Consider the following 57,671-nt stretch of genomic DNA (forward strand, 5'->3'; position numbering starts at 1 on the left):
GGATTTTTTACCAACCAGGCAGTTCAGATTGTCTGTGCCTGTTTAAGCTGTCTAAATAACCCTTATGATGATATTCAGCTGATTGCCTGTTTATGTTCTGGTTTATTTGAAATTTCTTATGAACAGATCAGCCAGGTCTGCAAGACAAAAAATAGAAATGCATCTTTATATGAAACAATAAAAGACTGTGATTTTATGATTCCTTTTCATACTTTCAGAAAACAGAAAGAAAAAGTCATTCCCAGTCTAATTCGACAAATTTATCGATATAATGATTTTTATGAAAATCATACGTCTTCCCAGGATAAAACCAATCTGGACTATTTACTGGAAAAAGCAGTAAATTATCCAGATCTTTTAGACATTGATGGATTTATCCTGGAAATTGAAGAAGAATCAAAACTGGATATTATCGGACAGGCCAATGCGTTTGGAAAGGAAGAAAATGTGGTTCGTATTATGACCATGCACGCTTCAAAAGGACTTCAGTTTCCAGTTGTCTATATTTTATCCAGCAATGAAATGAAAAAAAGAACTGGTATTGTTTCCATCGATTCCGATTTAGGGATTGCTTTACAGTATCTGGATTATCCTCATCGTTTAAAACGTAAAAGTTTATTTTCTTTAGCTTTTGAGACTAAAGCCATTCATGAAGAACTGATGGAAGAAATGCGTATTTTATATGTGGCAACAACACGAGCAAAAGAAGAACTGATTTTTGTCGATGCGATCAAATCTGAATCGGATTATGAATCCAGTCTGAATACACAGGCTTTATTATCTTTTAAATCCTATACCAGCTGGCTGTTTCATATTTATCGAAATGAAAATACAATTCAATTTATAAAAGACAATCATTTATATGAAGTAGAAGAAAAAGAACCGGTCAATATAAAGATTCCTGTTTTAAAATATCAGAAAGAAGAATCTGTTTTTACTTCTTTTGCGGCTTCACAAACGAAATTAAAAACAGGCTGGCCTTCTTTTGAATCCAATGATTCAGCTATGAATCGAGGTACTTTATTTCATGAAATGGCAGGTTTGCTAGACTATCCATATCTGAAAGAAAAGGTCATCCAATACGCAAAAATGAACAGTTATGTCATGTCAAATAAAGATCTGGATCAGTTCTTATCTTTAAATGAGAATAAACTGTATAAAAAATGGATGAGATTGAATCATCAGTTTGAATTGAGCTATATTGTTTTAAAAGATGAAATGGTTCTTCATGGATACATGGACCTTGTGATTTTTGATACCGATATTACGATACTGGATTTTAAAACGGATGCGTTAAACGAAATGGAATTAGTTGAGACTTATAAAGAACAATTAATAACTTATAAAGAAGCTTTACAGAAAATTTATCCAGATTCTAAAATTTCTACTGTTTTATATTCATTTTATTTAAAAAAAGTCATTCCTGTAGTTGAATCTGAATCCTAAAACAAATACAATGAAAGAGTATTTTTTAAAGGAGAGAATATATGGAAAAATTATTCAAACTTAAGGAAAAAGGATCCGATGTTAAAACTGAGATTCTTGCCGGTATTACTACTTTCTTAGCTATGGCATATATCTTAGGTGTTAACCCAAGTATTTTGTCTGCTTCTGGTATGAGCCCAACAGCTGTATTTACAGCAACTGCCATTGCTTCTGGTTTTGCTTCCATTTTAATGGGAATCGTTGCAAACTATCCAGTAGCATTAGCTCCAGGTATGGGAGTTAACGCATTATTTGCCTATACAGTATGTGGAGCAATGGGATATAGCTGGCAAGCTGCATTAGCTGCCGTATTTATTTCCGGTGTCATCTTCGTTTTGATTTCTGTAACAGGAATTCGTAAAGCTATTATCAATGCCATCCCTGTACAAATGAAATTTGCGATTGGTGCTGGAATTGGTTTCTTTATTGCCTTTATCGGATTTAAAAATGCAGGAATCATTGTCAGCAACGAAGCAACCTTTGTTGGAATTGGAAATTTAGCACAACCTGCTGTTCTGCTGGCATTATTTGGATTATTGGTCACAATCGCACTGGTTGTTAAAAAAGTTCCTGCTGCTGTATTTGTGGGAATGGTTGTTACAGCCATTGTTGGTGTAATTCTTGGTTTCATGGGAATGGAAGGAATGCCTGTTATTTCTCAGGTGGCATCTTTCAACTTTGATTTCTCTGCTGCCGGACAATTTGCGAATGGTTTTGCGGAATTGTTTGCTTCTCCATTCCAGGCTATCGTTATTCTTTTCTCTTTCTTATTCGTTGATTTCTTTGATACAGCAGGTACTTTGATTTCAATTGGAAACAGTATTGGACTGGTAAATAAAAAAGGTGAACTTGAAAATGGCGAAAGAGCTTTATTATCGGATGCGATTGGTACCGTTGCTGGAGCCGCTTTAGGAACTTCAACCGTTACAAGTTTCGTTGAATCCACTTCTGGTGTTGGTGTTGGTGGACGTACAGGTTTAACAGCTGTTACAACAGGTGTATTATTCTTACTGGCTACTATTTTCTCACCATTCATCTTATCCATCGCAACAAATGCGGTTACAGCTCCTGCTTTGATCGTTGTTGGTATTATGATGGCTCAACAGTTAGGAAACATCGAATGGAAAGATATGGTAATTGCTGCAGCTGCCTTTACAACTGTAATTATGATGGTATTGATGTATTCCATTTCAGATGGTATTGCCTGCGGATTTATCATTTATTCCATTGGAATGTTAGCAGCTGGAAGAAGCAAAGAATTAAATCCAATTATCTATGCACTGGATGTATTATTCATCATTTACTTTATCAGTTTATGCATATAAGGACTTGAAAAAGTCCTTTTTTTTTGCAAAAAAAAAGATATTGAAAATTCAATATCTTATCCATTAACTACATCTTTGTATTTTCTACGATCTGGATGTAAGTTATCTACATAATAACGAATTGTTAAAGCCTTCGCAATTTTTGTACGAATTTTAGGTTCTACGATAAATCCGTCTCCTTCTAACATAGCATCTAACATAGCTTTGCAGCATGGTGAAATATTATTCACTCCTGGTTCACAATTTTCTTTTAATTCACCCGCATTCAATTCTATATATAACCACATTTTATCATGCGCTTCCTGTTTCATTTCCTGAATCTTAGCTGCATATTGTTCCTGAGTCCATTTTTCCATAAATAATATAAATCCTTTCTATTACGTTGATAATATACTAATTTAATATGAAATACAAGATTTTGTTCCTTTTTGAAATACTTTTTTTCATTAATTTTCATGAAATCGCTCACATTTTTAAAAAAAGTAGAAATTTTAATAAGCTAAAATTTCTACTCCTTTTTCTGTTACATAAATTGTATTTTCCCATTGTGCCGACAATAGACCATCTTCTGTATAAGCTGTCCAGCCATTATCCGCATCAATAAATAAATCTCTTTTTCCTTCATTGATCATTGGTTCAATGGTAAAAACCATACCCGGTGCAATGACCATACCTGTGTTTCGGATTCCTACATGATGGACAAACGGATCTTCATGAAACGCATTTCCTACTCCATGCCCGCAGAAATCTGTTACAACACTGTATCCATTTTTATGAGCTACTTCCTGAATTGCCGCTCCAATATCACCAAAATATCCCCATGGACGTACGGCTTTGATTCCTGCTTCCAGACATTCTTTTGTGACATCCACTAATTTTTTTGCTTCACTGGATACCTCTCCAATGCAATACATTCTAGAAGCATCCGCAAAATGACCATGTACAATGGTTGTACAGTCTACATTTATAATATCTCCCTGCTGCAATATAATATTTTTGTCTGGAATTCCATGGCATACTTCATCATTTAAAGACGTACAGCAGCTTTTAGGATACCCTTCATATCCCAGACAGGCTGGAATTGCTCCATGAGATACAGTATAATCATAAACCAGCTGATCAATCTGTTCCGTTGACATTCCTTCCTTTATCGTTTTTCCAACTAGATCCAGTATTTCATTATTGATCTTTGCTGCTTTTCTAATCCATTTTATATCTTCCTCATTTTTGATCAAAGAATGAGGAGGTACTATTTTTCCCTGCAGTTTCAATACAGAAATGGTATTATCCCATTGTTCATGACAATGTTTATATTTCTTTTTTGAACCACACCAGCATTCTGAATTCTTTTTTAACAAGTCGATTCCTTCTTTCTATAATTCAATGGTCAACATACGATCTTTTCCAGACATATCTTTATGAACCTGAATACAGGCATCTGGAAAATATTGTCTGGACAGTTCCATTAAGGCTTTTCCCTGTTGATATCCCATTTCAAAAGCCATAAATGCATGTTCTAAACAGACAAGATGTGCTTTTTCAAATACATCTCTATAAAATTTTAAACCATCTTCTCCTCCAAATAAGGCAACATGTGGTTCATAATCAACCACACTGTGTTCCATTTCTTCTTCATCTGGAATATAAGGAGGATTGCATACTAAAATATCACAATGAAGATTTCGATCTATAAATGGATCCAGCATACTTCCACATATGAAATTCACATGAGCCTTTAATTTTTCATTGTTTTTATACGCAACATCCAATGCCTTCTGTGAAATATCTGATGCGATAACATCCATTTTTTCTTCTTCTAAATTCAAAGTAATCCCAATGGCTCCCGATCCAGTTGCCACATCAAAAACAGTGACATGATCTCGATTTGAAAATTTCTCATCAAATTTCTGTAAAACAAGTTCGACCAGTTCTTCTGTTTCACAGCGAGGAATCAGAACATCTTCATTTACGATAAAATCATAGCCAAAAAACCATTCATATCCTAAAACATAGCCTAAAGGCTTTCCCTGTTCCATTTCGATTACTGCTTTTTTATAGATTTCTTCAATTTCCTTATCGCATTCTTCATTCATCAGAATGTATAAATTTTTATCTCTTTGACGACATAATTCCACCATTAAGAGCTGAGCAGCCTGTTCTCCCTGACCCGCCTGAAAAAGACGTTCTCTGGCATCCAGAATCAATGAATGATAGGTCATTGGTTTTCTCCTGCCAGTTTTGCCTGCTGGTCTGCCAGTTGTAATGCGTTCATCAGATCTTCTAAACGTCCATCCATAATACGATCCAGCTGATTGACTGTATAGCCAATACGATGGTCGGTTACACGATTCTGAGGATAATTATAGGTACGAATCTTTTCTGCACGATCTCCTGTTCCAATTTTCGTACGACGCTCCGCTCCAGCTTTTTCATCGATTTCTCTTTGTCTTTCTTCATAGACACGGGCACGAATGGTCATTAAAGCTGTCGCTCTATTTTCATGCTGGGAACGACCATCCTGACACTTCACAACAATTCCGGTAGGTTTATGTACAATACGCACCGCTGAATCGGTTTTATTGATGTGCTGTCCACCCGCTCCAGAAGAACGCATGGTTTCAATTTCCAGATCGTTCATATCAATGTCAAAATCTTCTTCTTCAATTTCTGGCATACACAATACCGTAGCAGTAGAAGTATGAATTCGTCCTTGTGATTCTGTCTTAGGAACACGCTGTACACGATGAGAACCCGATTCAAACTTTAACGTTCCATAAGCCCCATCTCCATTGACTTTAAAGGAAACCAGAGAATATCCACCAGCTTCACTGTCTTCCATTTCAATGATTTCAACACGCCATCCTTTAGATTCACAATATTTTGAATACATTCGAAATAAATCTCCCGCAAAAATGTTTCCTTCATCTCCACCAGCAGCTCCACGAATTTCTAGAATACAATTATGAGAATCATTTGGATCTTTTGGTACCAGTAATAGTTCCAGCTTATCTAAATATTCCTGAATTGCTGGTTCCAGTTCTTCAATTTCCATCAATGCCATTTCACGAATTTCCTTATCATCTTCTAACGATAATACCTTTGCATCTTCTAATTCCTGACACGCTTTTTTATATGCATTATATGTATCCACAACAGGAAGCAATTCATTCTGTTCACGTCCTAATTTTGCCATTTCTTTACGATCGGAAACAATATCGTTTCGCATCATCAATTCATTTATTTCTTCATGACGAGCCACTAAAGACTCTAATCTTTCTTCCATTTTTGCCATACTTGTTTTCCTTTCCATCTACATAAAATCGCATCATAAATATATCATGAAACCACATAAAAATCATTTATTAATCAATAAACAAATAATATATGTTATAATTTATTTCGTTTTTGGAGGTATTATGAATCAAATTTCTTTAATCAAAGGACCTGTTAAAAAAAGTATTCTCCTATTTTCCATTCCCTTCTTTTTTTCCAATCTGTTTCAACAGTTATACAATACCATTGATACTCTTATTATTGGACATTTTCTTGGTGATTTACCTCTAGCTGCCATTGGAAGTACATCTGCTGTATTTGAATTAATGGTCGGTTTCTGTAATGGATTGGGACTTGGATTTGGAATTGTTGCTTCTAAATATTTTGGAGCCAACGATAAAACTTCTTTAAAAAAAGTTGTTTCTCATTCTATCTTTTTAGGCATTCTATTTTCTTTAGGTCTAACTCTTTTATCTTATTTTTTATTGCCTGAACTTTTAACTGTATTGGATACTCCTTCTTCCATTTATTCTCAGGCATTATCTTATATACAGATCATCGGTTTATTTTTAATTGTCACTTTATTCTATAATTTATCCGCCGGTTTATTAAGAGCTATAGGAGATAGTGTAACTCCATTAATTGTTTTAATTCTCTCTTCTTTATTAAATGTAGGTTTAGATTTTATATTAATTACTCAATTTTCTTTAGGAATTAAAGGAGCTGCCATTGCCACAGTGATTGCTCAAATTGTATCCACTTTTGTATGTATTTTATTTATTTATAAAAAGGCAAAAATATTAATCCCAGATTCTTTTCAATTTGACTATGATCTTACTATGGATCTATGTGCACAAGGATTTTCAATGGGACTAATGTTAAGCATTGTATCCATTGGAACCGTTACTCTACAATTTGGAATCAATCAGTTAGGAACCCGCATTATTGCTGCACATACAACCGCTCGTAAAACATTAAGTTTATGTTCGTTATTTTTAAGTGCTTTATGTTCTTCCATATCTACTTTTGTATCACAGAATCGAGGAGCCATGCGAAAAGATCGTATTATTGAAGGCATTCATTTTGTGAACCAGCTGGGAATTGTTTATGTATGTATTTTATCTGTACTGATTTATTTTATATCCAATTTTCTTGTTCAATTGATCAGTGGAACAAAAGATCCCTATATTATTCAGAATGCGACAATGTATTTAAGAATCAATGTTCCCAGCATGATCGTTTTGGTGGTGCTGTTAAACAGTCGAAACGCTTTACAGGGATTAGGTAAGAAAGTTATTCCATTAGTATCCAGTATCATAGAACTGATTGGAAAAGTTATTTTTACAATGATGATCATTCCCATTCTTTCTTATTTTGGTGTTTGTTTATGTGAACCGGTTATATGGATCTTAATGACCATACAGTTACAGTTTTCTCTTCATAAAGCAATAGAAGCGTTCCATTGAACGCTTCTATCTTATATTTCCATTTCCATAAATCACATATTTATATGTGGTTAATTCCTTTAATCCCATTGGTCCACGAGCATGCAGTTTTTGAGTGGATATCCCCATTTCACAACCCAATCCAAATTCTCCTCCATCGGTAAAGCGAGTAGACGCATTTACATAAACTGCTGCACTATCAACTAATGATGTGAATAAAGAAGCGTTTTCTTCATTCTTTGTGATAATGCTTTCGGAATGATGTGTTGAATGTTTCTGAATATGTTCAATGGCTTCTTCAATATTTTTTACCACTTTAACTGCTAAAATATAATCTAAAAATTCAGTATCATAATCTTGTGGAACTGCTTTCTTTCCATCAATGATTTCTAAAGCTTTTTCATCCAGTCTTAATTCTACTTCTGGAATATATTCTTTTAATTCTGGCAAAAATTCTCTTGCGACTTTTTCATGTACAAGTAATGTTTCCTGGGCATTGCATACCGATGGACGGCTGGTCTTGGCATTCTTTACAATCCGTAAAGCCATATCCAGATCACAATCCTGGTCTACATATACCGTACAGATTCCTGTTCCTGTTTCAATACATGGAACCTTTGCGTTTTCTACACAGGAAGAAATCAGTCCTTTTCCACCTCTTGGGATCAGTAAATCAATATATCCCACACCATTCATCAATTCATAGGCACTGTTTCTTGTGATATCATCAATTAATTGAATCACTTCTTTCTGGATATTTGCCTTTTCCAATCCTTCCTGTAAAGCATCCACAATGGCTTTTGCGCTGTTATAAGCTTCTTTTCCAGTTCTTAAGATACAGACATTTCCACTTTTAATTGCTAAAGAAGCCGCATCACTTGTCACATTAGGTCTTGATTCATAAATAATGGCAATCACTCCTAAAGGAACGCTTTTTTTCTGGATACACAAACCATTGCGATTTACTTCTTCCAGAATCTGATTGACTGGATCTTCCAATTCAATCACTTCTTCGATTCCTTTTGCCATCGATTCAATTCGTTCTTCATTTAAAATCAGACGATCCAGCTTAACTTTTGATAATGTATCTTTTGCCTGCTGGACATCTTTCTGATTGGCTTTCAGTATGGAATCAGTATTTGTACGTAACGCATTGGCCATTTCCTGTAAAGCTCTGTTTTTCTGTTCTGTTGTTAAAGTAAGCATCTGTGATACTTCTTTTGCCTGCTTCATAATATCTACTGTTTTCATTCTTTTACCTCTTTTTTGAATAATGTTCCAATAAACTGATTTTCCATAATATCATACAAAATATCTGGATTTTTCCCATTGGCAATTACCATATCACAATTGGCTTTTGTGACAATCTGCGCTGCCTGCAATTTTGTGATCATTCCTCCCGTTCCTACTTTTGAAGAAGAATCTCCTGCCAGTTTTAATATGGAATCATCAATTGTATCCACTACCTGAATCAGTTTCGCATTTTTTTCTTTTGAAGGATCAGAAGTATATAATCCATTAATATCCGATAATATAATATATAAATTCGCATTTAAACTTTTTGAAACGACCGCTCCTAATGTATCATTGTCTCCAATTTCAATTTCACTTGTCGAAATGGTATCATTTTCATTAATGATGGGAATACAGGAATACTTTAATAATTTTTCAATCGTATTGATACAGTTTTCTTTACGCTGCTCAATGTCTTCTTTTGTCAACAATACCTGTCCTACTGTATGATTGTATTCACTGAATAATTTATCATACGTATACATCAGTTCACACTGTCCAATCGAAGCAACTGCCTGTTTTCCCGGTAAAGTATCTGGTTTATCTTTTAATCCCAGCTTTCCCATTCCCATCGCAATGGCGCCACTGGAAACCAGAATCAGTTCATTTCCTTCATTTTTAATATCGCTTAACACTCTACATAAACTTTCCATTCTTCGAATGTTCAACAATCCTGTATTTGGATGCGTCAATGTAGAAGATCCCACTTTAACTACAACTCTCATTTTATTCTCCCTTATAAAACCTTGTGTTTATTCTATCATATTTTAAAAATTTGTTGTAAAATTCATAGAGAAACGAGGAGTGTTTATGTATACCGATTCACATTGTCATATAACAGACGATTCTTTATACAATCGCATTGATGAAATTATGGAAAACTGTTTTAGTCAGAATGTATCGAATTTAATGGTCATATGCTGTAAAGAAACAGATTTTATCAGAGCTTGTTCTCTAAAAGAAAAATATCCTTTTATTCGAATTGCTTTTGGATGGTTTCCAGGGGATGCGAAAGAAATAGCAGAATCACATTTTAAAATACTGGAAAAAAATATCGATAAAATTGATTGTATTGGTGAAATTGGTCTGGATTATTACTGGGATGATTCTTTCAAAGAAGAACAGAAAAGTATTTTTATTAAACAGATTTTACTTGCCAATCAATATCAGAAACCCATTGCGATCCATATGAGAAGCGCAACAAAAGATACATTGGATATTCTAAAAGAATATGCACAGACAAAAATTCTTTTTCACTGTTTTTCTGGAAGCAAAGAAACGATGATGGAATGTTTAAAGTTAAATTCATATATTTCTTTTGCCGGACCCATCACATTTAAAAATGCCAGACAGGCTCCTGAATGCATAATAAATTGTCCAGTGGATCACCTTTTAACGGAAACCGATTCTCCTTATTTATCACCAGTTCCTTTTCGTGGAAAGCAGAATGAGCCTAAAAATGTACAGTATGTCGTAAAAAAAATCTGTGAATTAAAACAGATCGAAGAGACTGTTTTATGTTCACAGATTGAAAAAAACTTTTATTCATTTTTTAATAAAAACTGATATTCATTTCCTATATAAATATTCTCTTTATCGATCACAATTGGACGCTTTACCAGCATTCCATTTTGTGCCAGCAAAGAAATCAGCTCTTCCTGTGAACAGACTGATTTCTTTTCTTTTATATTGAGTTCTCTATACAATTTTCCATGTGTATTAAATAAAGAATCCAATTTAATTCCTTTTGAAATCCATATTTTGATTTCTTTTTCATCTGGATTGTCTTTAACAATATCTCGATATTCCACTTCATATTTTGCCTGTAATGCCTTATAAGCTTTAATACAGGTTGAACAGCGTGGATATCCAATAAATAATATCTTATTCATGCTGATGTGCCAAAGCCGTATTTAAAGCTCCAGATAAAGAACTGTTATCTTCCACTGCACGAATTAAAGCTGCCATCAATGGAGCAACCGAAATCACTTTCATTTCTGGATATAATTTTTTATTTTCACTCTGATCAATGGTATCTGTACAGATAAATTCTGTAATTTCTGAATTTGTTAAACGTTCAATGGCTGGACCAGATAAAATACCATGAGAGCATACCGCATAAACATCTTTTGCTCCCTTTTCTTTTAACATGTGAATTCCAGATACTAACGTTCCAGCTGTATCTACCATATCATCAATAATAACGGCTATACGACCATTTACATCTCCTAACAGACCCATTGCTTCGGCAACATTTGGTCTTGGACGTCTTTTATCAATGATTGCAATCGGAGCATCCAGTTCCAATGCCAGATTACGTGCACGAACGGTTCCTCCATGATCTGGTGAAACCACAGTAACATCTTCTAAATTTTTATGTTTTAAATAATTAGCAATCAGTTTCAATGCAGAAATGTCATCGGCAGGAATATCAAAAAATCCCTGTTCCTGTGTCGCATGCAGATCCACTGTAACCACGCGATCAGCCCCTGCTGTTTCCAATAAACTTGCCACCAGTTTTGAAGTAATTGGCTGACGAGGTTTAGCTTTACGGTCCTGTCTTGAATATCCAAAATAAGGAATAATACAGTTAATTGTGGATGCACTGGCACGTTTGCAGGCATCGATACCAATTAAAAGCTCCATCAGATTGTCATTGACTGGATTGTTGGTACTTTGCACAAAATATACATGTTTTCCACGAACCGACTCTCCCAATTCAACTAAGATTTCCCCATCCGCAAAGTGATTGACTTTGCATTTTCCTAATTCAATTCCCAATTCTTTACAAATTCCATGTGCCAAGCCAACGCTTGATGATAAAGCAAATACAATTGTGTCTTTCATTTGTCCGTCTCCTACTCTTTTATCTAAACATTTTTAATGTTTAAACCATTTTCTTTTATATATTCAAAAGGACCAATTTTCTTTCCTTCCTGAATCGTTCCATTTTCTATTTTACTATTATCAATGCATACATGTTTACCAATATATGAATCGATAATTGTCGAATTTGAACAGATTTCAACATAATCATCAATGACTGTATTTCCTGTAATTTCTACATTTGGATGAATGATCACATCATGTCCGATTTTTACATCTTTCCCAATCACCGTTCGTTTTGGATCAATAATCTGAACTCCTTTTTTCATCCATTCTGTATTGATACGACTGGTCATCCATTCATAAGCTTTATTTAATTCCAGACAATCATTGATTCCCATCACTTCATCCCGGTCTTCAATCACCATTCCATTTACACGTTTACCCTGTGAAGATAAAATTTTTACCATATCCGTTAAATAATACTCATTCTGAGCATTGTTTGTCTGCAGCTTATCTAAATTTTCAAACAGATCTTCATTATTGAAACAATACATTCCTGCATTGATTTCTTTAATTTCTTTCTGTTTATCTGTACAGTCTTTTGCCTCAACAATTTCCATTACATTTCCTTGTTCATTACGAACAATTCTTCCATAATGAGCCCCATCTTCTAAAACAGACGTTAATAAAGTTAAAGAAGCATTTTCATTAGCTTTAAATAATTTTTCCAGTGTTTCTGGTGTAATACAAGGACCATCTCCATTGATGACAACGGTCTGTCCTTTGGCTTCTTTTAACTGTGTACACTGCATTACTGCATGTCCAGTTCCCAACTGAGGCATCTGCATCGCAAATTCACATTCTGGATAGGCATCCATAATACTTTGTGCCTGATACCCAACCACAATCACAATTCTTTCGGTATGTACCGCTCTTAAAGCATCTAAAATATATCCCAGCATAGGACGATCAATAATCGGATGCATTAATTTGCTTAATTCCGATTTCATTCTTGTTCCTTTTCCTGCTGCTAAAACAATCGCATTTCGCATATTGTCTCCTTTCCACAATCCCTATACATTCTATCAATTTTTATATACTTTTCAAACACAAAAAAGATAGTAAAACACTATCTTTAATCTAATTCATCCAGCTGTTTCTGATAAACGCTGATTTTATTGGTTAGTTCATCCACCACATTCTGGGCATCGTCCACTTCCTGCTGTGCCTGATTCATCGCAGACTGCGCATTGCTTGCTTCATTTTTGGCAGTATCCACCTTTGTCTGAGCCGTTGAAAGATTGGATACAGCTGTATTGTAATCCGATTGAAGAGCATCCATACTTGCCTTTGCACTTTCCACTTCTTTCCAGATCTGTTCACGTGTTTCTGTATCTGAATAATCTGTATTTAAATATTCCGTATACTTCATATTGTATGTATTCTGGTATGACTGATACGATGCAATGGTGCTATTGTATCCGTCCAGTACACTCTGTTCACTGCTTAATGTATTGGCTGCCTTGTTATAAGTGGCTGTTGCTTTATCTAAAGCTTCCTGTGCATCTTCCAGATCGGAACGGGCTCTGGATAAATCCGTTTTCAGATCGTTAATTTTTTCTTTTAATTCTGCTTTCTTCTGAGCAGTTTCAGTATTGTTGTTCTTGGAATTCTCTTTTTCTTTACTTTTTGCCATAGCCAAAAGTTCATCAAAAGTACTTCCTGTTTTTGCTTCTAAAGCTTCATCAATCTGATTCTTCTGTTCTTTTGTCAGTTTATTATATTTGGATTCCAATTGAATGATTTCCTGTTTTTCATCCTCACTATAGAAATCATATCCATCGATCCAATCCATAATTTCCTGATAATACGCTTCCTGCTGTTCACTGCTGATTTCATCACTTGTAAAAGTCTGAACCAGTTTCACAACACCAAAAATTAATAAAATTGCTAAAAGGATTCCTAATACCGATGCCACGATTACCGCAACGGTCTTCGCTCCATTCTGTTTTGAAGATTTCTGCTTTCCTTCTTTTGAAGTTTTCTTTAAATGGATCGAAGAATCTTCTTTACCTTCCTTTTTAGATACTTTTTTACGAGTTAATTGAGGTCCTTTCTGATCTTCTAATAAAGATTGAATTTCATTGTCATCAATTACGACTGTACCCGAAACTGTATCTTTCTTTTCTTCCACTTTATTTGGATCAAAAGCCATAGTTCCAGATAAATTTTCTGGTTCTTTATTTGTATTGACATCCTTTGCCCCTAATACAATACGTGTATCACTGTCTTTTTCTTCCCTGACAAAAGAAGGAATTTCTGCTTCTTTTGATACATGTTTATTTACTCTTCTTTTTTTTGATTGAGCAAAAGCATCCATTTTCTGATTTAAAGTTTCATCTTCATAAGAATCCAGTAATCTGGAAATTTCATCTTGTTCTGTTTCTTTTCTTACCATATCTATCACCTTTGCGTATACTATTCTATCAAAACCTCTTTTGTTTTTCCATAGACTTTCCCTGAATCCACAAAGGATGTGCTGATAATAAAAAGATTTTTTCTGGATTTAATAAACGAATTCCACATTGGAGCGTATTCATAGATGTACAGACATCATCAAATAAACAGATAGAAGAAGGTATGGTATACAATTCTTTTCTACAAATGACATTCTTTATATGTTCACGATTTTTACTTTCCGATTGTTTAATATTACTATTTTTATATAAAGGAGAATAAACATTTGACTGATATAAAATTTCAATATTTGGTTCAAACCCTCTTTGATAACGACTGAAATCACTGGAAGGTATAACACAGATGGAATGATATTTTGTGATTTTCTTAAATAAAGAATAACAATCATGTAAAAAAACTTCTTTTAAGGCAATGTCTCTTTGTTCCTTAAAACGAAAAAGAAGACGCTCTAAAAATTCATTGTATTCATAAAGTACATAAATCCATATTCCATTTATTTTATAGGCTCTTCTATGAAGGATAAACTGTTCTCTGCAGGATTGGCATATGCATTCATTTTCAAAAAACAATGAAGATAGAGAATCTATTTTATCATTACAGATTCTACATCTTTGTTCATCTGTTTTAATTGATGAATACATTCTTTTATAGAAGGACTGATACTTTGACACAATAAAACTCCTTTTCCATAAGGATCCGAAAAACTTCTTCCCACTCTTCCTAATATTTGAATTAAAGTGGAAACTGTATAAACGATATGATCCGTTGAAAATACAATAACTGATACATCTGGAATGGTAATTCCTCTTTCTAATAAAGTGGTTGAAATTAAACACTGAAATTTTTTTTGATGAAACTGGTCAATGATTTCATCTTTATTTGTGATTTGAGAATGGATAAATGAATTGGATACAAAAGGAAGTAAAAAATAATGAAGCCAGATACAATCTTTTCTTCTGGGAACAAAAATAAGACATTGTTTCTCTTTCCATTTCTTAACATAGTATAAGATACAAAACAGCTGAATAAAGACAGGAGATACGATGACTTCTGGAATCAGTAAAGGTTTTCCATGAGGTCTTTGAAATAAGGTAACCACTTTGGATTTTTCCAAAAGCGTTTTATCTGGAGTCGCACTTAAATAGAGTTTCTGACCTGTACAGGATAAAGAAGCAATGGAAGATAAAACATCGTTACCAATATAAGGAAAAGCATCCACTTCATCCATGATCAGTAAATCAAAGGCATAGGGATAACGATACAACTGATGCATCGTACAGACAATAATATCGCCATCTGTATCCTTTGTATAACCTTGCGTTACAGCAACGATATGTAAAGATGGAAATATTTTCTGCAGTCGTTCTCTGATTTCTAATACAACCTGTCTTCGACTGATCGCAAATCCTACTTTTTTTCCTTGTGATAAATAATAACAGATGCTTTCTAACGTAATTTCGGTTTTCCCTGCTCCTGTACAGGCATATAAAAAGACATCGTTTCCTTCTTTTAACAATTGACACACTTTAAAAGAAACTTCTTTCTGTTTTGTTGTCAGTTCATATTTTAATTTCGGCTGAATTTGAATGATTTTGTGAGTAAGGGAAACCGGTTTTATTTTAGTATTGGCATCCAGCCTGGAAAACATAATGCATTTACGACAATAATAGACTCCCTGATCAAAATAAAAATAAGCGGGATCGGTATTGGAACAGCGATAACATTTCATATTCATATATACGAAAAAAAGAAGCAAATCAGAAAATTTTTGCTTCTTTTATTTGTTGAGCGGCTTTATAGATTTCTTGTTCATCCTGAACCAGTGCAATACGGACATATCGCTTTCCTTCCTGTCCAAATGCCTGTCCTGGAGTCATTACTACGCCTGCTTTTTCAAGCAGATCTTCTACAAATGCCATAGAATCCGTATAGGAATCTGGAATTTTTGCCCACATAAACATCGTAGCTGGAGTAGATGGAATATTCCATCCAATTTCTTTAAACGCTTTGACCATTGCATCTCTTCGTCTCTGGTAAGCCAGACATGTCGATTGAATGCTTTCTTTTCCATTTTTTAAAGCTTCAATGGCTGCATATTGAATGGGCTTAAAAATCCCATAATCCATATTTGACTTTAATGTATCAAATGCTTTGATCATTTCCTTATTTCCTACACACACTCCCAATCGAGCTCCTGCCATACCAAATGTTTTAGAAAAAGAATTTAATTCCACTCCAATTTCTTTCGCTTTTGGAAACGATAAAAAGCTTTTTCCTTTTTTTCCATCAAATACCAGTTCACTGTACGCATTATCATGCAATACCAAAATATTATATTTATGCGCAAACGCAATCAATTCTTCATAAAATGAATCCGGTGCAATGGCACAGGTTGGATTGTTTGGATACGATACCACCATTAATTTAGCCTTTTTCGCAATTTCTTCATCAATTTCATCAAATTGTATCAAATATTGATTTTCTTCTTTTAAAGGCATGTAATGAACCTTAGCTCCTGCAATCTTTGGCCCATCACTAAAAATCGGATAATACGGATCAGGTACCAGTACGATATCTTCTGGATCACATATAGCCATAGGAAGAACACTTAAAGCCTGTTGAGAACCCGAGACACAAATCATTTCCTCATAGGATAGATCTACCTGGTAACGATCCTTATACCATTGTTGAATGGCTTCTTTCATTTCATCCATATCGGTAATGGCGTATTTCCAGTTTTCAGGATCGTTCATTTTTTCTTTCATTGTATCAATGATAAAGGAAGCAGGCGCAATATTAGGAGAACCAATTGAAAAATCAATTACTTCTTTTCCTGTTCTTTGAATAAATTCTTCTTTCATCTTTTTAATTTCTGTAAAAATAGAAGTTCCAAATGCTTCCATTCGTTTTGCCTGTATCATAAAATCCTCCTTTTATTTAAAAAAGGTGTCTTTCGACACCTGATTTTTTATTTGTTGTTGAATCCGTATTTCTTGTTAAATTTTTCAATACGTCCTTGAGCAGCTGCGAAACGTTGACGTCCAGTAAAGAATGGGTGACAGTTACTACAAGTATCTACACGCAATTCATTTCCTTTGATTGTGCTTCCTGTTTCAAATTCAGCTCCGCATGAAGTACAGATACATTTAACAGTGTGATAATTAGGATGAATTCCTTTTTTCATACTATTTTCCTCCTTCCGCCTTAAACTCTTTGAGCCTAAAGTAAGTGCTATAAAATAATAACATCCCTATTTCTTTATTTCAAGCCCATTTTAAAAAAAAGTATCATTGAATTTCTTTTACATTCCTTTTATAATTTTGTTTATGAAATGGCTTCAACATTTAAAAACAATTACACAGCATAAAATAAAAGTAACCTGGCTATGTTTTCGCTGTCATTTGTTTAAACAGGGTTTATTACACGATTTAAGCAAATATTCTTATATTGAATTAAAAACTGGATTCAAATATTATCAGGGATACCGTTCTCCAATTGATGCCGAAAAAGAAGAAAAAGGCTATTCTTTAGGATGGCTTCATCACAAAGGAAGAAATAAACATCACTGGGAATACTGGCTTGATTTTGGTAAAGATGGCATCTATCCATGCCAGATGCCCGTCAATTATGTTATTGAAATGTTTTGTGATCGAGTTGCTGCCAGCATGATCTATCAGAAAGAGAAATACACAGACTCTTCTGCATTAGACTATTATATACAGGGAAGAGATAAAATTCTGATTCATCCCAATACAGATGCTTTGATTTTCTCTTTATTAACTTATTTATCCAAAAATGGTTTAGATAAGACCATTGAACATATTAAAAAAGAAGTGAAACAGTAACAATCTTATCTGAAAATATTGTATAGGATCCTTTCAAAACACATAAAAACCGATTATTTGGTTATTTTGACCAGACAATCGGTTTTTTCATAAAATACAAAGGAAACAACGCCTCTTTAGAGGCGGTTTGACTATCCCTGATTCTCAATGTATCTCTCGATTGTTTCTTTTGACACGTTACCTATACTGCACGCAAAATACCCGTCCGACCAAAAGGTGTTCTCTTTCCAAAAGTACCCTCTGAGGTAAACGCCGTGCCTTTTCCATACATGATAGGTACTGTAAGACTTCAGTGTGCTCACAATCTGCGAGATATTGTCAGTGGGATTGTACTGCAGCAGTATATGTATATGATCCTTGTCTGTTTCCATTCTCCGGATATACCAATGTTTTCGGACGCAGATATCAAATATATATTGCATAACAGCCTCCCGAATTTCTCCAAACAGCAACTCTTTTCTGTATTTCACAACAAATATCAAGTGAGCCATTAAGAGATTCTTGTTGTGTCTTCGGTATTGGTATCTGTCATCTGAAATATTATGCATATAGCTTTCCTTTCAATAGATAGATGTAGTATAATATATCTATTGAAGGAGGTCAAAATGGCCGACACTGTTAAGACAATGAAACTGCACATTCACATGGATGACTCTGATATAAGCTCTGTTGAATATATGACAGAGCAGTATCGTCTTGCCTGCAATTTCGTGTCTCAGTATATCTTTGACCATGACTTTCCAATGAGTTCTGTGACTCTTAGTAACAGGCTGTATCAGACAATACGTTCTGAATTTGGGTTGAAGTCTCAGATGGCACAATCCGCAATCCGAACAGTGACAGCCAGATACGATGGGATCAGAACACAGATGAGGGAAAAGCCATATAAATTCAAGGACATCTATACGAACAAGTGGCACTGCATCTATCGGAATCTGAACTGGTTACAGAAACCTGTTCTGTTTTCAAGACCACAGGCAGATCTTGTCCGAAACAGAGATTACAGCTTTGTAACAGATCAAAAGACGAATACAACATATCTATCCCTGAATACACTGGATGGCAGAATCAAAGTTACTTTTGATGTACCTGCATGTTTCAGTGATTACTTTGATGGTACATGGTCATTTGGAACAGGAAAGATTGTATCCCTGAAAGATGAATGGTACTTTCACATTCCAGTGACCAGAAAGAACGACATTGAATTTGACAAAGATCAGGTGAAGCATGTTGTCGGCATTGATCGTGGTCTTCGTTATCTGATGACAACATACAATGAGAAAGATCAGACATCTTTCTATTCTGGTGAAGCAGTATGCAGGAAAAAAGATACCTTCAATAAAGTCAGAGCTGAACTGCAGTCTAAAGGTACAAAATCAGCAAAACGTGCACTGAAACGTATTTCCGGACGAGAAAACCGTTGGATGAGCGATGTCAATCATTGCCTGTCAAAGACACTCGTGGATACATACGGAAGCAATACACTGTTTGTGATGGAAGACCTTACGGATGTCAGCTTTGATGAAAACCTGAGAAGCCGTAACAGTAAACAGCGTAATGAATTACGATCATGGTCTTTTTACCAGCTGGAACAGTTTCTGACATACAAAACAGAAGAAGTCGGTTCTAAGGTTATTCAGGTATCACCGGAATACACATCACAAAGATGTCCGAAGTGTGGAAGAATCCATAAAGCCAATAGAGACCATGATTCACATCTGTATACATGTGACTGTTGTGGATATCAGGCTAATGACGATCAGGTTGGTGCCATGAATATTCAGCTGTTAGGAACATTATGGATTTCTGGTAATGAGAATCCGAAGTTCAGAATATCTGAACAGGGAAAAGCAATCAGACCAACCAGTTAACAGAATATTCCAATACGGGTGTCCGTCAATCACCCGACGATGTAGCCACAGTCCTCTGTACCGAGGGAGACACAAGCTGTCTAATATGGGAGCATTACCTTGTAATGACGTTAGGACCATATGAGTGAGTTACAAGCCTCGACTCTTTAGAGTCGGGGTAATTGACTTATTCTACCGTTACTGATTTTGCCAGATTTCTTGGTTTATCTACATCCAGTCCTTTTGATACACTTAAATAATAAGCTAAAAGCTGTAAAGGAATAACAGCTAAGCTTCCAATAAAGTGTTCATCAATTCTTGGAATATAAGTTGTGAAATTGGCTGTATCTTCAATCTGATAATATCCATAAGGAGCAACTGCCATTAAATAGGCTCCTCTGGATTTACATTCTACCATGTTGCTGATGGTCTTTTCATACAGTTGAGATTGTGTACAGACACCAATTAATAAAGTTCCATCTTCAATTAAAGAAATGGCTCCATGTTTTAATTCACCAGCTGCATACGCTTCTGAATGAATATAACTGATTTCTTTTAATTTTAAACTTCCTTCCAGAGAAATCGCATAATCGATTCCTCTCCCTATAAAGAATACATCTTTGGCATTGGAATATTTAGAGGCAAACCATTGTAAACGTTCTTTATCTTCCAGTACTCTTTCTATTTTTTTAGGAAGCGTATTTAACTCAGAAAGATAATATCTGACTTTTTCCTCTTCCAGCAATCCTTTTTCTTTTCCAAAATAAATTGCCAGTACATACCCCAGTACCAGTTGTGCACTGTATGCTTTTGTGGTTGCCACTGAAATTTCAGGTCCAGCCAATGTATATAAGACATAATCTGCTTCCCTGGCAATGGAAGAACCTAATACATTGACAATTGCTAAAGTAGGAATTCCCTTTTCTTTTGCCAGTCTTAAAGCTGCTAAACTGTCAGCTGTTTCTCCGGATTGAGAAATTACGATCACTAAATCTTTTTTTGACAATAAAGGATTGCGATAACGGAATTCACTGGCCAATTCCACTCTTACAGGAATATGTGTTAAGTCTTCAAAAATATACTGACAGGCCATACTGACATGCCATGCCGATCCACATGCCACAAAATGAATCTGAGACAGATTTGAAATATCCAGACCTTCTAAATCCAGTACGATCTGATTGTCTTTTATGATGCTGTTTAAAGTATCTTCTACGGCTTTTGGCTGTTCATGAATTTCTTTCATCATGAAATGTTCATATCCACCTTTTTCAGCCGCCTGGGCATCCCATTTGATTTCCTGGCACTCTTTTTCAATTTCTTCTCCATCCAGATTATAAAAGGAAATGCTTCCTTTTTTTAAACAGGCCATTTCTAAATTGCCAATATAATATACATTTCTTGTATATTTTAAAATGGCTGGAACATCACTGGCAATATAAGATTCCTGATTGGATACTCCTAAAATCATAGGTGAATCTTTTCGAGCCACAAATATCTGATCCGGATAATCTTTCATCATGACCGCTAATGCATACGATCCTCGAATACGCATCATAGCTTCTGAAATAGCTTTTAAAGGATCTTTGTTTTTTAAATAATAAAATTCAATTAAATTGGTTGCGACTTCTGTATCCGTTTGAGAATAAAAAATATATCCTTCTTTTAAAAGACGATCTTTTAATTCCTGATAATTTTCAATGATTCCATTATGAACGGTTACAATCTTTTCATGAAAAGAAATATGAGGATGCGCATTGTCTTCACTTGGTTCTCCATGTGTTGCCCATCGAGTATGTCCAATTCCACAGGTTCCATTTACACTTTGTCCATCATTGGTTTTTTCCATCAATGATTTCAATCGTCCTTTTGCCTTAACGATTTCCACTTCGTTTTGATTAAATACGGCAATTCCTGCTGAATCATATCCACGATATTCCAGTTTAGATAATCCTTCCAGTAATACAGGAGCTGCCTGCTGGTTTCCATTAAAACCTACAATTCCACACATAAAAAAATACCTCCGCTTTTTCTTTATTGCGAAGGATACTCTATGAATTTGTTCGATTTTCACAAATCGTTTTTGTCATATACTACAGACCGTATCCAGCCTCCAGATCATCCGCCGAATCTTTCGATCAATCTGGTCCTCGTCAACTCCAATGAGTCCTGGCGCTTATTTTTATCTTTCTTCGCAATAATAGATACATTATAGAATAAAAGAAGATAAAAATAAAATTTTTATTAGGCCCCTCTAAAGCCTTTTCCTATGATTTCCGAACTGTTGACAATCGTAATGAATGCTTTTGTATCGTTTTTATGTATAAAATTCCTTAAAAGCATGGCTTCTCTTTTTGTGAGAACCGTAATTAAAATTGTTTTTTTCTTTTGTGAATAAGCCCCTATAGCATCTTCAATGGTAGCTGAACGATTTAATTGTTCCAGTATAAAATTCTGAATAGGTTCTGGATTCTCCGTCACAACTGTACATACTTTTCTTAAATTAAAACTTTCAATAACTGTATCCACCAATGTACATTTCAGAATCATTCCTAAAATACAGTATAAACCAGTTTTTGGACCAAAAAGATAAGCCGCAAATAATACAATCAAAGAATCCGATACCATTAAGGATTTCCCAATTTCCAAAGAAGAGTATTTATGCAGTATCATAGCCACGATATCGGTTCCTCCAGTAGAAGCACCTACATTAAATACCATTGCACTTCCTACTGCCGGTAATATGACCGCAAACCACAATTCAAGAAAAGTATCATTGGTCAAAGGAGAGGTTAATATCCATACTTTTTCAATTAGACTGACATAAAAAGATAAAGCAAATGAAGAATAAATTGTCCATCCCATTGTCTTTCTTCCTAAAAATACCAATCCCAATACAACAAGAATACCATTTACTAACCACATAAAGTTTCCTACATTGTATTTTGGAAACAAAGTAGCCAGAATGATTGAAATACCGGAAGTTCCACCAAAGGCAAAATGATTGGGTGTCTTAAAAATCGCAATTCCAATTGCGGTCAAAAACAGTCCTAAATTTAAAAACAAAAAAAAATGTAATTTTTTCATAAACAAAATCCTCAATGTTTATCAATTATAGACTTATTTTATGAACAAATCAAATAAAAAGAGGATTTTACTCCTCAATTAAATTTAATAGTTCCAGTATACGATTTAAATCTTCTTTGTCTTCAAAATGAATAGAAATAGAATGAGAAGAAATAGAAATTCCTGTTTTAAAATATTCTTCCAGTTTTACTTTCGCTTCTTTTAAATAAATATCTTCTGGATTCTTTTCAATCACTTTTGGATGATTTATATCCTTAACCAGCTGTTCTACTTTACGAACCGATAAATTCTGATCAATGGCTTTCTGTGCTATTTTTTCGATTCTTTCTTTATCTTTTAAAGCCAATAAAGCTCGAACATGTCCCATAGACAATTGACGATTAACTACATAATTCTGTACTTGTTCCGGTAATTTTAATAAACGTAAAGTATTGGTAATATGTTCTCTGGATTTACCCACACGATGAGCCAGCTGTTCCTGTGTATATTGAAAACGATTTATTAAATTTTCATACGCCTTAGCTTCTTCAATCACATTCAGATCTTCTCTTTGAATATTTTCTAACAATGCGATTTCCATCATCTGCTGGTCATCAAAGTCTACAATAATTGCTGGTATTTCTTCTAACCCTGCCATTTTTGATGCACGAAGTCTTCTTTCTCCAGCAATCAGATCGTATCCACGAATTCCTTTTTTTACCAGTACAGGAGTAAAAACCCCATGCTGAGAAATAGAATTGCTTAATTCTTTTAATGCTTCTGGATCAAATACTTTTCTTGGCTGGTATGGATTGGGACGAATCTGATCAATAGAAATTTTTTTCTGTTCCTGATGTTCCGTTTCCACTTCTCCATTCTGAATGTCATCCAGAATTTTTGATACATCCTGTCCAAATATAGATGACAAACCTTTTCCTAATTTTTTATTCTCCATAGAATTCCTCATTTCGTTTCACAAATTCTTTGGTTAAATCCCCATAACAGCGAGCTCCTGCACTATTCACATCGTATTCAAAAATAGATAAGCCACGACTTGGGGCCTCTGATAATTTTATATTTCTTGGTATATTGCTCTGATAAACCAGTTTACCAAATGTCTGTCGAACATCCTGTGAAACTTCCATACTTAAATTGGTACGTGCATCATACATTGTCATTACCAGACCTTCAATTTTCAGATTTGGATTGCTTGTCTTTTGAACCAGACGAATGGTCATCAGTAATTGTGTAACTCCTTCCAGTGCATAATATTCACATTGTACCGGAATCAGAACACTATCGGCTGCACTTAAAGCATTTGTATTCAGCAATCCTAGTGAAGGAGGACAATCAATGATAATGAAATCATAATCGTTTTTAATAGGAGCTATGGCATTTTTCAACAACAATTCTTTCTGTTCAATTTTATCCATTAAAAGATCCGCTCCACTTAATGTTAAATTTGCTGGTAATACATCAATTGCAGGTGCTTTTAAATGTACAATGGCATCCTGGATGTTATATCCTTCAAATAAAACCGAATAAACAGTCGGCTGTCCTTTTTCTTTGATTGCGGATAATCCTGTTGATGCATTTCCCTGTGAATCTAAATCAATCAAAAGCACTTTCTTCTGCATATAAGAAAGTCCACTTGATAAATTAATGGCCGTTGTTGTTTTGCCAACGCCACCTTTCTGATTTGATATTGCGATAATTTTTCCCATACTATTCCCCCAATGGTTTCTTCTTTATTTGCCCATACGCTCTTGGATATTTTACAGGCGTATTCTTTATTTTTCGAAAATAAAAATTCATTCGAACAGCTTCTTTTTCTAAATGAAAGACTTCTTCTTTTTCTAAATTCAGATGTAAAATTGATATTGCCTTTTGTGCCTGTTTCAATTCCTGTTGCCCATTTTTTCCTTTTAAAGCAACCATTAATCCATTCACTTTCACAAGCGGTATACACAATTCCAGTAAAACAGATAATTTCGCAACCGCTCTGGCACTGACAAGATCAAAAGATTCCCGATGTTCTTTCACAAAATCTTCCGCTCTTGCACAACATATATCAATATTTTTCAGTTCTAACTGTTTTTTAACTTCTTCCAGAAACCGGCATCGTTTCATAAGTGGTTCTACAATCGTTAAATGAATGGAATCAAATACAATTTTCACTGGAATTCCAGGAAAACCAGCACCCGATCCAACATCACACATATTTTCAATGGAACAATGAAAAAATGGATAGATTGAATCGTAAAAATGTTTTTCCCAGATTTCTTCTTCTTCGACTATTGCCGTTAAATTCATTTTCTGATTCCATTCCAGCAATAAATCTTTATATCGTTCAAATTGTTCAATCTGTTTCTGATTTAAATGAATTCCTTCTTTTTCACAAGCCTGAATAAATTTATCTTTTGTCATAATTACCTCTGCTGACATATTATAACATGAACTATTTCAATCTATACATTTATATATTATATTTTTTATTCGACATTATTTTTGTCAATTTAAAAAAGAATTGATTTATGATACAATGCATACGGTGATAGAAAAATGAATATTGCAGAAGAATTTGCGAAACACAATCCAAATGTGACAGAAGAAGAATTGGAAATTGCCATTAAACAAAGTATGTCCTATTATCGATGTGCTTTAATGGAAGTGGAAACAAAATTTAAAGTATTAAGTGAAAATTTTTCCATTTTATCCGATCGGAATCCAATCGAATCCATTCAGACACGAATGAAAGATGAAGACAGTATCATTAATAAGTTAATTCGTAGAAATTTAGAATTATCGGTCGAATCTATGGAAAAGAATCTATTTGATATTGCCGGGGTTCGTATTATCTGTTCGTTTGAAAATGACATTTATAATTTAGCTCATTTATTTTTAAAACAGGATGATGTTCGTTTAATTGAAAAGAAAGATTACATTCAGCATGCCAAACCCAATGGATATCGATCTCTTCATTTGATTATTGAAATACCAATCTTTCTGGCAAATGAAAAGAAATGGGTAAAAGTTGAAGTACAATTCCGTACCATTGCGATGGATTTCTGGGCCAGTCTGGAACATAAAATCCGTTATAAAAAAGATTTACCACAGGAACGATTAAATGAAATTGATGATGAACTTTATATTTGTTCTAAAATATGTCAACAGCTGGATCATAAAATGCAGGAAATAAAAGATGGAGAATGATCATTCTCCATCTTTTGATTTCATAATTTCACATATCAGTTCAACCACTCTTTTTGTATTGTTTCCATCTTTAAACGATACATATTTCTTTTGAAATTCAGGATGAATAGATATTGATTTATGAAGTACTTTATTTAATTCTTCTTCACTTTGACAAACAGGACCTGGAAAATCCTGATAGAAATCTATATTGAATCCAATGGTTTGTTTATAGGTATCATAATCTGGAACAAAACCAATCATTTCTTTATTTAAAAGACAGTAATCAAAAATAACCGATGAATAATCAGATATCATACAGTCACTGACCTTCATTAATTCATATAAATCTTCATGTGACACATTTAAAACATTATTCTGCTGAATCTGAATATCCTGTAAAAGAGGATGAAATTTACATAAAATCATTTCATTTTCTTCTAATTTCAGTGAATCAAAATGTATACATTCCATTTTAAATCCATCAATAATATTTCCTCTGAATGTAGGTGCATAAAGAATCAGTCTTTTATTTCTACATTGTGGATATTTTTCATAAAAATGAATTTCTTCTTTATTTATTAACATATCCATTCTGGGAAGACCAGTCACAATTACCTGATCTTCTTTTACATGAAAGGCTTCACTGTAACACTTTTTCCAGTAAGGTGAATTACAGATGACATAATCATAATTCTGAATTGGATATTGTCTTTGAATCTGATTTCCAAATTTTTTAACCGCTCCTGGTGCATGCCAGATCTGCATTACTTTTGTGTTTTCTGGTTTAAAATAAGAAACTACATAATTGTTGTCATTTAGAATAATTAATTTTGATTTTTTTAAATCAATCAATTGTTTCATACAATTAAAGAAATAACCCAGTTTTCCTTTTATATTCTGTTCAAACACAATCAGATTGTAATGAATATCAAAAGATTTATTTCTTAACTGTTCATCAATCAATTTAAAATCAGAACTTAAATGATCCTGTGTTAACGATACAAAGGTAATGCGATTGGGATCCTGTTTTATAAAGAAAGTCAAAGCGTCTAAAATTTTAAGAACGATTCTTAAAATAATTTTACTGAGCCCCATGATTTATATCCTCGTATAAAATATCAACCACACGTTTTGAAGCGTATCCATCTTCTTTATTATTGAAATAAGAATTAAAAGAAGATAGTTTATTAAAATCAAAAATTGAATTGGAAATGTCTTTTAACATTTCTTCTTCTTTACGATAAATCTTACCTGGAAGTTCGTTATATATATCCAGATAGAATCCTCTTAAATCTTTTGCGTATTCTTCCAGATCGTACATATAGAAATAGATGGGACGATTTAAAATGGCATAATCAAAGAATACAGATGAATAATCCGTGATTAAAATATCACAGCATTCATACAATTGAGCAATATCCATTGTGGCATCCACAGAATATAAAAATCCTTCCAATTCTTTATCTTCTTTAAACGTATTGATGATCAGATAATGTGGTTTAAAGATTACTACATATTCATCGGATAATATTTCTTTCCATTTATGAAAATCCGCCTGCAGTTTAAATGTATAGCCTGCCGCTACATAAGAATTATCTCTCCAGGTAGGAGCATATAAAATTACTTTTTTATCCAGTGGAAGATTCAATTGTTTTTTCTTTTCCTTTACCCGATTTAAATCCACATGAGATAATATATCATTTCTTGGATATCCTGTTTCAATTAATTTTGATGGATGAATATTAAAGGCATGTGGAAATATTTTAGAACAGAACGCATTGGGTGAAATCATATAATTGTATCGACTTACATCCACATCATATGTTTTATACATACTTTGTGCATCCATTTGAGATCGATAAAATGTCGCATTTTTATCCAGTTCAATATCGTGTGCCAATTTTTTTAAAGGCGTTCCATGCCAGGTCTGTAAATAAATCTGATTTTCTTTTTTTAATACATATCCAGGTAATTTACAATTCACGACCCAGATTTTTGAATGAGCTAAATAGTAAAAATAAGAAAAACTGAAATATTCTATGATTTTCGCATTTTCAATATATATATTTTTCTTTTTATGATTTTTAATAGCCCATACAAATTTATAATTTTTAAATCGTTCATCCTGAATCATATACTGATGAATGGCTTTTGGATTATCTGAATATCCTCTTCCATGAAAGGCAATAAATAAGATGGTATGATCATCCACTGGTATAAAACGATAGATCAGTCGATTGGCAATTACAATGCATTTATGAATAATTTTTTTGATCCATTTCAACATTTTTATTCATCCTTTTTATTAAAAAATACTCTTTCAACACATCGTTTAGAGGCATTTCCATCATCCAGATGACAGAAACGATTATAGAACTGATCGTATCTTTCTTTATATTCTTCTTCAATCTGATCTATATTTTTAATTGCCTCTAATACTTCTTCATTTGTGTATAATAAAGGTCCTGGAACTTCACTCATCATATCAATATAGAACCCACGTAACTGATTTTTATATTTTTCAATGTCATATGTATAGAATAAAATAGGTCGTCTTAAATTGGCATAATCAAAGAATACCGATGAATAATCGGTAATACATATATCACTGATCAGATACAGTTCTGAAATATCATCGTATTGTGATACATTATACGCAAATCCTTCCAGTCCGGTCGTATCCAGTCGATCCGATATATATTGATGAGTTCTTAATAATAGAACATATTCATCACCTATATTTTCTTTCAACATTTTACAGTCCAGCTGAAGTTCAAATTTATATTGCCCTTTTCCATAATATTCATCATCACGCCAGGTAGGAGCATATAAAATTGTTTTCTTATCCAATGGAATATTTAATTTTTTCTTGATTTCCAATGCCAGTTCTTCTTTATTTTCCGCATACAATATATCGTTTCTTGGATATCCAACAGCTAACATTTCTCCTTCATACATAAAACAGCGAGCTAATGTTTCCGTTGAAAAATCATTGGCACTGATCAGATAATCCCAGTCTTTTCTTTGTTTATAAAACTGCTGCTTATATTTTGGAGAAGCCGCTGTAACTTCTTCCTGATCAAATACCAGTCGTTTTAATGGTGTTCCATGCCACGTTTCCAGAAAAATCTGATCTTCTCTTTTTCGATACCATAAAGGAGGTCGAACATTAAATACCAGATATTTTGCACGTGCTAAATAATAAGCATATTCAAAAGAAAAACGTTTTACGACCTTTCCACCATATTTTGGTTTACTTCCATTGTTTAAAGCCCATACACATTCAAACTGTCCTGGATAATGAGACTCTAAATATTCATAGATATATTTTGGAGAATCAGAATAATTTTTCGCATTAAAGGTTTCAAACAATACAACATTTTTTAATACCGGTTTCTTTAGATATACATGATAATACATTAATTTGTACATTGTATTCTTATTTTTTGTCATTTGTTTTAACTTCTTTTTACCTAAGAATAAACGTACTTTCTTTAAGGTTGCATCCAGATTGTCTTCCTGAATGGATTTGATCATCTGCTGTTTTTCATATGAATATTCCTTTACGGTTTTATCCGGAATCTGTTTCATGATCTTTGAAAAATAATGGAAATATTCATTTTTCCATTCTGGTTTTTCACTTCTTCTTAAACGACGAATAAAATGACGGAAATAATAATTTATGATCTTACGATCGATTAAAACCGATAATACAGGATTGTCTGTTTTTTCATGTGCACGTTCATATGATTTCATTCTTTCATAAAAACGATTTTCATCTTCTTCCTGTCTTAAAGCTGGATAATTAATTGGATCGTTATGTCTTCTTTTCACATAAATTGCTTCTAAACAAGGTTTAAAAGAAGAAGCTTTATCTAAACATTCAATAACAAAAGGAAAATCACTATAATATTTCATAGTTTCATCAAATCGTATTTCCTGTTCCAGTAAAAACTGTCTTCTGTAGGCATGAGATAAAACAGTAATATTATTGGATCCTTTTTTCTTTTTAAACATGTGATAATAAGCCAGTAATTTTGTATCTTTCATTGGATAGGAATCTAAGAAATCCTGAATCTTCTGCATAGATTCCATCTCTTTCATTTCCTGTTCTTCTTCATCCAGATTTTCCATTTTTTTATTCTGTTTCTCTAAAAAATTGGCCATATTGTTCCAGGTATTATTCACCTGTCCATATACAATATCTTCATTGGATAATGCTTGTGACAAAATGGAAAGAGTATCTTCCAGTACATAATCATCGCTGTCCAAAAAATAAACATAATCTCCATTCGCATATTTTATCCCTAAATTTCTTGAAGAAGCCACTCCATGATTTCGATTTTCAATTACTCTGATTTTTAATTCTTTATATTCTTCCAGCAGATCTTCTATTTTTTCTTCATTATGATCTAAAACCAGAATGGTCTCAAAATCATGAAAAGAACTATTTAAAAGAGAATTTAAACATTCTTTTAAATAGTTTTTATATTTATAAAAGGGAATCACAACACTCAACAACATAACATTCTCCTATTTTTTCAATTCTTCTTTTAATTGTGTGGTACTAATTCCTTCTGTTCTTGGTAAATATACAACTTCACAATAGTCCTTCAGAAAATCAAATTTACCTTTCCAGTCATCTCCCATCACAAAAACATCTACATTATATTTTTTCACATCTTCAATTTTCTGTTCCCAGCTGTTTTCTGGTATAACTTTATCTACATATTTTATTGCTTCTACAATAGCCATACGATCGGTATCTTTGATTTTACATTTCTTTCCTTTTAAGGAATTAAAATCATCACTGCTTACCGCTACAATTAAGTAATCTCCCAATGCTTTTGCACGTTTTAATAAGTTTAAATGTCCAACATGAAATAAATCATACGTTCCATAAGTAATAACTGTTTTCATTGTATCCTACCTTTCAAATAATCGATTCAGAAACGATTCTTTTTTCTTTTCTTTTATAATTCTCTGTTCAAATTTTTTATTTAATAATTTTTTCTGTTCTTTTTTAGAAAGTGCATTTAATTCTTTTACATATTCATCATAATGGGAAGCCACTGTTTTGATTTCTCCATATTCTTTTAAAATTCCACCTTCTAACCAGATAGCCGTATCACAGAAAGACAATACCTGTGGCAGCGAATGAGAAATAAATATAATGGTTTTCCCGCTCTTTTTTAACTCTGTCATCTTATCCAGACATTTTTTCGCAAATCCTTTATCACCTACCGATAAAGCTTCATCCACAACAATAATATCTGGATCCAAAGCCAAATTAATGGAGAAACCTAGTCTTGATTTCATCCCCGACGAATATTTTTTTACCGGCTGGTATAAGAAATCTCCTAATTCCGCAAATTCAATAACATCGTCTACAATTTTCTGCACCTGTTTTTTCTTTAATCCCAGTAAAGCTCCTTTTAACTGAATGTTTTCTAAACCTGTTAACTGCTGATTCAATCCAGTATTGATTGCGATCAGTGCCTGTTCTCCATTAACGGTAATCTTACCTTCTTCTGGTTCTGAAATACCAGATAAAATGACGGACATGGTTGATTTTCCCGATCCATTGGTTCCTAAAATTCCAACCACTTCCCCCACTGGAATTTTAAAACTGACATCTTTCAATGCATAAAACTGTTTTCCTTTATGTTTTTTATCATTTGACTTTAAAGTATAGATTTTTGATACATGATCAAATATTACCGCATAATCTTCCATAGCTTCACCACCTTAAATCAGATCCGCAAATTTTGCTTTAAACTTATGCATCAGAACACTTCCAAATGCGAACAGGAACAGTGTAATGATCCAGAAACAAATAGCTCTATATCGATAAGGCCAGAATCCTTCATGATAGAAAAAACAGTCTCTATATCCACAGACAATATAATAAATTGGATTTGACTTCATGATAAACGCAATTTTTGGATAATGCTCAAAACGAGATAAAGGCCATAGAATCGGTGTAAGATATAATAAAAGTCTCATAATAGAAGAGACAAATTTTCTTGTGTCTCTGGCTATCATATTAAGTACACTTAATACCATTGTGATGGAAATATTAAAGGCAATGGCACAGAAACAATAATAGATCAATCCAAGCCAGTGTATATCAGGTCTATAACCCTGTACTATAAAAATAAGAATCAGTACGATCATTAAACAAAAATGATTAAACAGTTCTTTTAAAACCACTGTAGCTGGTAAGATACTGACTGGAAATTTCATCTTGGATATCATTTTTGAATGTGCAAATATCGCATTGCATCCATCTACAATACATGGTCGAACAAAAAACCATACAACCATACCCGCCAACATCCAGTTAAAGAAAGGAATGCCGTCCACTGAATTTCTCTCCATGACAAATCCAAATACAAACCAATATGTCAGTAAATTGATAGCTGGACTGGCAAAATTCCAGAACAATCCTAATTTGGTATCTCTCATATCGGCTAATAATTCATATTTAGAAATACTGAAAATACGATACAGATTTGAAAAATTTTCTTTTATAACATATTGAATACTTTTAAACATAACAATACCTCGCATATAGTTTATCATATCGATAAATAAAAAGATGCCTTTTGGCATCTTTTTTTTCACATTCCCTCTCCTTTCTTCATTTATTTTAACAATATTAAATGAAGAAAGAGTGACAATTATTCATTTTCTTCTAATTCTTCAACTTCATCATCTTCATCTTCAATTGATAAAGAATCTGTATCCATTGTACTTTCTGATAAAGTATGACGAGATTTCAGATCCCATGTATTTTGTGGCATATTGAAAAAACGCCCATCAATTGATAAATCGGTATAGAATTGTGCGATATTATCTTCAAATTGAGATTCATTATATCCCATTTGTTTGCTTACTTCTGTCCAAAGATTAATAAAAGACATAGGTTGTTTTTGCTCTTTTAAAACACTAAGAGCTACATCGATCATTGATTTTTTCATAATTAAAACTCCTTAAAAAAATTACATTGATTCAACTGCTTCAACTCCTATGCAATCCAATGCATTTGCTAAAACAATTTGCGTAGCTTTTACTAAAGCCAATCTTTGCGCACTTAATTCTAAATTGCTTCGGTCAACGACTTTGCAGGCGTTATAGAAACTATGGAATTTTGACGCTAAATTCTGAATATAATGACAAACTTTATGAACCTGACGAGTCTTTGCACTGTCAATAATCACTTTTTTGAATTCCTGTAAAGTCTTCATTAATTCAATTTCTTTTTCATCCACAAGCAAATCATAAGATGAAGCCAATTCTATATCTTGTGCCTGCTTTTGAATGGAACACATTCTGGCATGTGCATATTGAGCGTAGTAAACAGGATTTTCATTGGATTGTTTCTTTGCCAGTTCAATATCAAAATCTAAATGAGAATCCAAAGCTCTCTGAACAAAGAAATAACGAGCTGCATCTACACCAACGGAATCACACAATTCATTGATGGTTGTCGCATTTCCTTCTCTTTTGCTCATTTTCATTTCTACACCATTGCTTACCAGACGAACCATTTGAATAATATCCACATTTAATTTTGTTTCATCATTTCCCAAAGCGGTCATAGATGCTTTTAAACGAGGAATATATCCATGATGATCCGCACCAAAGAAATCCACAATAATATCGTATCCTCTTTGATATTTGTCGTTGTGGTAGGCAATATCTGGAACTAAATATGTATAGGAACCATCTTGTTTCTGCAATACACGATCTTTATCGTCTTTAAAACGAGTGGTTTCAAACCATAAAGCTCCATCTTTACGATATGTATATCCTTTTTCTTCTAAAAGGTTGAGTGCTTCATCCATTTTTCCTGCATCTCGAATGGCCTGTTCACTTGACCATACATCAAAAGAAACACGATATTGAGATAGATGTTCTTTGATTTTATCCAATTCAAAGCGAATTCCTTCTTTTTTAAAGAAATCTAAATTCTCTTTTGTTGGTTCTAAATATTGATCTGGATATTGTTTTGCCAGTTCATATCCTTTTTCTTTTACATCCTGTCCATTGTATCCATCCGGACCAATTTCAGTATCTATACCATGTGCCTGACGATAGCGTGCATTCAAAGACAATGCCAGATTGGTAATCTGATTTCCTGCATCGTTTACATAATATTCACGCGTTACATCATAACCTGCTTTTTTCATAATACGGGCACAGCTGTCTCCCCAGGCAGCTCCACGAGCATGTCCCAGATGCAAAGAACCTGTTGGATTGGCACTTACATATTCCAGATTGACTTTAATTCCATTTGAAGGTTGTGTACCATAGTTTTCTTTCTTTTCCAGTATTTCTCTGATCACATTTGTAAAACTGTTTTTATTCAGTATAAAATTTAAAAACCCAGGTCCAGCAATTTCAATTTCAGATACATCTTCCATTTCAAAATGATCAATGATCTTCTGAGCAATCATTCTAGGATTCTGTTTTAACTGTCTTGTCAGCTGCATCGCAACATTTGAAGAAAAATCTCCATGATTTTTATTCTTTGGTATTTCAATCACAATATTTTTCCAATCCAATTCAATATCAAAAGCTTTCATTACCGCTTTCTGAATGGCCTGTTTTAATTGAACATCAATGCTTTCCATGATACATCCTCCTTATTTGTTAATACAAAATGAAACAACTGAACATCTGTTTCCTGTATTAATTTATATTTAATTTCAATAGAATTTTTATTTATTCTATATAGACTTGTTTCACATTTCAAGCCTATTTTTCCAAACTCTGTTTCAATATGCCCTTTTGTACCTGAATTTTCTTTTAATGTCAGCACTACACGATAATCCGATTCATTTTCAATGATCATTCCTTTTGAATAGATTTTCCATTTTAAATCTGTATTTCCATTCATATGAATACAATATCCATTATTTATAGGTACAATTTGTGCTTGTCCATTAAAAACCATTTCATTATGAATCTGATCTGTCATACATACGTTTAAAATCATAGCGTAGATATAATACTATATATTTTATTTTTTTCAATTATAAAAAACTCTTTTCTTATGATTTATATCCATTCTTAGTAAAGCTCTTACAATTTCTGAACAATCAGATAAAGGAATACATTGATTTTTTGTATTTAAAATCCATATAGGATTTTCTTTTTCCTGATAAGGTAAACAATTTAAATCTTTACAGTTTTCGATTACACAATATGTACTCTTTTCAAAATGTAAAGAAGAATCTTCTTCCAGTTCGATCCAGTTTAACAAAATTCGATTTAATATCCGATTGGCTAAATCTTTTAATGTTTCATCTTCACAATGTAATGCCTGCTGAAAACCATAAAATAAACGATTTTCATCCATTAGATAAAAATTATCACTGTTAAATGGTTCAAATAAGATTTCCAATGCTTCAATTTTTATCGATTTTCGAATTTCTTTATATCGTTTTATAAACAATTCAATACATATCTCATACGATCTGGCATCTGGATGAAGATATACCTGCCAGTACATATGATATCGAGCCATTATATAATCTTCAATGGTATGCATTCCACTTTCTTTTATGCATAAAATACCATTGGAAACACGAAGTGTTCTTAAAATTCTTTCTAAATCAAATTTTCCATAACTGGTTCCTGTTTCATAAGCATCTCTTAATAAATAATCCATACGATCGGCATCCAGTTGTGAAGAAATCATTTGACTTAACATAGAATTGGGGTGCGTATGATTTAAAATGGATGCACATAGAGAAGGTAAATCTTTATGAGCTCTTTTTAATGCCTGATGAATCTGAGTGTTTTCATCTAAAATCAAAGTCTGGGTAATTTCTTCATGATTTTTATGAAGAATATTTTCAAACATATGAGAAAAAGGTCCGTGTCCTAAATCGTGAATAAGACCTGCACACATGACCTGTATTTTTTCAAATTCAGTCAATGAACTGGAAATATCTTCTACTTCCTCACACATTCTTCGAATAATTTCATAAACACCTAAACTATGAGAAAAACGAGAATGTTCCGCTGTATGATAAACCATATAATTACCACCCAGCTGATGAATTCTTCTTAATCGTTGAAATTCTTTTGTATTTAGACAATCCCATATTACCTGATAGGAAATATGAATGTATCCATGGACTGGATCTCTTAATACTTTATTTTCATTTGTTCTTTCAAACATGGCCATTCCTCAATTAATTTTTCTACAATACAACGATCCGATTCAAAGAAAGGATAATCATATATTTTATCAGGTGTTGTCCATATGAAATTCGTATGAACCGATAAAACAGGTTCCTGTGTGGTAGTGCAAACAAAACAGCTTAAATCAATTTCTTCTTCCTGAAAATCTTTATTTTTCATAAAAAACTGAATGTTTTCAATTTCTATTCCACACTCTTCTTTTATTTCTCTTTTAAGAGCTTCTATTTCTGTTTCATTGTCTTCTACTTTACCACCTGGAAATTCATAGATTCCATTGCTGATTTTACTCTTTCTCTTTGCGATTCCTATTTTTTCATTCCGAATGATTGCTGCACAAACCACTTTCATCTACTTTTTCCTCTTTTAAAATTTCAAACAGAAACTGTGCATTCTGTTTTGATACCTGTTTTTGAATATCCAGTACACGAATCCATAAAATACGTGTACCAAATTGAAGTTCAATTTCATCGTTTATATCAATTTCAGTACTGGGTTTTGCGATTCTTCCATTTACTTTGATACGCTTTTGTAAAGCCAGTTCTTTGGCTGCTTCTCTTCGCTTTAATATACGAGCGGTCTTTAAATATTTATCTAGTCTCATATCATTCCTCTATACTTTTTATGACTTTATGCAACATACTTTTTTGTCGATTGGGAATCTGAATTTCTATTTTACGATTCACAAGCCGTAAATTGATTTTATTACTGATTTCATTCATCTTTTCAAAGAATTTTACACCATCACAATGATTTGTCCACTCTTCACTCATTTTAATGACATAATATTTATCTTTTTCTTCTAAAGAAGAAACACCATCTATGTTCACAAACAGATCCAATTCTTTCTGCTCAAACAGATTTTGAACCTGAACAGGTATGTTTCCATATAAATCATTGATTCTTTCTTTATATTTCAGTAATTCATCAAGAGATTGAATTTTTTGTATATCCTGATAAATAGACAATTTATCCCCATCATTATCCGTAAAACTTTCTGGAATATAACCATTAAAAGAAATATTTGCTTTCTTCATTTCTTTTGTTTCTACCTGTTTTCCCTGTTTTTTCGCAATAGCCTGTCCTAACAGTTCCAGATACAAATCCAAACCAATCTGGTCAATAAATCCAGCTTGCTGTGGACCTAATAAATCTCCCGCTCCACGAATTGTCAGATCACGCATAGCCACTTTATATCCACTTCCCAATTGCGTAAATTCTTTGATGGCTTTTAAGCGTTTTCCTGCCTTTTCATTTAATTCTTTATCTGGGTTAATCATCAGGTAACAATAAGCAATTTTTTCTCTTCGTCCTACTCTGCCACGTATCTGATACAATTGGGATAAACCAAATCGATCGGCCTGTTCAATAATAATTGTATTGGCATTGGCAATATCCAGCCCGGTTTCAATAATGGTTGTACAAACCAGAATCTGGTAGCGATTTTCTGAAAAATCAATCATGATATTTTCAATTTCATCACGGCTCATTTTTCCATGAATCACTGCAATTTTCACATCTGGAAAATCATTCTGAATTTTTTTAGTCGTTTCATAAATGGAAGAAACACGATTATGCAGATAAAATATCTGTCCTTGTCGTGACAATTCTCTTTGAATAATTTCACGGATGGCACTTTGTTTCTTTTCAATGACATACGTTTGAATGGGATGCCTTTGTGCAGGTGGTGTATTTAATTGAGAAATTGTACGTACACCAATCAATGACATCTGCATTGTTCTGGGAATCGGTGTGGCACTCAAAGATAAAACATCAATGGAATTTTTCATTTCTTTGATTTTTTCTTTGTGTTCAACACCAAATCTCTGTTCTTCATCAATAATTAAAAATCCTAAATCTTTATATTGAAAAGTTTTATTCAACAGTTTATGCGTTCCAATCACAATATCAATGTTTCCATTCAGTAATCCTTTTTTTATTTCTTTAATTTTAGAACTTTCCACAAAACGATTCACTAACGCAACATTTACACCAAAATCAGACATTCTTTTCTTTACGGTCTGATAATGCTGCAAAGATAAAATGGTTGTAGGACACAGAAAAACAACCTGTTTTCCATTTGTAATGGCTTTAAAAGCACAGCGCATTGCCACTTCTGTTTTACCAAAACCAACATCTCCACATAAAAGATGATCCATTGGTTTCGGTTTTTCCATTTCTCTTTTAATTTCTAAAGTTGCCTGCAGCTGATCTGGTGTGGATTCATATTCAAAAGCATCATCAAATTCTCTTTGTAGAGCATCATCTTGTGCAAAGGCATATCCTATATTCTCATTACGGGAAGCATACAATTCCACAAGTCTTTGGGCAATTTCTTCAATTTTCTGATTAACTTTTTCTTTTGTCTTCTGCCACTGGTTGCTTCCCAATTTACTTAATTTAATTCCTACACCTTCACTTGAAATATATTTACGAACCAGATTAAACTTTGATAAAGGAATATACAATTCTCCGTTGTCTCTATAAATAATGTGTAAATAATCTATATTTTTACCATTCTGATTTCTTGTAACGATTCCCATATACTGTCCAATCCCATATTGTTCATGAACAACATAATCATTTTTTTCAAGTTCCAGTACATTTTCTAATATTTTTCCTTCTTTAAATGTTTTCTGGTATAAATTTTTCTTATGATATTCTTTAAATAATTCTTTTTGTGTATATACAGAAATATCTTTATACTGAAAACCTTCAAAAAATACAGGTTCTATAAACTGAAAAGTCAAATTTGGAAAGTGTTGAATCAGTTTATCTTTATCTTCTTTATTTAATGAAAAATAAGTATGTTCTAAATCAATCTTTTCTACTATCTGTTCTACAGCTGAATTGGCTTTTTCAATTGGATAAATATTGGATACAACCGGATTTTTAAAATCCAGAAATTCATGAAAATACATACATTTCATCGTATATAAATCATGAAATAAAATATATTCTGGCAGATATTTTCGATCTTGTACCATTTCCTGAATAAATGTAATATTTTCTGTATTTATTTTTTTATAGTTTCTTTCTACTTCTTCTTTTGGACTTAAAATTGATATCGCATTTTCAATATAATCATTTAAAGTAAAATGAGAAGTATAAGCGTAATATATATATAAATGAGGTTCTATACTATAGTTTTCCAGAAGAAGCATATCTTTTTCTATAGAATCCGTTAATAGCTGTTTCTCTTCATCAAAACATTTTTTTGATTCTGTTTCTAATTTTTTATATACTTTTTCCTTTATTTCTTCAATCTGATCATCACTGAACAAAATATCTGTTGCAGGAGATATCACAATGGATTCAATGGATTGAATGGTTCTTTGCGTATTTTCATCAAAAAATCGAATCGATTCAATTTCATTATCAAAAAATTCTATTCGAATCGGATTTTCATATTCCAGACTGAAAATATCAACAATTCCTCCACGTGAGGCAAAAGTACAGGGACGATCAACATAATTGAGTTTTGTATATCCCATTCGATTTAATTTTTCTTTTAATGTGGACATGTCCATTTCCTGATCAATATCACATTTAATGAAATTTTCTTTATAAAAATCAGGATTGGGTAAATATCTTACATACGCTGCCACATTGCAGACAATGAGTTTAGGCTGTGGATTCACAATTAATTGAGTCAATGAATCGATAAAATGATTTTTATCTTCTGGAGAAGAAGCAATCGCCTGTACTCTTATACTTTCTTCCACGACAAAAAGCAGCACATTTTCATCGAGCATAGAAAGTCGATTGTAAAGTTGCTGCGCCTGATAGCGATTTGGTTTTACTATAATTCTAGTCTGATGATCCTGCGTAAATGCATTGTATAACACAAGAGCTTCTTCCATTTCATAAAGATTTCCTATATTATTTTCTTTTTTGAGAATCTGCTTTACTACTTCATTATCATCAAAATATCTAATAATCTGATTTTTCATATTATTTTTTATTATACCGATTCATTACCCAATCAAAAGAATGATCAATGGCATTGTATGCAGCCATACTTGCCTGTTCAATTGCCTGATTCAGATCATCCATTTCTTCCTGTCTAAATTTAGATAATACCCATTGAATAATTGGAATTCTTTCATCTTTTCCAATACCCACACGAATACGATTGAAATCCTGATTAAAAGTACATTCCATTATACTTTTGATTCCTTTATGTCCACCAGCACTTCCTTGTTGACGAAGACGAATTTTACCAACCGGTAAATCTTTATCATCATATATAACCAATACATTTTCCATTGTTTCTTTATAAAAATCAAGACACTGACGAAGAGAAAAACCACTATTATTCATAAAAGTAACTGGTTTTAATAAAATTACATCTTCCCCTTTTACTTTTCCTTTCGCAAAATAAGCCGAAAACTTTTCTTTATTGAATTCCAGATTACATTTCTTAGCCAGTGCATCCATTACCATAAATCCTGCATTATGACGTGTATTTTCATAATCTTTTCCTGGATTTCCTAAACCAATGATAATTTTCATACCTTCCTCCTAAAAAAAACGGGATGAACCCGTTATTCTTCATTTTTTTGTGGTGTGTATAATATTTTCAGACGACGACCTTCTCCTTCACCTTCAGATTGTGTCGAAATATTTTTCATACCAGATAAAGCATTGTGAATGGCTTTTCTTTCATCAGCTGGCATTGGATCTAAAATCGCATTTACTTTTGTACGACGAACATCTTTTGCGACACGAATAGCCATCTTACAAATCTTTTCATAACGATCTTCTTTATATCCATTGACATCAATCAAAAGTCCAACACGTTTTTTAAATTCTGCACTGGCAGCAGCTTTTACCAGTCGATTGAAGGCCTGAAGTGTTTTTCCACCTTTTCCAATTAAAATCGCATTATTGGAAGTATTCACTGTTATTTTATAGAAACCATTTTCATTAATAATTTCTACGCTTCCATCCATCTGTGCATTTTTAAAATATGTTTCAATGTATTTTTGAATAAAAGCTTCTACATCTTTTTCACAATACACTTCAATTTCTACACTTTTACCAATTCCTAAAAAGCCTGATTTTTCTTCTGTTATATTATAAGTTAATTCATCACTGGAAACACCTTTATCTAAAGAAGCATTGGTTAAAGCCTCTTCTAAAGTCTTCCCGCTATATTTCTGGAAACTCATTATTTTTTATCCCCTTTTTTCATGATTAAATTTAATACAACACTTTGGCAAATACGATATAAAGATGAAATCATCCAGTAGAATGACATCGCAATTGGCCATGAAATATACAATACCGCAATCATAATAATAGACATATACATAGTCATCTGAGTTGGATCCTGTGCCTTTTTCTCAGGTTCTGCATATTTTTTAACCTTAACATGATTCTGTTTGTCTTCGTATTTTTTGATCCATACCGGCATTTTCATTGATACAAACTGGAATACGATCATCAATACATAAATGATAATATATCCAATCTGTAAGTTTTTTAATCCATACATAACAGTACCAGACAGATCCAATCCTAAGAAAGATCCATTAACGACTGAAATAGCTCTCATTGTTGCGTAATACATTCCAATCATAACTGGAAATTGCATAAAAGTAACCAGCATGGATCCAAATGGATGAATGTCATATTTTGTATAGATTTCCTGTGTTTCCTGGTACATCTTCATTTTTGAAGCATCATCCGTTTTATCTGCATATTTATTCTGAATACGTGCAATTTCAGGTTGAATTGCCTGCATTCTTTGTGTAGACATCTGTGATTTACGAGTGAATACAAACAATATCAATTGAATTAAAATTGTTGTACAGATAATACCAATACCTGCATCCGTTTTAGAAGAAATTATATTTAATAATTGTGCAATTGGCCATACAATGATTCCTTCAAACCATCCATTATCCAATGCATCTTTAAATTCTGTTTTTTCGATTGTGATCAGATCAGAATCTTTTAATTTTTTGTACTCTTTTTCTTTTTTGTGTCCTTCCAGAGAAACTTTTCCTTTTTCTACCTGTGTTTCTTCAATGGCAATAATCTGATCCAATCTCGTTTTTCCATCACTTCCACGAGGATTTGAACATGCCGTACATGTTAAAATCACAAATAGACAGACCATTAAAATTTTTGCCTTGTTTTGTAAAAATTTTTTCATCTCTTACCTCTTTTTTCCTTGCCTTTTCGCATACATTTTTCTCGATTCTCTTTTAATTCATTTAAATTTTCATCAAAACTTTTCTTTAAGTATACAGGTCTGACAATGATCACAACATCAATATCTTCTTTAAAATCAAAAACCTGATCTACCATCGAACGAACCTGTCTTTTTATTTTATTACGGCAGACTGCATTTCCTAATTTTTTACTTACACTGATACCGATTCGATTATGTTCTTCTTTTTTTGATTCAATATAACAAACAAAAGAGGACGATTTCACAAAATTCTGTTTATGTATAATAGAAGAAAATTCATAATTTTTACAAATACGATATTCTTTTTTCATGAAAATCCTCCTATCACTACAAAAAAATCACCATCAGGTGATTTCTATGCGGATAAAACCTTTCTACCTTTAGCTCTTCTTCTAGAAAGCACTTTACGTCCACCAACAGTTGCCATACGAGCACGGAAACCATGAGTTCTCTGGTGTTTTCTCTTACTTGGCTGATATGTTCTCTTCATTTTTATTACACCCCTCAGTCTTTTCTAAATTTTCAAATAAGATTGCTTGTACATTATAACAACATGTACTTTTTAATGTCAATAAGAAATATATCAACTTTTTATTCTTTTTTTCATTTTTTCATAAGCTTTTAAACTGATCTTAAATAACAGTTTATTCACTGGTAAATCAAACTCTCCAATAAATTCATTAATAGTTGGATTAAAATTATCTTTAAATTTCGTTAGGCCATCATCCAGCGTTCCTTCTACACCACCCATATTGCTGTAAATACATCCTCTATCAAAAGCCCATTTAAAGTTTTCTACATATTCTTTATATTGCGGCATAAATTTTTTAAATCTTTCATCCATTCCCGCATACAACATTTCACATGTATTTCCAAACTGGATGCTCAATATTCCTGCAATGGACACATCCTGATCTTTATCTGAAAATTCTGCCAGCATCTCATCAAATTCTTTTATATCTTTTTCTATAGATTGAATCTGTTCATTTAATCTTCTTAATTTCTTTTTCGCATTTTCAGGAGTATTTTCAATTTCTTTTTTTGTTTCATCGTATTTTCTATGTGCTTCTTTAGATAACTGATATAAATTACATTGTGCTAAAAAGATAACACCACCTTCAGGATATTCATCCATCAGTAATGTAAAATAATCTTTATTTCGTAAAGAAACCTGTTTTCTTTCTTCAGTTAAAGAGACCAGTCTGGAAAATTCATCCAGACATTCTTTTTTTCCTTCAATGATCTTCACATTTCTTTTATCTGCATCTTTAATCAGTCGTCTGGTGTGTTTAGGAAGCATCTGTTCTATATCCTGGCAGGCATATACATTAGATTGAAATCTTGGCTGAATCGTATCTTCAATTTTCATGGTAAAGCCATGATGTTTCGCTCCCAGTCTTTTAAATTCTTCCAGATAAAACGAACAGTCTTCATAACGACTGGTATTGTATTCACTTGATTTATAGTCATTGACATGAATTGCAGGATCAAATTTTATGAATAAACAATGTCTTTTTTTTGCGACTTTCTTTAATTCTTTAAAATAAAACTGTAAAAGTTCTTCATTTTTATAATCCATGATAGGACCTCTTGGAAGATAAAACATTGTGAAATTCATTGGTAAAACTTTTATTAATACCAGACCTGTAGCTACAAGTGTTCCATTTTCATAAACCCCTGTATGATAATGATCCCAGTTCTGTTTCACATTTGCCCATTGATAACTTTGAAGCAGATTACAGTATTCATGATTTTCTACAAATTGATTAAATTCATCTTTTTCCACATTTAATTCAAATCGATAACTCATAGTTTTCCCCCATTTCAGGCTTGATTTATTGTACAACGAATCCATAAAAACACAAGAAAAAGTTCTTTTCCACATCTATTTTATAATTTTCAACATTTAAAACCTATAGTTTTTCCTCTTTTTTTGATTTACTGTGTAAAACTCTTATTTTTGGCTAATATTAAACCAAAAACGATTGTATAAGTTGGTGGAAAAAGGGTAGTTTTCCACATAAGTTTTCCACAGTAATTTAACTTTTCCACATTGGGGATATCTTTTTCCACAATTCAAAATGTGGAAAAGTGGAAAACTCGGTTGAAAAATAATTTTTCTCCCTTTATTTTATAGTTTCGTGTATAATAAGTAACACAGAAAAGAAGGGTTAAAATGACATCTTACAATGAATTATGGAATCAGGTATTGCATGCGATTCAGGAATCTCACTATTTTAAAGATGATATATTTCATACATGGATTGAAAATAAAACAAGTTTATTTAATATAGACAATCAGACAGCTTATGTGAGCTTTAAAACAATGATCACTCATCAGCTGTTAAGTCAGGAAAATAATAAACAGTTATTTGAATCCACTTTATCCGAATTATATGGAGAAGATCTGTCCATTCAATATTTTGATTACAAAGAAGCCAATCAGCTTATGCCATCTATTCAGGTTCAGAAAAAGACAGAAGAGATTGCACAAAGTTCTTTAAATCCAGATTATACATTTGAAAATTTTGTTCAGGGTTACTGTAACCAGGAAGCTTATGCGGCCTGTTTATCGTGCTGTACTCAAATCAAACATACTTTTAATCCTATTATGATTTATGGAAATTCCGGTTTAGGAAAAACTCACCTGCTTCATGCGATTGGAAATTATTTAAAAAAGGAAAGACCTGAAGTTAAAGTATTCTATGCTTATTCAGGACAACTGGTAACCATTTTACTGGATGCCATGAAAACAAAAAATGTTTATGGGAATACGGTTGAACAGGTAAAAGAACAATTGTCAAACTATGATTATTTTTTGATTGATGATGTACAGAATTTAAAACAGTCCTCTTCACAGGAAGTCTTTTTTACCGTATACAATCAGTTAATTGCTCGTAATGCACAAATTGTTATGACCAGTGATATGCATCCCAATGAATTAAGTGGCTTGCAGAATCGTTTGATTTCCCGGTTTTCTTCAGGGCTGATTACCAATATTTCAAAGCCTGAATTTGATACCAGTAAAGCCATTTTAAGAAAAAAACTGGAAGGAAATGAAGAATCGATTCTGATTCAGGATAATGTACTAGATTATCTGGCCAGTAAATTTTCGGATGATGTAAGAAATCTGGAAGGAAGCCTGAATAAACTGATTTTTAATGCGACCATCGAAAATCCAGAAGTAATCGATCTGGATTTTGCACAAAGAATCCTGATGAAAGAACCAGTCATTATTAATCAGGATGAATTAACAATGAAACAGATCAAAAAAGCGGTTGTGAATTTCTATGGATTCACATATAAAGATCTGGAAGGAAAATCCAGACAGAAAAATATTATGAATGCTCGACAGGTATTTGTATATCTATCCAGAGAACTGTTGCATAAGGCCTATGTGGCCATTGGACAGGAACTTGGAAATCGGGATCATACAACCATTCTTTCTTCTTATGAAAGAGCCCGTCAGAAAATGGAAAACGACAAAGCCTTCAGCATGGCTGTGGATAAAGTAAAAGCTACTTTAAAACAATAAGATTTCCACAGTATTCCACATTGTTTCCACAATGAAATTTTAAGGAAATTCTGTTTAATATTAGCCATTATTTGAACGGTTTTCCACATTTTCCACATACTTATTATTGTTACTTAATATAGGAGGTTACTATGAAATTTACAATTTCAAGAAAAGATTTTTTAGAAAAATTAAATATTGTATCCAGAGCTATCAGTGTATTTTCTCCTTTACCTGCTTTATCAGGAATTTATATTAAAGTAGATAACACTCAGATTGAATTAACAGGAAGTGATTCTAATTTATCCATTAAATCTCATATTAAAAAAGATAAATACAATCTGATCATTGAATCTTCTGGTTCAATAATTATTGAATCCAAATATTTACTGGAAATCATTCGTAAAATGGACAGTGAATACATACAGTTTGATTTAATTGATACTTCAAAAATCTGTATATCCAATGAAAAAGGAAAATTCATTTTAAATGGAATTGAATCAAACGAATATCCAAATCTTGATTTTTCTGCTCCTGCAACCATAATTCAGTTAAAAAATGAACAATTGAAACAGATTTATTCACAAACTGCATTCGCATGTAGTGACAAAGACACAAGACCTGTTTTAAATGGAGTCAATTTTAAGGCAAATGGAGATATGCTGTTCTGTTCTGGAACGGATTCTTATCGTCTGGCAAGAAAGAAAATTCAATTGAACAAAGCTTATGAATTTAATATTACCATTCCTTATAAATCTTTATCTGAAGTTGTGAAATCTTTAAATGAGAACGATGAAATTATAGATATTTATATAGATTCAAAGAAAGCTCAGTTTGTATTTAATGACACGATTATTCAATCACGTTTAATTGATGGAATTTTCCCAGATATCGATCGTATCATTCCGAATAATGAAATTTCTTCGATGACAGTTTCTTCTCATGAAATGGCAAGTGTAATCGATCGTACTAATTTTATTCGTAATGATAAGATTCATCTGATTAAACTGGAATGCAGTGAAAGTCAGACACATATAAAAACCAATTCCAATGAAATTGGAAATTCAGATGAAGTTCTGACAACATGTCAATACAATGGAGAAAATATTCAGTTATCCTGTAATGGAACTTATATGTTAGAGGCTATACGAGCCATCAACAGTAAAAATGTAAAACTGGTATTTGCGGGATTGATGAAACCTATTAAAATCAGTGACCCGGATGATGATTCTGTCTTAATGATTGTTGTACCGGTTCGAAGTTATGATTAAGGAGCGTTTGCTCCTTTTTATGTTTATGGAAAAAAAGTTTGATTTATGGTACAATATACGAGTGGAAAGAGGGTTATTTTATGCGTTTTAAATTAGAAACAGAATATATTACCTTAGCTCAATTATTGAAAGTATGTGATGTGATTTCCAGTGGTGGACAGGCAAAAGAATATTTAAATACGAACATTCTTTATGTCAATGGCATTGAAGAAAATCGCAGAGGTCGTAAAATTCGAAAAGACGATGTTATCACAAACGATGAGGGGTTGAGGATCGAAGTTGAATGAATATAAAATCTTTGAGGTTGATACATTTTCGAAACTATGAAAATGTAGAATTTAACTTTAAGGAAAATTGTATTCATTGTTTTTATGGAAAAAACGCACAAGGAAAGACAAATCTTATTGAATCTATATATTTCTTAAGTCATTTACATTCCTTTCGTACGCATTCTTTAGACAGTCTTATTAAAGAATCGTATCATCAGATGCTGATTGAAGCAAAAGTAGAATCTGGACATACTCTTTCTAAAGTAAAAGTAGTTGTCTGTGATCAGAAAAAACATCTCTTCCATAATGATAATCCTATAAAAAAATATTCCGATTTTGTTGGAATCGTAAATGCGATTTCTTTTTGTCCAGATGATATTCTATTATTCAGTGCTCCTAAAAAAATAAGAAGGAATTTTATTGATATGGAGCTGATCAAATTATCAAAAAAATATACATTTACTTTGTCTCGATATAATCGATATTTAAAAAATCGTAATATTGCATTAAAACAGGAAAAAATAGATAAAGATTTAATTGATGTTTATACTTCGCAGATGATTGAAGATGAAATTGTGATTATGAAACAAAGAAAAAATTTTATTAAAAATTTAATGGAGTATTCGAATCGTTTATATCCTTTTTTTTCCAGTCAGAAAGAGGTTTTATCCGCTAAATACGAGACATTTGTGGATACTTCTCAGGATTTGAAAGAACAAATCGTAAAATCATATGAAAATACATATGTTAAAGATTGTATGTATAAAGCAACAAATATGGGAATTCATCGGGATGACATTCAGTTTTTATTGAATGATAAGAATATAAATGAAATGGCCAGTCAGGGTCAGAAACGAAGCTATTTACTGGCTATGAAATTAGGATTGGCCCAAATGGTTTATGAAAAAACAAATCAGTATCCTATTTTACTTTTAGATGATGTATTCAGTGAATTGGATACGATTCGTAAAAAAGAACTGATTCAGATTCTTCCTGAAAATATGCAGATATTTATTACATCGGCTGAAGAAATGGATCCATCTTTGTTTAAAAATCGAAAAGTAAAATTTTATAAAGTGAACAATGGTTTTGCCAAGGAGGTTTCACAATGAATGAAGATAAAATGTTAGAATTTGAAGAATTAGAAAATGAAGCAACCCATGTGGATCATTCTTATACAGCTGATGATATTCAGGTTCTTGAAGGATTAGAAGCGGTTCGTCTTCGTCCAGGTATGTATATCGGTTCAACCAGTGCTCGTGGTCTTCATCATCTTGTCTGGGAAATTGTTGACAATGGAATTGATGAGGCATTAGCAGGTTACGCCGATGAAATTAATGTGATCATTGAAGAAGGAAATGTCATTTGTGTCATTGATAATGGTCGTGGTATGCCTGTAGGTGTTCATGAAAAAACCGGAATCAGTGCCGTAGAAACCATTATGACAGTTTTACATGCAGGTGGTAAATTCGGTGGAGGCGCTTATAAAGTTTCAGGGGGTCTTCATGGAGTGGGTGCCAGTGTTGTAAATGCTTTGAGTCAATGGCTGGAAGTCACAGTTTATCAGAATGGAAATGTATACAATGTTCGTTTTGAAAATGGAGGAAATACTGTATCTCCTTTAAAAATCATTGGAAAAACAGATAAAACTGGAACAATGGTTCGTTTTAAAGCGGATCCTGAAATATTTAAAGAAACAACGATTTATGATTTTGATACTTTAAACAATCGTTTACGTCAATTGGCTTTTTTAAATAAAGATATTAAATTAACAATTGAAGATCAAAGAGAAAATCAGAATAAAAAAGCAGAATATAAGTACGAAGGTGGAATTATTGAATATGTAAACTATCTGAATCGTGGAAAAAAATTGATTGGCGAAAAAGTTATTTATGTAGGCGGAAAACAGAATGATATTTTTGCAGAAGTGGCTTTACAGTATAATGATGGATATCAATCCAATATTTATTCATTCTGTAATAACATTCATACACATGAGGGTGGTTTTCATGAAGATGGTTTCCGTATGGCTTTAACTCGAGCTATTAATAATTATGGAAAAGAAAATAACCTTTTAAAGAAAGATGAAACCTTATCACAGGACGATGTGAAAGAGGGACTGGTTGCGATTATTTCCGTTAAGCATCCAGACCCACAATATGAAGGACAAACAAAGACAAAATTAGGAAATAGTGAAGTTCGTAAAATTGTTTCCAATATTGCAGGAGAACAGATTAAAACATTCTTTTTAGAAAATCCGGCGGACGCAAAAGCCATTGTTGAAAAATGTATTATTGCTTCAAAAGCGCGTATTGCGGCTAAAAAAGCTCGTGAAATGACACGTCGTAAATCAGCTTTAGATGGAATCAATGCCTTACCGGGTAAACTGGTGGATTGTTCCAGTAAAGATGCTTCTGAATGTGAAATTTTCATTGTCGAAGGGGATTCTGCCGGAGGGTCAGCAAAACAGGGACGAAATGCGAAAACACAGGCTATTTTGCCTTTAAGAGGTAAAATATTAAATGTTGAAAAAGCCAGAACGCATCGTATTTTTGAAAATGCAGAAATTCGAAGCATGATTACGGCTTTTGGATGTGGAATTCAGGAAGATGTTGATTTAAATAAACTTCGTTATCATAAAATTGTAATCATGACCGATGCCGATGTAGATGGAAGTCATATCTGTACTTTAATGCTGACTTTCCTTTACCGATTTATGAAACCGGTTATTGAAAATGGATATGTATATATAGCACAGCCACCTTTATATAAAATTCAAAAAGGTAAAAAAATTGCCTATGCGTATAAAGAACAGGAAATGGATCAGTTACGTGAAGAATTTAAAGATGGATACAAGGTGCAGCGATATAAAGGGTTAGGTGAAATGGATGCGGAACAATTATGGGAAACTACTATGGATCCAGCCAATCGAATTTTAAAACGTGTAAATATAGAAGATGCGATGGAAGCCGATGATGTTTTCAGCATGTTGATGGGAGAAGATGTTGAACCGCGTCGTGATTTTATTCAAGCCAATGCGGTTTACGCTAAATTGGATTTTTAGGAGGATGTCATGGATCAGGAAAAGAAATACGATTATATAGAAGAAGTTGAAATTTCCAAAGAGATGCGTGAATCTTTCTTGGATTATTCAATGTCTGTAATTGTGCAGCGTGCCCTTCCCGATGTCAGAGATGGAATGAAGCCAGTACATAGACGAATTCTTCATGCGATGAATTCATTGAATATCACTGCTGGTGTAGCTCATAAGAAAAGTGCTCGTATTGTTGGGGATGTCATTGGTAAATACCATCCTCATGGAGATACAGCGGTGTACGATGCGATGGTGCGTATGGCTCAGGATTTTAACTATCGATATCCTTTAGTCGATGGACATGGAAATTTTGGTTCTTTAGATGGAGATGGTGCAGCTGCCATGCGATATACGGAAGCTCGTATGTCAAAAATTTCTATGGATATGATGAGAGACATCAATAAAGATACTGTTGATTTTGTAGAAAACTATGATGGTGAAGAAACGGAGCCAACTGTTTTACCAAGTCGTATTCCCAATTTACTGATCAATGGATCGATGGGAATTGCGGTTGGTATGGCGACCAATATTCCTCCTCACAATTTATCTGAAACGATTCAGGCAATTTTTGCGGTTATGGATAATCCGGACATTACTGTTGTTGAATTAATGGAATATATAAAAGGACCTGACTTCCCAACAGGTGGGATGATATTAGGTCGAAAAGGAATTCGACAGGCATATGAAACAGGAAGAGGTTCTATTTTAATTCGTTCTAAATATAAAGTGGAAACAGAACCCAATGGAAAGAAACGAATTATTTTTTATGAAATTCCCTATCAGGTAAATAAAGCTAATTTAATCACAAAAATGGCTTCTTTAATACGAGATAAAGAAATTCAGGGTGTTACGTATTTAAATGACGAAAGCAACCGTGAAGGAATTCGTATCGTTATGGAATTAAAGAAAGATGTTCAGGAAGATGTCATCTTAAATCAGTTATTCCGTATGACTCCTTTACAGTCTTCTTATGGAATCAATATACTGGCACTGGAAAATGGAGCGCCCAAACAATTGTCATTAAAACAGGTTATTAATGACTATATAGATTTTCAGGTTCAGGTTGTTAAAAGAAAAACAAAATTTGAATTAAAGAAAGCTTTAGATCGAGCTCATATTTTAGAAGGATTTAGAATTGCCATTGATCACATTGATGAAGTCATTCATTTGATTCGTCATTCACATAGCGATGAAGCAGGTCTTGTTCTTGAACTTCAGGAAGCATTTGGTCTTTCAGAAGTTCAGGCAAAAGCTATCTTAGCTATGCAGATTCGTCGTTTATCTGGTCTGGAAAGAGATAAAATTGAAAATGAATACAATGATCTGTTAATTAAAATAGACGATTATAAAGATATTCTTGCCAATCATTGGCGAATTCTGGAAATCATACGTAAAGATTTAACGGAAATGAATCAGAAATATGGGGATGAAAGAAGAACAGAAATATCAGATAGTTTTGTAGATATGGATGATGAAGATTTAATTCCAGTTGAAGATATTGTCATCATGCTGACAGAAAATGGTTATATAAAAAGCCAGCTGGTTGATACTTATAAAACTCAGAATCGTGGTGGAAGAGGTATTAAATCGGTAACATTAAATGAAGAAGATTCAATTGATACAATGATCACAATGAATAATCACGATCCATTGATGTTATTCTCTAACCAGGGACGTGTATATCGTATAAAAGGATATAAAATTCCAAATGGTTCAAGAAATGCGAAAGGACTTCCTATCGTAAATCTGATTGAACTTTCAAAAGATGAAAAGATACAGACGATGTTACCGGTTCGTCAGGATATGGAATTCAAATCCATTCTGTTTGTGACAAAAAATGGACTGGTAAAACGTACTCCGCTGGAGGAATTTAATCGCATCAATCGATCTGGAAAAATTGCAATCAGTCTGAAAGAAGGAGATTCGCTGGCATTTGTGAAGATGACAACAGGAAACGATGAAGTCATCATTGCTGGATCCAATGGAAAAGCAGTACGCTTCAAAGAAACAGATGTGCGTTTAATGGGAAGAACTGCAGCAGGAGTGGCTGGATTTAATTGTGATGGTTCTCAGGTTGTCGGTGTTGCCTTAAGTTCAGAAGGAGATACAATCTTATCCATTTCTGAAAACGGATATGGTAAACGAAGCAATATTGAAGATTATCGTTTAACTGCACGTGGTAAAAAAGGAGTTACTACAATTAACATAACGGAAAAAACAGGAAAACTAGTCAGTGTAAAAGCCGTAAAAGGAGATGAAGATGCGATGATCGTTTCCAGTACAGGAATTATGATCCGTATTGATTTATCAAAAATTGGTATTTATGGCCGTAATACCCAAGGTGTTCGTCTAATTAATTTAACCGAAGACGCCAAAGTAAATAAAGTAACTTTGATTTACCATCAGGAACAGGAAGAAAATGAAAATGAATAAGTCCTTCAATGAAGGACTTATTCTTATGATAAATCATATGAATAGAAAAACAGGATTCACTTATTTATAATTGAAATATTTGAAAATTAATGGTATAAAAGATAAGTAAAACGTTGAAAAGGAAAAGTAATTGAATTCTAAATTGTAGAGAGAATATGTATGGTGAAAATATTTATTAGATTTTAATGAAAAGCCCCTTTGAGTAATTTAATGAAATCAGTAGTTAAATTCGGTACATACCGTTATCATGTCAAGTGACTTTAGAAATAAAGTAAAAAGGGTGGCAACGCGAGATATCGTCCCTTTGTGGATGGTATCTCTTTTTTTATTTATTAAGGAGGAGAATATGTTAGACATTAAATTTGTAAGAGAAAATCCAGATCTTGTAAAGGAAAATATAAAAAAGAAATTTCAGGATCATAAATTACATCTTGTAGATGAAGTATTAGAAGAAGATAAAGAAATGCGTGCTTCTCAACAAAAAGGTGATGAATTAAGAGCTGAAAGAAAAAAGATTTCTAAAGAAATTGGGCTTTTAATGAAACAAGGCAAAAAAGAAGAAGCAGAAAAAGTAAAAGAAAAAGTTGCACAAATCGCAAAAGAATTGGTAGATCTGGAAGAAAAAGAAAATCAGTTGAGAGAATCTGTAAGAGATAAAATGCTTCAGATTCCAAATATTATCGATCCAAGTGTTCCTATTGGAAAAGATGATTCAGAAAATGTGGAAGTTCAAAGATTTGGTGAACCAATTGTTCCAGATTATGAAATTCCTTACCATGCAGATATTATTAAATCTGTAAATGGAATGGATAAAGAAGCAGCTGGTAGAACAAGTGGTGAAGGTTTCTATTTCCTATTAGGTGATATTGCTCGTCTTCATGAAGCGATGATTTCATGTGCCAGAGATTTTATGATTGATCATGGATTTACTTATGCAATTCCACCATTTATGATTCATTCAGATGTTGTAACAGGTGTTATGTCCTTCCCTGAAATGCAGGCCATGATGTACAAAATTGAAGGAGAAGACTTATATTTAATAGGAACTTCTGAACACTCTATGATTGGTAAATTTAAAGGACAGATCCTGACAAAAGAAGAATTACCAGTTCATATGACATCATATTCCCCTTGTTTTAGAAAAGAAGGTGGATCTCATGGTTTGGAAGAAAGAGGATTGTATCGTGTTCACCAGTTTGAAAAACAGGAAATGATTGTGATTTGTGAACCAGAAGAATCTATGGAATGGTATGAAAAAATGTGGAAATTGACTGTAGATTTATTCAGAAGCTGGGATGTTCCTGTTCGTCAGCTGGAATGTTGTTCTGGAGATTTAGCGGATCTGAAAGTTAAATCATGCGATATTGAAGCCTGGTCACCTAGACAGAAAAAATATTTTGAAGTAGGATCTTGTTCCAATTTAGGAGATGCACAAGCAAGACGTCTGCAGATTCGTACAAAAGGTGAAAAAGGTACTTATTTCCTTCATACATTAAACAATACAGTTGTAGCTTCTCCAAGAGGGCTAATTGCTTTAATAGAAAACAATTATCAGGAAGATGGTTCTATTTTAATACCTAAAGTACTGCAGACTTATATGGGTGGAAAAGAAAAAATCACGAAAGTCAAATAGTTGATTTACATCATACAAACTGATATAATACCAATGCTACTACAATGATATCTTATGAATCAGGTCAGGTCGGGAACGAAGCAGCCTTAAGTAAGCTCTACCATGTGTGGTAGCTTTTTTTGTGGAATAGCGAGGAAACACGGTCCTTTAGGGACGAGATAAATCGCTTTTTTGCTTGCGTACGGTAGTGTATAAACCAATACATGCTATAATATACCTATGAAATACATGATGAGAAACTTACATACGGTAGAACCTGTGTTTATAATCTGAATTACCATATAGTATGGGGAACAAAGTACAGAAACAAAGTTCTTACTGAGCAGATTAAGAAAGATTTGAAGTCTTTACTGTACCAGATTGCGGAAGAAAAAGGTTTCTCGATTGAGCATCTCGAGATTGGTATGGACGACATGTGCATCTGCTTGTGTCCGCCCTGCCGAAGTTGTCGGTGACAATGATCGTCTCCTGCCAGAAAGGAACATTGGCTTTCAGACTTATTCGTATGCACCTGGAATTCAAATCTTTTTATTGGAAAAAGAAGACAGACACTTATGGTCTTCGCCTTACTATGTGGAAAGTATCGGTGTTTCAAACCAACAGGCGGTTGCTAATTACATTGACGACCAGAGAAAGAAGGAGGCATCCCATGACAAAGATTAAGAGAGGTTTCCGAATCCGCCTGTATCCCAACGATGCTCAGAAACAGCAGATTGCTGTTTCGTTTGGCTGTTCAAGATGGCTTTGGAACAACATGCTGGCGATGTAGAAAGAACGGCACGACAATGAGCCTTCTGCTCCATATCTGAGTGCATTTTCCATGAACTACCTTATCAAACAGCTCAAGAGAGAATATCCATGGCTAAAAGATGCGGATTCAACCGCCCTGACTGGAACAACTGAGAATCTGCATGATGCATATACACGTTTCTTTAAGGGACAGACCCGTTTTCCAAAGTTCAAGTCAAAGAAACATGAGCAAAGTTACATTTCCAAATGCGTCAACAATAACATTGTTATCATCGACGATCATCACATCCGCATTCCAAAGCTGAGTAACGTATACTTCAAATGTGATTGAAGACCTGAAAGCCAAGGGAATGATGCACAATCATCATCTGTCAAGAGCCGTTGCGAATGTTACTGGAACATGTTTGCAAACATGTTCGCCTACAAATGCCTGTCTTATGGTAAGAAACTGATTCGTGTTAATCCGAAATACACAAGCCAGACATGCAATGTATGTGGCAGCGTCAACAATCGCATGGGTTACAACGTTTATGGATAGTTGAAGGTCAGAGAATGGAACTGTCCTGAGTGTGGCACTCACCTTGATCGAGACGTCAACGCTGCAATCAATATCAAAGAAACAGGTTTGGCTGTAGGCTTAGCCTGAATGGATACAAGAAAAGGCTTTGAACGAGCCATGGTAAACAGTTGAGCCTCTGGCTGTGAAGTATGCAGCTAAGTTTGACGTTCCCAGAAGCTCTGTCCCTTTAGGGACGGGTAGTTCACATAAAAGAGAGGATCATATGAATACACAGGAAAAATGGATGAAAGAAGCAATTAAACAGGCAAAAAAGGCATATGAAAAAGATGAAGTGCCTATTGGTTGTGTGATTGTAAAAGATAATAAAATCATCGCCAGAGGATACAATAAAAGAGAAATGCTTCAACAAAGCTATGCACATGCAGAAATGATTGCCATTCAGAAAGCCTGTAAAAAATTAAACACCTGGCGTTTAGAAGAATGTGATCTATACGTTACGTTAGAACCCTGTCCAATGTGTGCAGGTGCCATTATACAATCACGAATTCGTAATGTGTATTATGGTGCAAGTGATTTTAAAGGCGGAAGTGTAAAAACCTGTATACAATTATTTGATATAAAACAATACAATCATCATCCTTCATATGTTTCAGGAATATGTGAACAGGAATGCGCACAATTATTAAAAACATTTTTTAAAAATAAAAGGAATAAAAACAAATCATAGTTTTTGTTGATATAATAATTACGTTAGGAAGTGAAAATATGGCATATCAGGCTTTGTATAGAAAATACAGACCAAAAAATTTCGATGAAGTTGTAGGTCAGGAACATATCATTCAAACACTAAAAAATGCAATCTATCAGAATAAAATTGCTCATGCTTATTTATTTTGTGGTCCAAGAGGAACCGGAAAAACAACAACCGCAAAAATATTTGCGAAAATGTTAAATTGTGAAAATGAAAATAAACCATGTGAAGAATGTGAAAACTGTAAAATGGCTTCTCAATCCTCTCATCCAGATATAATTGAAATTGATGCAGCCAGTAACAATGGTGTAGAAGAAGTTAGAAATCTGATTGATAAAGTAAAATATGCTCCTTTATCAGGAAAATATAAAATATATATTATTGATGAAGTTCATATGATGAGTACAAGTGCATTTAATGCTCTTCTTAAAACAATTGAAGAACCACCAGCACACGTAATTTTTATATTCGCAACTACAGAGCCAAATAAAGTTTTATCAACAATTATTTCAAGATGTCAAAGATTTGATTTTTCAAAAGTATCACAAAAAGATATAGAAAAAAGACTTAAAATTGTATGTAAAAAAGAAAATATTGAAATTGAAGAAGAAGCAATTTCTTTGATTGCTCAATTATCTGATGGTGGTATGAGAGATTCATTATCTATACTGGATCAGTGTACAGCTTACTGTATTACAAACATTACAGCAGATTCGGTACGTAAGATATATGGTGTATTAAATATTAAAGATATTGGTACACTCTATTCTTATTTATATAAGAAGGATGTAGATTCTTTATTAAAGACACTGGAGTCTTATTCAAATATGGGAATTGATCTTCAAATGTTTGTTCGTGATTTTATTTCATTAATTAAAGAAAGCATCATTGTAGATTATTCTCCAGAAAGCACATTGGTTTCTGATACTCATAAA

The 57,671-nt window shown here is 33.2% G+C and carries 58 protein-coding genes, 1 other RNA gene, 2 pseudogenes and 1 other annotated feature (2 of these 62 cut by a window edge); of the genes and pseudogenes, 22 read left to right on the plus strand and 39 right to left on the minus strand.

What is annotated here, in order from left to right; translation table 11 throughout:
- Both FYJ50_RS01805 and FYJ50_RS01810 read left to right on the plus strand, forming a co-directional pair.
- Positions 1-1,446, plus strand: the final stretch of a protein-coding gene (locus FYJ50_RS01805) for a UvrD-helicase domain-containing protein (protein WP_154459337.1). It extends 1,716 nt beyond the left edge of the window; only the last 1,446 of its 3,162 coding nucleotides appear in the window; its start codon lies off the left edge, out of view; its stop codon occupies positions 1,444-1,446.
- Positions 1,447-1,487: 41 nt separating this feature from the next.
- The gene (locus FYJ50_RS01810) at positions 1,488-2,810 is read left to right on the plus strand and encodes an NCS2 family permease (RefSeq protein WP_154459338.1); all 1,323 of its coding nucleotides are present in this window, start codon (positions 1,488-1,490) and stop codon (positions 2,808-2,810) included.
- Between the two features lie 56 nt (positions 2,811-2,866).
- Here the strand turns inward: FYJ50_RS01810 and FYJ50_RS01815 are convergent, their stop codons facing one another.
- The 4 genes from FYJ50_RS01815 to prfA form a co-directional block, all read right to left on the minus strand.
- Complete coding sequence (locus FYJ50_RS01815) at positions 2,867-3,166, minus strand: hypothetical protein (protein WP_154459339.1); 300 nt, start codon at positions 3,164-3,166, stop codon at positions 2,867-2,869.
- 135 nt (positions 3,167-3,301) lie between these two features.
- Complete coding sequence (locus FYJ50_RS01820; protein ID WP_154459340.1) at positions 3,302-4,168, minus strand: methionyl aminopeptidase; 867 nt, start codon at positions 4,166-4,168, stop codon at positions 3,302-3,304.
- A 15-nt stretch (positions 4,169-4,183) separates the two neighbouring features.
- Entirely contained in the window at positions 4,184-5,029 is an 846-nt protein-coding gene (gene prmC / locus FYJ50_RS01825; RefSeq protein WP_154459341.1) for a peptide chain release factor N(5)-glutamine methyltransferase, read from the minus strand.
- Positions 5,026-6,102, minus strand: coding sequence for a peptide chain release factor 1 (gene prfA, locus FYJ50_RS01830; RefSeq protein WP_154459342.1), 1,077 nt, complete (start codon positions 6,100-6,102; stop codon positions 5,026-5,028). Before prfA ends, prmC begins: the two co-directional genes overlap by 4 nt.
- A gap of 124 nt (positions 6,103-6,226) precedes the next feature.
- On the opposite strand from prfA, the gene FYJ50_RS01835 reads away from it, so the two are divergent.
- On the plus strand, positions 6,227-7,549 hold the full coding sequence (locus tag FYJ50_RS01835) for an MATE family efflux transporter (RefSeq protein WP_154459343.1): 1,323 nt from the start codon (positions 6,227-6,229) through the stop codon (positions 7,547-7,549).
- Positions 7,550-7,555: 6 nt separating this feature from the next.
- Here the strand turns inward: FYJ50_RS01835 and FYJ50_RS01840 are convergent, their stop codons facing one another.
- Positions 7,556-8,779 carry a glutamate-5-semialdehyde dehydrogenase gene (locus FYJ50_RS01840; protein WP_154459344.1) on the minus strand — a complete coding sequence of 408 codons (1,224 nt, stop codon included), beginning with the start codon at positions 8,777-8,779 and terminating at the stop codon, positions 7,556-7,558.
- Positions 8,776-9,546 carry a glutamate 5-kinase gene (gene proB / locus FYJ50_RS01845; RefSeq protein WP_154459345.1) on the minus strand — a complete coding sequence of 257 codons (771 nt, stop codon included), beginning with the start codon at positions 9,544-9,546 and terminating at the stop codon, positions 8,776-8,778. The genes FYJ50_RS01840 and proB overlap by 4 nt, the downstream gene beginning before the upstream one ends.
- An 85-nt stretch (positions 9,547-9,631) precedes the next feature.
- Between proB and FYJ50_RS01850 the strand changes: the two genes are divergently transcribed.
- Complete coding sequence (locus tag FYJ50_RS01850; RefSeq protein WP_154459346.1) at positions 9,632-10,387, plus strand: TatD family hydrolase; 756 nt, start codon at positions 9,632-9,634, stop codon at positions 10,385-10,387.
- Here FYJ50_RS01850 and FYJ50_RS01855 read toward each other — a convergent pair.
- From FYJ50_RS01855 to rpmE, 8 genes are all read right to left on the minus strand, one after another.
- Positions 10,363-10,713, minus strand: a complete 351-nt coding sequence (locus FYJ50_RS01855) for an ArsC/Spx/MgsR family protein (RefSeq protein ID WP_154459347.1) — start codon at positions 10,711-10,713, stop codon at positions 10,363-10,365. The genes FYJ50_RS01850 and FYJ50_RS01855 overlap by 25 nt on opposite strands.
- Positions 10,706-11,668, minus strand: coding sequence for a ribose-phosphate diphosphokinase (locus FYJ50_RS01860; protein ID WP_154459348.1), 963 nt, complete (start codon positions 11,666-11,668; stop codon positions 10,706-10,708). The genes FYJ50_RS01855 and FYJ50_RS01860 overlap by 8 nt, the downstream gene beginning before the upstream one ends.
- A 23-nt stretch (positions 11,669-11,691) precedes the next feature.
- Complete coding sequence (locus tag FYJ50_RS01865; protein ID WP_154459349.1) at positions 11,692-12,702, minus strand: bifunctional UDP-N-acetylglucosamine diphosphorylase/glucosamine-1-phosphate N-acetyltransferase GlmU; 1,011 nt, start codon at positions 12,700-12,702, stop codon at positions 11,692-11,694.
- Positions 12,703-12,785: 83 nt separating this feature from the next.
- On the minus strand, positions 12,786-14,108 hold the full coding sequence (locus tag FYJ50_RS01870) for a GumC domain-containing protein (protein ID WP_154459350.1): 1,323 nt from the start codon (positions 14,106-14,108) through the stop codon (positions 12,786-12,788).
- Positions 14,109-14,136: 28 nt separating this feature from the next.
- The gene (locus tag FYJ50_RS01875; protein WP_205946371.1) at positions 14,137-14,769 is read right to left on the minus strand and encodes a hypothetical protein; all 633 of its coding nucleotides are present in this window, start codon (positions 14,767-14,769) and stop codon (positions 14,137-14,139) included.
- Positions 14,712-15,863, minus strand: coding sequence for a helicase-related protein (locus tag FYJ50_RS01880; RefSeq protein WP_235900901.1), 1,152 nt, complete (start codon positions 15,861-15,863; stop codon positions 14,712-14,714). Before FYJ50_RS01880 ends, FYJ50_RS01875 begins: the two co-directional genes overlap by 58 nt.
- A 22-nt stretch (positions 15,864-15,885) precedes the next feature.
- The gene (locus FYJ50_RS01885) at positions 15,886-17,049 is read right to left on the minus strand and encodes an aminotransferase class I/II-fold pyridoxal phosphate-dependent enzyme (RefSeq protein ID WP_154459352.1); all 1,164 of its coding nucleotides are present in this window, start codon (positions 17,047-17,049) and stop codon (positions 15,886-15,888) included.
- 47 nt (positions 17,050-17,096) lie between these two features.
- Positions 17,097-17,312 (minus strand): 50S ribosomal protein L31, encoded by a 216-nt coding sequence (rpmE, locus tag FYJ50_RS01890; RefSeq protein ID WP_154459353.1) that lies wholly within the window; start codon positions 17,310-17,312, stop codon positions 17,097-17,099.
- Between the two features lie 142 nt (positions 17,313-17,454).
- Between rpmE and FYJ50_RS01895 the strand changes: the two genes are divergently transcribed.
- Positions 17,455-17,973, plus strand: a complete 519-nt coding sequence (locus FYJ50_RS01895) for a DUF5662 family protein (protein WP_154459354.1) — start codon at positions 17,455-17,457, stop codon at positions 17,971-17,973.
- Between the two features lie 131 nt (positions 17,974-18,104).
- Here FYJ50_RS01895 and tnpA (FYJ50_RS01900) read toward each other — a convergent pair whose 3' ends face one another.
- Positions 18,105-18,521 (minus strand): IS200/IS605 family transposase, encoded by a 417-nt coding sequence (tnpA, locus tag FYJ50_RS01900; RefSeq protein WP_154459355.1) that lies wholly within the window; start codon positions 18,519-18,521, stop codon positions 18,105-18,107.
- 57 nt (positions 18,522-18,578) lie between these two features.
- Between tnpA (FYJ50_RS01900) and FYJ50_RS01905 the strand changes: the two genes are divergently transcribed.
- Complete coding sequence (locus FYJ50_RS01905; RefSeq protein WP_154459356.1) at positions 18,579-19,844, plus strand: RNA-guided endonuclease TnpB family protein; 1,266 nt, start codon at positions 18,579-18,581, stop codon at positions 19,842-19,844.
- A 166-nt stretch (positions 19,845-20,010) separates the two neighbouring features.
- Here the strand turns inward: FYJ50_RS01905 and glmS are convergent, their stop codons facing one another.
- The 5 genes from glmS to rsmG form a co-directional block, all read right to left on the minus strand.
- Positions 20,011-21,834, minus strand: coding sequence for a glutamine--fructose-6-phosphate transaminase (isomerizing) (glmS, locus tag FYJ50_RS01910; protein WP_154459357.1), 1,824 nt, complete (start codon positions 21,832-21,834; stop codon positions 20,011-20,013).
- 233 nt (positions 21,835-22,067) lie between these two features.
- Entirely contained in the window at positions 22,068-22,910 is an 843-nt protein-coding gene (locus FYJ50_RS01915) for a YitT family protein (protein ID WP_154459358.1), read from the minus strand.
- Positions 22,911-22,977: 67 nt separating this feature from the next.
- Positions 22,978-23,844, minus strand: a complete 867-nt coding sequence (locus tag FYJ50_RS01920; protein WP_154459359.1) for a ParB/RepB/Spo0J family partition protein — start codon at positions 23,842-23,844, stop codon at positions 22,978-22,980.
- Positions 23,834-24,613, minus strand: coding sequence for a ParA family protein (locus FYJ50_RS01925; protein ID WP_154459360.1), 780 nt, complete (start codon positions 24,611-24,613; stop codon positions 23,834-23,836). Before FYJ50_RS01925 ends, FYJ50_RS01920 begins: the two co-directional genes overlap by 11 nt.
- A 1-nt stretch (position 24,614) precedes the next feature.
- On the minus strand, positions 24,615-25,316 hold the full coding sequence (gene rsmG, locus FYJ50_RS01930; protein WP_154459361.1) for a 16S rRNA (guanine(527)-N(7))-methyltransferase RsmG: 702 nt from the start codon (positions 25,314-25,316) through the stop codon (positions 24,615-24,617).
- Positions 25,317-25,451: 135 nt separating this feature from the next.
- On the opposite strand from rsmG, the gene FYJ50_RS01935 reads away from it, so the two are divergent.
- On the plus strand, positions 25,452-26,102 hold the full coding sequence (locus tag FYJ50_RS01935; RefSeq protein WP_154459362.1) for a GTP pyrophosphokinase: 651 nt from the start codon (positions 25,452-25,454) through the stop codon (positions 26,100-26,102).
- Here FYJ50_RS01935 and FYJ50_RS01940 read toward each other — a convergent pair whose 3' ends face one another.
- The 19 genes from FYJ50_RS01940 to FYJ50_RS02030 all read right to left on the minus strand — a co-directional run bounded on the left by FYJ50_RS01940 (position 26,103) and on the right by FYJ50_RS02030 (position 44,311).
- Positions 26,103-27,179 carry a CDP-glycerol glycerophosphotransferase family protein gene (locus FYJ50_RS01940; RefSeq protein ID WP_154459363.1) on the minus strand — a complete coding sequence of 359 codons (1,077 nt, stop codon included), beginning with the start codon at positions 27,177-27,179 and terminating at the stop codon, positions 26,103-26,105.
- A complete protein-coding gene (locus tag FYJ50_RS01945; RefSeq protein WP_338082980.1) occupies positions 27,166-28,371 on the minus strand; it encodes a CDP-glycerol glycerophosphotransferase family protein in 1,206 nt (401 codons plus the stop codon). The genes FYJ50_RS01940 and FYJ50_RS01945 overlap by 14 nt, the downstream gene beginning before the upstream one ends.
- A 2-nt stretch (positions 28,372-28,373) precedes the next feature.
- Positions 28,374-30,608, minus strand: a complete 2,235-nt coding sequence (locus FYJ50_RS01950) for a CDP-glycerol:glycerophosphate glycerophosphotransferase (RefSeq protein ID WP_154459364.1) — start codon at positions 30,606-30,608, stop codon at positions 28,374-28,376.
- Positions 30,609-30,617: 9 nt separating this feature from the next.
- Positions 30,618-31,004, minus strand: a complete 387-nt coding sequence (gene tagD, locus FYJ50_RS01955; RefSeq protein ID WP_154459365.1) for a glycerol-3-phosphate cytidylyltransferase — start codon at positions 31,002-31,004, stop codon at positions 30,618-30,620.
- Positions 31,005-31,010: 6 nt separating this feature from the next.
- Entirely contained in the window at positions 31,011-31,820 is an 810-nt protein-coding gene (locus tag FYJ50_RS01960) for an ABC transporter ATP-binding protein (protein ID WP_154459366.1), read from the minus strand.
- Positions 31,821-31,832: 12 nt separating this feature from the next.
- Positions 31,833-32,642 (minus strand): ABC transporter permease, encoded by an 810-nt coding sequence (locus FYJ50_RS01965; RefSeq protein WP_154459442.1) that lies wholly within the window; start codon positions 32,640-32,642, stop codon positions 31,833-31,835.
- A gap of 125 nt (positions 32,643-32,767) precedes the next feature.
- Positions 32,768-33,067 carry a DNA-directed RNA polymerase subunit delta gene (gene rpoE / locus FYJ50_RS01970; protein WP_154459367.1) on the minus strand — a complete coding sequence of 100 codons (300 nt, stop codon included), beginning with the start codon at positions 33,065-33,067 and terminating at the stop codon, positions 32,768-32,770.
- Positions 33,068-33,088: 21 nt separating this feature from the next.
- The gene (gene argS / locus FYJ50_RS01975; RefSeq protein WP_154459368.1) at positions 33,089-34,723 is read right to left on the minus strand and encodes an arginine--tRNA ligase; all 1,635 of its coding nucleotides are present in this window, start codon (positions 34,721-34,723) and stop codon (positions 33,089-33,091) included.
- Positions 34,699-35,088 carry a hypothetical protein gene (locus FYJ50_RS01980; RefSeq protein ID WP_154459369.1) on the minus strand — a complete coding sequence of 130 codons (390 nt, stop codon included), beginning with the start codon at positions 35,086-35,088 and terminating at the stop codon, positions 34,699-34,701. The genes argS and FYJ50_RS01980 overlap by 25 nt, the downstream gene beginning before the upstream one ends.
- A gap of 33 nt (positions 35,089-35,121) precedes the next feature.
- Positions 35,122-36,279, minus strand: a complete 1,158-nt coding sequence (locus FYJ50_RS01985) for an HD domain-containing protein (RefSeq protein WP_154459370.1) — start codon at positions 36,277-36,279, stop codon at positions 35,122-35,124.
- Entirely contained in the window at positions 36,246-36,650 is a 405-nt protein-coding gene (locus FYJ50_RS01990) for a (deoxy)nucleoside triphosphate pyrophosphohydrolase (RefSeq protein WP_154459371.1), read from the minus strand. The genes FYJ50_RS01985 and FYJ50_RS01990 overlap by 34 nt, the downstream gene beginning before the upstream one ends.
- Positions 36,616-36,903, minus strand: a complete 288-nt coding sequence (locus FYJ50_RS01995; protein ID WP_154459372.1) for an RNA-binding S4 domain-containing protein — start codon at positions 36,901-36,903, stop codon at positions 36,616-36,618. Before FYJ50_RS01995 ends, FYJ50_RS01990 begins: the two co-directional genes overlap by 35 nt.
- 1 nt (position 36,904) lies before the next feature.
- On the minus strand, positions 36,905-40,252 hold the full coding sequence (mfd, locus tag FYJ50_RS02000; RefSeq protein WP_154459373.1) for a transcription-repair coupling factor: 3,348 nt from the start codon (positions 40,250-40,252) through the stop codon (positions 36,905-36,907).
- Between the two features lies 1 nt (position 40,253).
- Positions 40,254-40,814, minus strand: a complete 561-nt coding sequence (pth, locus tag FYJ50_RS02005; RefSeq protein ID WP_154459374.1) for an aminoacyl-tRNA hydrolase — start codon at positions 40,812-40,814, stop codon at positions 40,254-40,256.
- Between the two features lie 32 nt (positions 40,815-40,846).
- Complete coding sequence (locus tag FYJ50_RS02010) at positions 40,847-41,473, minus strand: Jag family protein (RefSeq protein ID WP_154459375.1); 627 nt, start codon at positions 41,471-41,473, stop codon at positions 40,847-40,849.
- Positions 41,473-42,462 (minus strand): YidC/Oxa1 family membrane protein insertase, encoded by a 990-nt coding sequence (locus FYJ50_RS02015; protein WP_154459376.1) that lies wholly within the window; start codon positions 42,460-42,462, stop codon positions 41,473-41,475. Before FYJ50_RS02015 ends, FYJ50_RS02010 begins: the two co-directional genes overlap by 1 nt.
- Positions 42,459-42,812 (minus strand): ribonuclease P protein component, encoded by a 354-nt coding sequence (rnpA, locus tag FYJ50_RS02020; RefSeq protein ID WP_154459377.1) that lies wholly within the window; start codon positions 42,810-42,812, stop codon positions 42,459-42,461. The genes FYJ50_RS02015 and rnpA overlap by 4 nt, the downstream gene beginning before the upstream one ends.
- Positions 42,813-42,856: 44 nt before the next feature.
- On the minus strand, positions 42,857-42,991 hold the full coding sequence (rpmH, locus tag FYJ50_RS02025; protein WP_154459378.1) for a 50S ribosomal protein L34: 135 nt from the start codon (positions 42,989-42,991) through the stop codon (positions 42,857-42,859).
- Between the two features lie 93 nt (positions 42,992-43,084).
- Positions 43,085-44,311 (minus strand): peptidoglycan bridge formation glycyltransferase FemA/FemB family protein, encoded by a 1,227-nt coding sequence (locus FYJ50_RS02030; RefSeq protein WP_205946372.1) that lies wholly within the window; start codon positions 44,309-44,311, stop codon positions 43,085-43,087.
- Between the two features lie 366 nt (positions 44,312-44,677).
- Between FYJ50_RS02030 and dnaA the strand changes: the two genes are divergently transcribed.
- From dnaA to dnaX, 15 genes and pseudogenes are all read left to right on the plus strand, one after another.
- Positions 44,678-46,036, plus strand: a complete 1,359-nt coding sequence (dnaA, locus tag FYJ50_RS02040) for a chromosomal replication initiator protein DnaA (protein WP_154459380.1) — start codon at positions 44,678-44,680, stop codon at positions 46,034-46,036.
- A 131-nt stretch (positions 46,037-46,167) separates the two neighbouring features.
- A complete protein-coding gene (dnaN, locus tag FYJ50_RS02045; protein ID WP_154459381.1) occupies positions 46,168-47,286 on the plus strand; it encodes a DNA polymerase III subunit beta in 1,119 nt (372 codons plus the stop codon).
- Positions 47,287-47,366: 80 nt separating this feature from the next.
- Positions 47,367-47,573, plus strand: a complete 207-nt coding sequence (locus FYJ50_RS02050) for an RNA-binding S4 domain-containing protein (RefSeq protein WP_154459382.1) — start codon at positions 47,367-47,369, stop codon at positions 47,571-47,573.
- Positions 47,570-48,667, plus strand: a complete 1,098-nt coding sequence (gene recF / locus FYJ50_RS02055) for a DNA replication/repair protein RecF (protein WP_154459383.1) — start codon at positions 47,570-47,572, stop codon at positions 48,665-48,667. Before FYJ50_RS02050 ends, recF begins: the two co-directional genes overlap by 4 nt.
- Positions 48,664-50,619: a DNA topoisomerase (ATP-hydrolyzing) subunit B gene (gyrB, locus tag FYJ50_RS02060; RefSeq protein ID WP_154459384.1), complete on the plus strand. Its 1,956-nt coding sequence runs from the start codon at positions 48,664-48,666 to the stop codon at positions 50,617-50,619. The genes recF and gyrB overlap by 4 nt, the downstream gene beginning before the upstream one ends.
- A gap of 9 nt (positions 50,620-50,628) precedes the next feature.
- On the plus strand, positions 50,629-53,082 hold the full coding sequence (gyrA, locus tag FYJ50_RS02065; protein ID WP_154459385.1) for a DNA gyrase subunit A: 2,454 nt from the start codon (positions 50,629-50,631) through the stop codon (positions 53,080-53,082).
- Between the two features lie 104 nt (positions 53,083-53,186).
- Positions 53,187-53,389, plus strand: a binding site (T-box leader).
- 39 nt (positions 53,390-53,428) lie between these two features.
- Entirely contained in the window at positions 53,429-54,715 is a 1,287-nt protein-coding gene (serS, locus tag FYJ50_RS02070; RefSeq protein WP_154459386.1) for a serine--tRNA ligase, read from the plus strand.
- A gap of 28 nt (positions 54,716-54,743) precedes the next feature.
- Positions 54,744-54,841, plus strand: an RNA gene (gene ffs, locus FYJ50_RS02075) — signal recognition particle sRNA small type.
- 98 nt (positions 54,842-54,939) lie between these two features.
- The gene (gene tnpA / locus FYJ50_RS10810) at positions 54,940-55,170 is read left to right on the plus strand and encodes an IS200/IS605 family transposase (RefSeq protein ID WP_420841790.1); all 231 of its coding nucleotides are present in this window, start codon (positions 54,940-54,942) and stop codon (positions 55,168-55,170) included.
- Positions 55,131-55,247 (plus strand): annotated as a pseudogene (locus tag FYJ50_RS10860) (hypothetical protein); the annotation flags it as partial. The gene tnpA (FYJ50_RS10810) and the pseudogene FYJ50_RS10860, both read left to right, overlap by 40 nt.
- Positions 55,248-55,364: 117 nt before the next feature.
- A complete protein-coding gene (locus FYJ50_RS10465) occupies positions 55,365-55,484 on the plus strand; it encodes a helix-turn-helix domain-containing protein (RefSeq protein ID WP_205946373.1) in 120 nt (39 codons plus the stop codon).
- A 304-nt stretch (positions 55,485-55,788) separates the two neighbouring features.
- A complete protein-coding gene (locus FYJ50_RS10710; RefSeq protein ID WP_268891861.1) occupies positions 55,789-55,917 on the plus strand; it encodes a hypothetical protein in 129 nt (42 codons plus the stop codon).
- Positions 55,878-56,111: pseudogene (locus tag FYJ50_RS10865) on the plus strand (zinc ribbon domain-containing protein). The gene FYJ50_RS10710 and the pseudogene FYJ50_RS10865 overlap by 40 nt, the downstream one beginning before the upstream one ends.
- Before the next feature lie 136 nt (positions 56,112-56,247).
- A complete protein-coding gene (gene tadA / locus FYJ50_RS02090; RefSeq protein ID WP_154459387.1) occupies positions 56,248-56,712 on the plus strand; it encodes a tRNA adenosine(34) deaminase TadA in 465 nt (154 codons plus the stop codon).
- Positions 56,713-56,750: 38 nt separating this feature from the next.
- A protein-coding gene (dnaX, locus tag FYJ50_RS02095) for a DNA polymerase III subunit gamma/tau (RefSeq protein WP_154459388.1) crosses the window boundary here: on the plus strand, positions 56,751-57,671 show its 5' portion. Its footprint extends 786 nt past the window's final position; 921 of the gene's 1,707 nt are visible here — the first part of the coding sequence; the start codon lies at positions 56,751-56,753; the stop codon falls past the right edge of the window.

The organism is Floccifex porci (assembly GCF_009696175.1).
Taxonomy (GTDB): domain Bacteria; phylum Bacillota_I; class Bacilli_A; order Erysipelotrichales; family Erysipelotrichaceae; genus Floccifex; species Floccifex porci.

Coding starts and splice junctions, on each gene's coding strand:
- FYJ50_RS01865 (WP_154459349.1), bottom strand. CDS start 12,702: ATGCGAAATGCGATTGTTTTAGCAGCAGGAAAAGGAACAAGAATGAAA.
- rnpA (WP_154459377.1), bottom strand. CDS start 42,812: ATGAAAAAAGAATATCGTATTTGTAAAAATTATGAATTTTCTTCTATT.
- proB (WP_154459345.1), bottom strand. CDS start 9,546: ATGAGAGTTGTAGTTAAAGTGGGATCTTCTACATTGACGCATCCAAAT.
- FYJ50_RS01875 (WP_205946371.1), bottom strand. CDS start 14,769: ATGTATTCATCAATTAAAACAGATGAACAAAGATGTAGAATCTGTAAT.
- FYJ50_RS01925 (WP_154459360.1), bottom strand. CDS start 24,613: ATGGGAAAAATTATCGCAATATCAAATCAGAAAGGTGGCGTTGGCAAA.
- FYJ50_RS01895 (WP_154459354.1), top strand. CDS start 17,455: ATGAAATGGCTTCAACATTTAAAAACAATTACACAGCATAAAATAAAA.
- tadA (WP_154459387.1), top strand. CDS start 56,248: ATGAATACACAGGAAAAATGGATGAAAGAAGCAATTAAACAGGCAAAA.
- dnaA (WP_154459380.1), top strand. CDS start 44,678: ATGACATCTTACAATGAATTATGGAATCAGGTATTGCATGCGATTCAG.
- FYJ50_RS01905 (WP_154459356.1), top strand. CDS start 18,579: ATGGCCGACACTGTTAAGACAATGAAACTGCACATTCACATGGATGAC.
- rsmG (WP_154459361.1), bottom strand. CDS start 25,316: ATGACAAAAGATAAATTTATTCAGGCTTGTGAAAAAGAAGGAATTCAT.
- pth (WP_154459374.1), bottom strand. CDS start 40,814: ATGAAAATTATCATTGGTTTAGGAAATCCAGGAAAAGATTATGAAAAT.
- FYJ50_RS01935 (WP_154459362.1), top strand. CDS start 25,452: ATGAATATTGCAGAAGAATTTGCGAAACACAATCCAAATGTGACAGAA.
- FYJ50_RS02010 (WP_154459375.1), bottom strand. CDS start 41,473: ATGAGTTTCCAGAAATATAGCGGGAAGACTTTAGAAGAGGCTTTAACC.
- gyrA (WP_154459385.1), top strand. CDS start 50,629: ATGGATCAGGAAAAGAAATACGATTATATAGAAGAAGTTGAAATTTCC.
- tnpA (WP_154459355.1), bottom strand. CDS start 18,521: ATGCATAATATTTCAGATGACAGATACCAATACCGAAGACACAACAAG.
- FYJ50_RS01965 (WP_154459442.1), bottom strand. CDS start 32,642: ATGTTTAAAAGTATTCAATATGTTATAAAAGAAAATTTTTCAAATCTG.
- FYJ50_RS01990 (WP_154459371.1), bottom strand. CDS start 36,650: ATGAAAGTGGTTTGTGCAGCAATCATTCGGAATGAAAAAATAGGAATC.
- mfd (WP_154459373.1), bottom strand. CDS start 40,252: ATGAAAAATCAGATTATTAGATATTTTGATGATAATGAAGTAGTAAAG.
- FYJ50_RS01985 (WP_154459370.1), bottom strand. CDS start 36,279: ATGTTTGAAAGAACAAATGAAAATAAAGTATTAAGAGATCCAGTCCAT.
- FYJ50_RS02030 (WP_205946372.1), bottom strand. CDS start 44,311: ATGAGTTATCGATTTGAATTAAATGTGGAAAAAGATGAATTTAATCAA.
- rpmE (WP_154459353.1), bottom strand. CDS start 17,312: ATGAAAAAAGGAATTCATCCTAATTATCACACTGTTAAATGTATCTGT.
- prfA (WP_154459342.1), bottom strand. CDS start 6,102: ATGGCAAAAATGGAAGAAAGATTAGAGTCTTTAGTGGCTCGTCATGAA.
- prmC (WP_154459341.1), bottom strand. CDS start 5,029: ATGACCTATCATTCATTGATTCTGGATGCCAGAGAACGTCTTTTTCAG.
- FYJ50_RS01995 (WP_154459372.1), bottom strand. CDS start 36,903: ATGAGACTAGATAAATATTTAAAGACCGCTCGTATATTAAAGCGAAGA.
- FYJ50_RS01945 (WP_338082980.1), bottom strand. CDS start 28,371: ATGTTGAAATGGATCAAAAAAATTATTCATAAATGCATTGTAATTGCC.
- FYJ50_RS01915 (WP_154459358.1), bottom strand. CDS start 22,910: ATGAAAAAATTACATTTTTTTTTGTTTTTAAATTTAGGACTGTTTTTG.
- FYJ50_RS01850 (WP_154459346.1), top strand. CDS start 9,632: ATGTATACCGATTCACATTGTCATATAACAGACGATTCTTTATACAAT.
- rpoE (WP_154459367.1), bottom strand. CDS start 33,067: ATGAAAAAATCAATGATCGATGTAGCTCTTAGTGTTTTAAAAGAGCAA.
- FYJ50_RS01835 (WP_154459343.1), top strand. CDS start 6,227: ATGAATCAAATTTCTTTAATCAAAGGACCTGTTAAAAAAAGTATTCTC.
- tagD (WP_154459365.1), bottom strand. CDS start 31,004: ATGAAAACAGTTATTACTTATGGAACGTATGATTTATTTCATGTTGGA.
- argS (WP_154459368.1), bottom strand. CDS start 34,723: ATGGAAAGCATTGATGTTCAATTAAAACAGGCCATTCAGAAAGCGGTA.
- FYJ50_RS01810 (WP_154459338.1), top strand. CDS start 1,488: ATGGAAAAATTATTCAAACTTAAGGAAAAAGGATCCGATGTTAAAACT.
- FYJ50_RS01885 (WP_154459352.1), bottom strand. CDS start 17,049: ATGATACAGGCAAAACGAATGGAAGCATTTGGAACTTCTATTTTTACA.
- FYJ50_RS02015 (WP_154459376.1), bottom strand. CDS start 42,462: ATGAAAAAATTTTTACAAAACAAGGCAAAAATTTTAATGGTCTGTCTA.
- glmS (WP_154459357.1), bottom strand. CDS start 21,834: ATGTGTGGAATTGTAGGTTTTAATGGAAACCAGCAGGCAGCTCCTGTA.
- FYJ50_RS01960 (WP_154459366.1), bottom strand. CDS start 31,820: ATGGAAGATTATGCGGTAATATTTGATCATGTATCAAAAATCTATACT.
- FYJ50_RS01940 (WP_154459363.1), bottom strand. CDS start 27,179: ATGGGGCTCAGTAAAATTATTTTAAGAATCGTTCTTAAAATTTTAGAC.
- FYJ50_RS01980 (WP_154459369.1), bottom strand. CDS start 35,088: ATGATTTTAAACGTATGTATGACAGATCAGATTCATAATGAAATGGTT.
- FYJ50_RS01920 (WP_154459359.1), bottom strand. CDS start 23,844: ATGGAGAATAAAAAATTAGGAAAAGGTTTGTCATCTATATTTGGACAG.
- FYJ50_RS01950 (WP_154459364.1), bottom strand. CDS start 30,608: ATGTTGTTGAGTGTTGTGATTCCCTTTTATAAATATAAAAACTATTTA.
- FYJ50_RS01815 (WP_154459339.1), bottom strand. CDS start 3,166: ATGGAAAAATGGACTCAGGAACAATATGCAGCTAAGATTCAGGAAATG.
- FYJ50_RS01855 (WP_154459347.1), bottom strand. CDS start 10,713: ATGAATAAGATATTATTTATTGGATATCCACGCTGTTCAACCTGTATT.
- rpmH (WP_154459378.1), bottom strand. CDS start 42,991: ATGAAGAGAACATATCAGCCAAGTAAGAGAAAACACCAGAGAACTCAT.
- FYJ50_RS10465 (WP_205946373.1), top strand. CDS start 55,365: ATGACAAAGATTAAGAGAGGTTTCCGAATCCGCCTGTATCCCAACGAT.
- serS (WP_154459386.1), top strand. CDS start 53,429: ATGTTAGACATTAAATTTGTAAGAGAAAATCCAGATCTTGTAAAGGAA.
- FYJ50_RS01840 (WP_154459344.1), bottom strand. CDS start 8,779: ATGAAAACAGTAGATATTATGAAGCAGGCAAAAGAAGTATCACAGATG.
- FYJ50_RS01870 (WP_154459350.1), bottom strand. CDS start 14,108: ATGGTAAGAAAAGAAACAGAACAAGATGAAATTTCCAGATTACTGGAT.
- FYJ50_RS02050 (WP_154459382.1), top strand. CDS start 47,367: ATGCGTTTTAAATTAGAAACAGAATATATTACCTTAGCTCAATTATTG.
- gyrB (WP_154459384.1), top strand. CDS start 48,664: ATGAATGAAGATAAAATGTTAGAATTTGAAGAATTAGAAAATGAAGCA.
- recF (WP_154459383.1), top strand. CDS start 47,570: ATGAATATAAAATCTTTGAGGTTGATACATTTTCGAAACTATGAAAAT.
- dnaN (WP_154459381.1), top strand. CDS start 46,168: ATGAAATTTACAATTTCAAGAAAAGATTTTTTAGAAAAATTAAATATT.
- FYJ50_RS01880 (WP_235900901.1), bottom strand. CDS start 15,863: ATGAATATGAAATGTTATCGCTGTTCCAATACCGATCCCGCTTATTTT.
- FYJ50_RS01860 (WP_154459348.1), bottom strand. CDS start 11,668: ATGAAAGACACAATTGTATTTGCTTTATCATCAAGCGTTGGCTTGGCA.